The following is a 56,966-nucleotide window of genomic DNA, read 5'->3' on the forward strand; positions in this document are numbered from 1 at the left end:
CGAGAGAAGTTCGGGACACCACCACCGGTTCCAGTGCCCGTCTTAGGCTGCCCCAGCAGGCGACTGCTGGGGGAAGCGCCGCCACACCACGCAGCTCAGCCCGAACCCCAAGACCGGGGTCGGGCCCCTCACCATGCCCAGGGCCGGAAGGGCCTTGAGACGCCCCTCGGGAAGCCCCACCCGCCAGCCGCAGTGCAACCCGGGAAAGTCCAGACCTTCCTTGTCGCCGCCCGCTCGAACCGGGGACCAATCGATCCGGGGGCCGCCATCCGGCCCCGGACCACGCTCACCTCTTCGTCGCTGCCCGCCTGAACCTCAAGGCATCCCCGACCCGGCTGCCGACGAACCACCCTCACCGCGACCAGACCTCGTTGTCGCTGCCTGCATGAACCGCAACCCCGGTCGCGCCAAGACTCCAGAGACCGACCAGGTTATCCCCCGCCTCGTTGTCGCTGCCGGGTTGAACCGCAGCCCATCGAGACCGGGAAGCCAAAGCGCCCGGCCCGGTTCCTCCTACCTCGTTGTCGCCGCCCGCTTGAACCAGGGACCAATCGGGCCAGGGCATTGCTTCGCCTTCTACCGCTCCTACCGCTCCTCCTACCGCAGATCAGTCCACGGGTGCGGCGGGTCGGCGAGGAAGAATCGCATGATCTCCAGGACCCGATTGGCGGGTTGGGCGCTCCAGTGACCGGCCCGTGATTCGGGCGGAGACGGGAAGCGGCCGATCGCCCAATGGAGATGGTGCCAGAGAATTCGGGCGGCCCAGGTCACATCGTCTCCGTCTGTGTAGCCCTCCAGGAAGGCTGGGACCGCGCGGAGCGGAAGTTTGGCGAACTCGGTCGCCGGATCGGCCCAGGCTGCGTCACCCCAGTCCAAGATCGCATTGAGCCGCTTGGTGTTCGGATCGATGAGCAGGTTCTGTGGGTGGGCGTCGCCGTGGATTAGCCGATACGGCTGCGCGGTGGGAAGGCGGGTTGCGAGCCGGTCGAACCAGCCGGCAAGCCAGTCGCCGAGGTCGGCGCTGAGGTATCCGTTGCTGACCAGAGACGCGATGTCAGCCCTCGGATCACCGGCGTGATCCACGGGGACTTCCGGCATCGCGTCGACGCCCTGGTGCAGTACCGCAAGTTCAGCGCCGAGCTCCCGGTACACCGGAAGCCACCGCTCGTCGGTGAGGTCGGCAGGGAGGTCCGGAACGAAGCCCGTGGCGCGCCTGAGGACCATGTACGGAACCTGCAGCAGATCACCATGGTCGAAGTCGACGATCTCGGGGGTGCGGACCCCGGCTCGAACGGCCGCCGGGATCACGCTGGCTTCTTTGCGCAGATCCTCAGCACTCTCGGGGCGCGCGATCCGCAGCACCAGGTCGTCGCCGAGGAAATAGGCGAGGTTCGCAACGCCCTGGAACGGCACAGCGGTGACGGCTGCAGGATCGACCCCATGTCGTCGGGCTATTTCGGCGATCGCTTCAAGGTTCGGCACGGCCTTAGGCTAACGGCGACGTCAAAGCGATATCCCGTACACGAGCACCGGCTTGCCCATTGGGCGGCACAGAAAAAAGGCCGGGTGCGCAGACGCGCGCGCCCGACCTCACAAGTACCTGTTGGGACAAGCGCTAAGCGCGGGCGGCAGCCTGGAGCAGACCCGCGAAGTCGGCCGATTCCAGTGCGAAGACCGGCGAGTCGTGGCCGAGCTTGGAGTCGCGGACCTGGAAGCCCTCGGCGCGCTGGCGGGCCTCGACGCAATTGCTGTTGGCGCCACCGTTGCTACGGGTGCTCTTCCGCCAGGTCACGCGGCACTCGACACAGTTGCTGTCGGCGCCGCCGCCGCTGCGAGTGCTCTTGCGCCAGTTACTGACTTCTGTCATCGAGCCACCTTCCGATACGAGTCCCCGAAGACCACATCTCCCTGACTCGGCCATGGTACAACTCGATTTTGGCGGCATCCTCGATGTGTCGGCTCTGGTCGATGGTCTCAACATAGATAAACGGCGGGGCCGCATCGGGCCGGCCATCCGGCAGGTAGATGTCGAAGGCATGTTCGATCCCGTAGTGGAGCCCCTCGAGAACTCTGACTTCGGAGTTGGGGTGATTGTCTGCCTCGAGCAGTCTGGCGATCTGCTTGTCGCGCCATTCCCAGCCGTCGAGCATCCGCATGGCGCTGCCGCTGATCAGGTAGCGGAGCATCGGGGCGGGTCGGCGCCCGACCAGCGTCAGGAAACGCCGCAACTTGCGCTGGTGATGCTGCATCGGGTTCGGCTCCTTCTCCGGGAGCATCTGGGTGTGGTAGAGCTCGACCTGGAGCGGCCCCGGGATATACCAGGGCTCCCACTTCCAGATTTCCCCCGAAGTGGCCTCGGCGAGTTCGACGATGAAGATGTTGCGGTCGCTGAGCTCCGACACGATGGCGCCGTTGTCCAGCTGCGTGATGACATGTGAGAGGAAGTCCATTCGCTTCTCGCTCGCGCCGCACACCCGCGCATACGAGGCCGCCATGCCCGCCTTGGGTCGCGTCTCGCCCGTCAAGTAGTTGGTGATGGTCCGCGGGCTCACGCCGAGCTTCGTGGCGAGCTGCTGAATCGTCAGCTGCGATTGCCGCTTCAGCGCATTCAATTCAACCGGGACGAACCATTCCGCGATGCGGGCGATCGGCATCAATGCCTCCAGGAGCTGGTGGTGGGCACTCTCGGTAACGAAACGGTACCCCTGGTCACATAGGTCTCGGGAAGTGGGTAAAGACTAGAAAGTTTGGGGCGCAATACTTTCCAACCGACCTTGCTCCTCTGCTTCACCGACCAACCGATCCCCATCAAGGCAAAACGAAGGGGCCCAAGGCGGTTAAGCCTTGGGCCCCTTCGAAGCATGGTCCAGGGTGATGGGTCAGCCTAGACAGGTGCCGAACGTCCGCCTGTGGGCGGCTAGTGGACGCCGACAGTGCGGGTGCGGCGCATCGAGAGGACATACTCGACGAGCTTGATGAGCACCTGCTTGGTGGACTCCCGGTTGCGGGCGTCCGTGTACATCACGGGGACGTCGTGCGAGATCTGCAGGGCGTCGCGGATGTCGTTGAGGTCGTGGAGCTGCTTGCCGTCGAAGCAGTTCACGGCGACCAGGTAGGGCAGCTTGCGGTGCTCGAAGAAGTCGATGACCGAGAAGCAGTCGGCGAGGCGGCGGGTGTCGACCAGGACGATGGCGCCGATAGCGCCGCGCACGAGTTCGTCCCACATGAACCAGAAGCGGGTCTGGCCGGGCGTGCCGAAGAGGTACAGGATGAGGTCCTGGTCGATGGTGATACGGCCGAAGTCCATCGCCACCGTGGTGGTCTGCTTGTCGGGCACCAGGTTGTTGTCGTCGACGCCCTCCGAGGCGGAGGTCATGATCGCCTCGGTCGTCAACGGAGTGATCTCGGAGACCGATCCGACCAAGGTCGTCTTGCCGACGCCGAAGCCGCCGGCGATGACGATCTTGGCAGAGGTCACACGAGAGGTGTCTGCGGATGAGTTCATGTGGGTCTATAGCCTCCTGAGTCCACTGAGGACACGCTCAAGGAGCTCGGTTCCGACCGATCCGTCGCCGCCGTCCGCGTCGAATCCGGTGGGTTCGTGCACTGCCAGCAATCCATCGGCCGCCATGTCGGCGACCAGTACGCGCGCGACGCCCAGGGGCACCTCCATGCGCGCGGCGATCTCGGCGAGGGACTGGAGGCGCCCGCCGCACAGGTCGACGATCACCTTCTGCTCCCGGCCGCCGAGGAACTGCCCGGACCGGCCGCGCGCGGTGGTCTCCACCAGCGCTTCCAGGGCGATCTCCAATTGGGGCCGCGTGCGGCCGCGAGTGACCGCGTACGGTCTGACGAGTGAGCCGGTCGGCTCATCACCACCGAGGACCATTACTACCTCCAACCGCGGCGCGCGGATCCCACAATCCTTGTGCCGCAGTCATGTCAGTTATCCGTGTACCGCGTGCCAGGGGAGGCACCGGCCCGTCGCCTGGGGATGCGACGGAGGGGTTCGATTGTTCAGTTCGTCCCACTCGTGCTGGCGCACATGTACGGCTCCGCAAGCGGCCGCCGTGGCTTCCGCTCGAGAGGAGCCTACCGTGCCGCACGTGCATTCGCCAATCGTGCCGGTACTGGCAGGCACGTCAACTGCGGGCCGACGGGGTCAGTGCCTGGCCGACCCGGTCCACCAGGAGCGCCATCTCGTAGCCGACCTGGCCGACGTCGCAGTTCTTCGAGGCCAGGACCGCGAACGAGGAGCCGTCGCTGATGGACATGAGGAACAGGAAGCCGCGGTCCATCTCGACCACCGTCTGGAGGACGGCGCCGCCTTCGAAGCAGCGGGAGGCGCCCTGGGTGAGGCTCACCAGACCCGAGGTCACGGCCGACAGCTGGTCGGCCCGGTCCCGCGGCAGGTCCCGCGAGGAGGCCAGCAGCAGACCGTCGGCGCTGACCGCGACGGCGTGGGCCACGCCCGGCACGCGTTCGGCGAAGCCGGCCAGCAGCCAGCCCAGGTCCTGGACCGAGGTTCCACCAGTGCTCATCGTTTGCGCTCCTTAGTAGCGTCTTCCGTGTTGCGGTTCAGCGACTCAGTTACCGTCATTGCCACGTCCTCGCTGCACCCCACGGTGATAGGCCGACAGCAGGCCCCGAATGCCCTCCGGGTTGCGCTTCTGCGCGCTGACGGTCTCCTGTGATTCCTCCACGGCACCGGGAACCAGGCGTTCCATGGGGCGGCGCTTGGGAAGTCCCACCGAGGTCGTCTCGGCGGAGACGGTCTCGGCGAAGGCGTTGTCCACCCGCGACCAGCCGTCGTCGGCGGCCGTGCGCCAGGCGTAGGAGCCCGACTCGGCTTCGGGGGAGGTGAGGCGGCGTCGTTCCAGGCCCGGGGGTGACGAGTGCTCGTCGGCGGGCTTGCTCTGCATGGGCGTCGAGCCTTCCGTGGGCTGCGGAGGGGCGGGCGGTGCCGCCTCCCAAGCCGGGGCGGGGGACTCGGCCGCTTCTGACTGGTCAGCGTAGCGCGGCGGGGAAGCCTGCGCCACCTCTGCGGACGGTGCCTCCGTCGTACGGAAGGACGACGTGTCGCCCTCCTGGACGGGCGCCTCGGCGGCGGCGCCGAGCGCCGGCGCGTCGTCCTCGACCTTCTTGGGGGCGGGGGTGACGGCCTTGAACCAGGCCGATTCGACCTCGCGGAAGATCGGGAGCTCGGTCGTGGCGTCCAGAGCGGACACGCGGTCGTTCTTGGCGGCGCGCGGGGCCTCCGTGCCCGAGGGCGCGGCGGCCGCGTCCGGCCACGACGGCGGCACCGGCTCCGGCTCGGGCGTGAACGCCTCGAGCTGGATCTTCGGCAGCGCCACGTGCTCGGAGGAGACGATCTCGCCGGTCACTTCCATGACCTTGCCGCCGGGGCGGCGCTCCTCGGCGAGGCCGCCGGGCCGGAACATGAAGCCCGGCTCCTCTTCGGTCGCCGGCGGGAACGGCTGGGTCGGCCGGCCCTGGTTGCGGTGCAGCGCGTGCTCGCCGGTGAGCGGCTCGGCGGGCTGCGGCGGGACCGGCGGGCGGGACGGCTGCTGCGGCGCGCTGGGCTGCCACATCGGCTGCGGCTGCGGCGGGGGCGGCGACTGCGGGCCGGGCTGGGCGACGGTGTCGAACAGTCCCGCGGGGCTCTCGGGGACCTGCGGGAGCGCCCCGGAGTTCATGCCGAGCGCACCGCGCGGGCCGTCGTCGCGGCCTTGCAGGGAGAACGTGTTGTCGCCGCTGTCGTAGGCGTTGTCGTAGCCGGTGCCGTCGAGCGGGACGCCGCTGCGCAGGCCGCGCTCGGGCAGCTTCGGGTCGGTGAGGACCGCTTCGCCCAGGATGACCTCGGCGACGGTGCCGCGCTGCTCGCCGGGGCGCAGCTCGACGCGGACGTCGTGCCGCTTGGCGAGGCGGGCGACCACGACCAGGCCCATCATGCGCGAGGACGCGAGGTCGATGGCCTCGCCCGACTCGGAGAGCTGGCGGTTGATGTCCTCGATCTGGCCGGGGGGCATGCCGATGCCGATGTCGTTGATGCGCACGCGGATCGCGCCCTGCGGGCTCTCGGCGGTGCGCATCTGCTCGGCCTCGACGAGCACCGGGGACTCCGGCGGGGAGAACGCGGTCGCGTTGTCCATGAGCTCGGCGATGAGGTGCACGAGGTCGTTGACCGCGGCCGGGCGGATCTCCCGCTCGGCCTCGAGGTTCCCGAACTCGATGCGGGTGTACTGCTCGACTTCGGACTGCGCGGCCTGCAGGATGTCGCCCACGGGCGCGGGGTAGCGCTCCTGGCGGGTCGAGTCCGCGCCGGCGAGCACCAGGAGGTTCTCGTCGTTGCGGCGCATGCGGGTCGCGAGGTGGTCGAGCTGGAACAGCTCGGCCAGGCGGTCCGGGTTCTCCTCGCCGCGCTCCAGGTGGTCGAGGTGGCCGATGAGCCGGTCGACGAGGTTCTGGGAGCGGCGGGCGAGGTTGATGAACATCTGGGAGACGTTGGCGCGCAGGGCGGCCTGCTCGGCCGCGATGCGGATCGCCTCGGTGTGGACGATGTTGAACGAGTGCGCCACGTTGCCGATCTCGTCGCGCTGGTCGATGTCGATCACCGCGCCGGTCTCGGCCGCGACCTCGTCGGGCGTGCGGTTGCCGATGGTCTCGGCGTCGCGCATCTGCGCCACCGCCTGCGGGAGGCTGACGTGGGCGACGTCGAGCGCGCCCTCGCGGAGCCGGCGCAGGCCGGTCGCCATGTTGCGGGCGATGAGCAGGGCGATCACGGTCGCGACCACGAAGGCCGCGAGGATGAGCACGGCTTCGAGTAGCAGCTGGAAGATCTGCGCGTCGCGGTCGGAGCTGGCGTCGGCGAGGACCTCGTCCGACTCGCTGTTGATGTAGGCGAGGCCGTTGTCGAGGATCGCGTCGTAGGAGGCGATGACCTCGGCGTTGACTTCCAGGTTCCGGTCGGTGCTGGCGGTGACCGCGTCGTTCTCGAACTCGAGGGCCGCCTGGGCCTCCTGGGTGTTCAGGCCGCCTGTGCTGAAGAAGAACGCGAGCTGCTCTTCCCGGTTGGCGACGGTCTTGAACTGGGCCTCGGCGGTCTCCCGCAGCGAGGCGTAGGAGATGAAGGTCTGCCAGCGGCCGGCGTTGATGAACTTGCGGCCGTTGCCGACGCTGATGGCGATCGCGCGCTCTTCCTCGAGGGTCTCGAGGATGGTGGTGGCGGCGGCGATGGCCTGGAGGTTCCGGGCGATGTCGGGGTCGTTGACGATGCGCGAGGAGATGTCGGTGATGGTCACCAGTTCGGCGACGAGCCGCTGGTAGACGCGGGAGGTGGCGTCGATCGAGGCCTGCTGGGCGTCTTCGTCGGCCCGCTCGCGGATCTGCAGGAGGCTCTCGTACTGCGTCTGGACCGCGCTGATGCGGTTGGTGATGTCCTCGGAGAGGTCGGGGAGCTCGCCGGCCTTCTCGTTGAACTGCTCGAACGCGTCGTCGGTGTCGCCCTGCTGGGTGGCGACGTCCGAGTCGTCGTACAGCGCCGGGTCGATGCCGGCGACGTGGTCGTTGTCGAGGCGCAGGTGGGTGACGAGGAGGGACCGCTCCTTCTGGAGCTCGTACCGGAGGTCGGCGACGTAGGTGTTGAACTCGACGAGGTCCACCATGTCGTTCGACTCGAACACGCGGTCGGAGAGGTCGTAGAGGCGGAGGCCGGCGACGGCCACCAGGACTACGAGCGGCACCAGGAGGATCATTCCCAGCTTGGACCGGATTCGCATGTCGGCGATGCGGGGCAGGCCGAGCGGTCCTCGTCGAGCCGCTGAACCCGCACGGTTCGAGCTGCGCTTGCTCACCTTGTCTAGCCTCCTGGGGTGGTCCTCTGTGTCAGACCGAAGGGCCCGGGCCGGGCGGATCGGTCTCGGGCCGACGTGTCGAGTCGGCTGCCGCCGGCCCGCCGGGGAGGCGGGGGCGGCATGTGAAGCCCAGCAGATTCCATCATGACGAATGCCGGCGGCGAAATCCAGGGGCGTACTGGAGTACTGAAGCGCCCCTCGTATGGCACCGTGTAGCGGGGCGAATCCCAAGATACACTGATCTTTTGGACACATGCCTATGCGGTATTCGGCCGTTCGGTCGAGAAGAAGGCCTGTTCGGACGACAACCAGGGCCCCGCTCGGACGACTCCCGCCCAATGGACCTTACCCGCGAGTCCGATACACGCCGCAGCCGCATGAGCACCGTTCGTGTTGACCGTTTCGCCACCTTAGTCCATTCACCGAACGCGCTCCCCCGAACACGAACGGGGGACAGATCTGACATAGCGCCCCCAGGTCCGCGCGCGACTCGCACAGTCTGTGCGACACACTTCGCCCTCCATTAGGCACGGTTGACCCACGACCTTCCAGGAGGCAACCCCATGGCAGTGCCACTGAACGACGTGCTCGCCTCCACGCTCGAGCACCACCACTTCACCTACGGCTGGCTCAACCCCGTGATGGGCCTCGCCTTCGCCGCGGCCGGTTCCTTCCTCGGCCTGTCGGCCTCCCGCTACGCCCGCGCCGCCACCTCCCCCGGTGGGCGACTCCGCTGGACCCTGTTGGCCGCCTTGGCCATCGGCGGGGTCGGCATCTGGATGATGCACTTCATCGCGATGGTCGGCTTCACCGTCACCGGCGCCGACATCGCCTACGACCCCGAGCTCACCGCCGCCTCGTTCGCACTCGCGGTCGCGGCGGTCGGCATCGGGCTGTTCGTGTCCGGCGGCAAGCGCGCGGGCTGGCCGCGCTTGATCCTCGGCGGGCTGGTGTGCGGCGCGGGCGTGGTCGGGATGCACTACACGGGGATGGCCGCGGTCGCCACGGGCGGCCGCGTCCACTACGACCCGCTGCTGGTCGCGGCCTCGATCGTCGTCGCGGTCGTCGCCTCGACGGTGGCACTGCGCTTCACCGCCGTCGTCGACCGGCGCGGCAGCATGGCCCTGGCCTCCGCCGTCATGAGCGTCGCGGTCGTCGGCATGCACTACACCGGGATGGCCGCGGTCCAGGTCCAGGGCCCGCCGCGCGCGGACGTCGCGGGCATCAGCCCGCTCGTGCTGCTCCTGCCGATCCTCATCCTCGCGATGATCGCCATCGTCGGCATGGTGTTCGGCGTGCTGGCCTCGCCCGCACTGGATGCGATCCCCCCGGGCGACCGAAATGACCGTCCTAGTGCAACTGTCCGTCTTGCGGACGCCGCCGGACAGTAGTCGTATAAGTTTCACATCGCGCTGCACGCCAGCGCGACATTCCGGATACGGGCCGAGCCCGGGGAGGAAGACCACGGATGGAACACGTCAGTCACTTCACGTACGGCTGGATCAACCCCATCATGGCCTTCGGATTCGCGTTCGCGGGTTCGATCCTGGCGCTCATGTGCATGACGCAGGCCCGCCGCCAGGACGGCACGGTGAAGTCGTCCCGCAAGCGGGTCCGGTGGATCGCACTGGCGGCCTTCGCCTTGGGCGGCACCGCGATCTGGATGATGCACTTCACCGCCATGATCGGCTTCAAGGTCGTCGACTCCGACATCGGCTACGACCCGCTGCAGACCTTCCTCAGCCTCGTCGCCTCCATCGCCGCCGTGTTCTTCGGCCTGCTGGTGGCCGGCACGGGCCGGCGCAACACGGTCGCGAAGATCCTCATGGCCGGGCCGATCACCGGCATCGGCGTCGTCATCATGCACTACTCGGGCATGGCGGCGATCAACGTCTCGGGCCACATCACGCACGAGCGCAACTACTTCATCGCCTCGGTCGTGATCGCGGTCGTGGCCGCCACGGCGGCCCTGTTCTGCGGCATGTACCTCGACGGCTGGCGCTGGCAGTCGGGCGCGGCGGTCATCATGGCGATCGCGATCTGCTCCATGCACTTCACCGGCATGGCCGGGGTGCGGGTGACCCTCACTGACGGCGGCCGCGACTCGGTGGCGGGCATCGACCCGATCATGCTCATCCTGCCGATCCTCGGGGTCGCGACCATCGGCATCATCGTGCTGCTGTTCGCGCTCATGGGGACGCAGCCGAAGATGGTCACCAAGCGCGACCAGCTCGGCATCGAGCTCGCCGACGAGGAGGCGCCTCCGTCGTCGACGGGCGCGATCCCGGTGGACAAGCTCCGCGGCCCGCAGCCGCGGCCGAACCGGCAGGGGCCGGCCCGGACCGGGCGGGTGCGCAACAAGAGCGAGCGCCAGGGCCACGCGGTCCCCGACCAGCGGACCGCGCCGATCCAGGCGCCGGTGGGCAGCCATGACGGGCCGCTCATCGTGCCCGACCGCCCCGGTCTGCACGGGCAGCGCTCGTTCCAGCAGGCGGATCTGGAGCGGACGGCCGAGCACTTCGACATCACGCCGCGGCAGACGCCGCGGCGCTAAGACCCTCGCACCCGCAAGCAGCGGGAACGGGCGACCTCCGCAAGGAGGTCGCCCGTTCCCGTTCTATGCCTTATATATAGGGCCCGTCACGCACCGCAGTCCTGGCGCGGTCGCGGGCGAGTCTGCAAGCGGCGCACGGCTTCGCCGTGTCTAGGACTGCTTGGCGACTTCGACGGCGCTGCGTGCCTCTTCGAGCTTGGTGCGGAGCGCGGCGGCCATGGCGCTGCCCTCCTCGAGCTGCTCCTTGCCGACGTTCAGCGCGTTGGAGGCGGCCTCGATGCCGAGGGCCTGGACCTGGCCCAGCAGCTCCTCGGTCTGGGCCTTGGTGGCCTCGACCTGCCCTTGAAGCTCGTTCACCGCCTCGATGTTCGCGTTGATCAGGTTGAGCGCCTCGTCGATGCTCGCCATGGGGCACCGCCTTCCTGTCCAGGTTTTCGGGGACGCACCAAGCGCCGCAACCGGATCGGCCGCGTCGCCGCCGTCCCGGCCGGGCAGTGCCCGGTGGGCTCCAGCCTAATCCAGCTCCCCCGCGCCGCGCATCCCTCGGCGGCGGCTCGGCCGGGTTTCGCCGGGGGCCGCCGCGGGCATTCGACGTGACCTGAAAGACGAGAGGGAAAGGGACGCGATGCTGCCATTGTGGTACCGGAACGCCGTCATCTACGCGGTCGATCCGGCGATGTTCCGCGACTCCGACGGCGACGGGTGGGGCGATCTGCGGGGCCTGACGAACCGGCTCGAGCACCTGCGCGGTCTCGGCGCGACCTGCGTGTGGCTGCTGCCGTTCTACCCCTCGCCGTTCAAGGACGGCGGGTACGACATCACCGACCACCTGTCGGTCGACCCGCGGCTGGGGACGATCCCCGATGTCGTGGCGCTCCTGGAGCAGGCCGAGGAGGCGGGCATCCGCGTCCTGTTCGACCTCGTCGTGCAGCACACCTCCGACAAGCACCCGTGGTTCCAGGCGGCCCGCAGCAACCCCGAATCCCCGTACCGCGACTACTACCTGTGGTCCGACGAGCCGGTGGAGGACGGGCTCGAACCGGTCTTCCCCACCGTGGAGGACGGCGTCTGGACCTGGGACGAGGAGGCCGGGCAGTACTACCGGCACATGTTCTACGCCCACGAGCCCGACCTGAACCTGGCGAATCCGCAGGTGCGGGCGGAGATCCGGCGGATCATGGCGTTCTGGCTGCGCCTGGGCGTCTCCGGGTTCCGGGTGGACGCGGTGCCGTACATGGTCAGCGCCGCGGAGGAGGTCGAGGAGTACAAGAGCGGCACGGACCTGCTGCGGGAGCTGCGCGAGTTCGTGGCGCTGCGCCATCCGGAGGCGGTGCTCATCGGCGAGGTCGACGTCCCGGCCGAGGAGTACGACGACTACTTCCTCGAGGGCGACGGCCTCACGATGCTCCTGAACTTCTGGCTCAACAACCACATGTTCCTCGCCTTGGCGCGCGGCGAGGCCGCCCCGGTGCACGAGGCGCTGGGTCGGCTGCCGGTGCCGCCGCGCCGCAGCCAGTTCGCGAACTGGCTGCGCAACCATGACGAACTCGACCTGGAACGGCTCAGCGCGGCCGAGCGCGAGGAGGTCATGGCGGTGTTCGCGCCCGACGAGGACATGCGGGCGTACGGCCGCGGGATCCGCCGCCGCGTCGCCCCGATGCTCGGCGGCGACCACCGCCGCATCGCGGCGGCCCATGCGCTGCTGCTCTCGCTGCCGGGCACGCCGGTGCTCCAGTACGGGGACGAGTTCGGCATGGGCGACGACCTGGGGCGGCGCGAGCGCTTGAGCGTGCGCATCCCCATGCAGTGGACCGCCGACGAGCACGGCGGGTTCTCTTCGGCCCCCGCGGAGCACCTCGTCGCGAAGCCCGTCGCGGACGGTCCGTTCGGGTACCGGGAGATCAACGTCTACGACCAGCAGCGGCGGCCCGGGAGCCTGTTGGCGAAGATCGGCGACATGGTCAGAACCCGACTCGGGTTGACCGAGATCGGTTTCGGCACGCACCGGGTGCTGGACACCGGCAGCCCGTCCGTGGTCTCCCTGATCCACGAGGACGAGCGCGACGGGAGGGTCGTCACCCTGGTGAACCTTTCCGGCGACGACGTCGAGGTGCGCCTTCGCGACGAGGAACTGGACGACCTCGTCGACGTGCTCACCGACCGCGAGTACCCGCCGGAGGAGGACGACGGGCCGGTGCTGCGGCTCGCCGGGCACGGGTACCGGTGGCTGCGGCCGCGCAGTCACGTCTTCAAGTGAACCGGGAGCTCATGGTGGAAATCGGATATCACGCGTCGCACGAGCAGTTCCCGCCCTCGCGCCTGGCGGCGGCCGCGGTCGCCGCCGAGACCGCCGGTTTCGACGCGGTGCTCTCCTCCGACCACTTCGCGCCCTGGAGCGCCGACCAGGACGAGTCCGGGTACGCCTGGACCTGGCTCGGGGCCGCGATGGCCCGGACGCGGCTGCCGTTCGGGGTGGTCACCGCGCCCGGCGACCGGTACCACCCGGCGATCACCGCGCAGGCGATCGCCACGGTGGAGGAGCTGTTCCCGGGCCGGTTCACGCCTGCGCTCGGCAGCGGGCAGGCCCTGAACGAGCACGTCACCGGCACGGTCTGGCCGCGCAAACCGGCGCGCAACGCCCGCTTGGCGGCGTGCGCCGACGTCATCCGGCGGCTCCTCGACGGTGAGACCGTCGACCGCGACGAGCCGGTCACCGTGCGGGCCGCCCGGCTGTACACCCGGCCGGCGACCCCGCCGCCGCTGTTCGCCGCCGCGCTCTCGCCCGAAACGGCGCGCGAGGTCGCCGCTTGGGCGGACGGGCTCATCACGGTAAACGCCCCTGAGGACCGGTTGCGGGCGATCATCGACGCCTTCCGGGAGGGCGGCGGCGAGCACAAGCCGCTGCACCTGCAGGTCCACTTGTCGTGGGACGCCGATGAGGAGGCGGCCCGCGAGCAGGCGCTGCGGCAGTGGCGGTTCGTGGCGCTGCCGCCGGGGCTCAACCAGGAACTGGAGCTGCCGGAGCAGTTCGACGCCGCGTGCGCCCATGTCCCCGTGGAAGCCCTCGAACCCGGCGTCCACATCGGCGCGGACCTCGACCGGCATGCCGCCGTCTTGGCCGCCTACGCCGCACTCGGGTTCTCCCGGCTCTACCTCCACCAGGTCGGCCCCGACCAGGAGCGGTTCATCGACGCCTTCGGCGAACGGGTCCTCCCCCAGCTCCGCGCCGGCTGAGCCGCGGGAGGCGCGGGGCTCGCGGCGACGTCGGTGCCTCTCAGCGGGACAGCGCCCCTCCGCGCGGCAGCGCCGCTCGGCGGGACCGTGCTGCTCAGCGCGCGACGGTGTCCACTAGGGACATCAAGGCGGTGACGAGGAGGACGCCTCCCGCGAGCGGGCCGATGACCGCACTGGTCTTGAGCGCCTTGGCCTTGGCCAGCGGCACCGCGCCGATCGCGGCGACGGTGATCAGCGCCGCCGGGATGTGCACGGCGGGGATCTCCAGGACTACCGCGACCGGGAAGAGGTGCACGCCGACGACGAACGCGATCCACGCCGAAATGTGCTCGGCACGGCCGCGCCACGCGAGGAGCGCCGCGCCGAGCCCGGCGGCGGCGAACTCGATGCCGACGATGATCCCGAAAGCACGGCCGGTGGCGTCGTCGAAGACCGTTCCGTCGGACCAGTGCCGCCACAGCAGGAGGCCGCCGGCGGCGGCCGTCAGGATGCTCAGGATCGAGCCCGCCGCAAGGAACTTGACCCATGGTCGCGGCGGGCCCTCCTGGGCCCAGCCGAACCAGGCCATCGCGAAGAAACCGAAGACGGCCGCCAGACCGGCGGCGTCGCGGACGTGTTCAGGGGTCATGAAAGGTCCGTTCGAGAGGTAAGGACGACGAGGGGTGTCGTACCGACAGGTCAGGGTAGAGACGGGGGCCCATCGATGTCCGATTTGCCCCAGGCGCTCCGTTCACGTTCGGGCCGTTACCGGCCCCGAGCCACTGCCTCAGCCGCCGTTCAGGCCGCGGACGGTGCCTGCATCAGACCCCCGCGTAGGAGTGGAGACCGTCGAAGACCAGGTTCACGGCGGTGAGGTTGAAGAGCATCACGGCGTAGCCGAGGATCGCGATCCACGGCGCGTTCGCCTTCGCGCTCCGGCCCGACACGCGCGCGTGCAGGTACGCGGCGTAGACCACCCACGCGATGAACGCCCACACTTCCTTCGGGTCCCAGGCCCAGTAGCGGCCCCACGCCAGGTGCGCCCACACCGAGCCGGCGATGATGCCGAAGGTAAGGAGCGGGAACGCGAACACGTGGATCTTGAACGTCATGCGCTCCAACGCGGTCGCGTCGGGCAGGCGCTCGGCCACGTTGAGCGGGAACCGGACCGGCTTGCCGTCGGAGACCTGGCGGTCGTAGCGGCGCTTGAGCAGGTGCAGGATCGCGAAGACGCAGCCGATGAGCAGGATGCCCGAGGCGGCGATCGCGGCCGTCACGTGGATGACGATCCAGTACGAGTCCAGGGCCGGGACCAGCGGCCCCGCCTCGGTGTAGACGCGTACGGAGGTGCCGAGCACCATCGTCACCGCGAAGGTGGCGAAGAGGCCGAGGCGGCGCGGCACGCTGCCGCGGGAGACGAGGATCAGCCAGGTGACCATGCCCGCGAGCGCCACGCCCACCGTGTACTCGAACATGTTGCCCCACGGCCACCGTCCAGTGTGGATGACGCGGGTGACGATGCTCGTCGCGAGCGCCGCCGTGCCGAGGAAGGTGAGGATCAGCCCGAGCCGGCCCGCACCGCGCGCGGCGGCGGGGCTGATCGGGGCTTCGCCGGCGTCGTCGTCCCGGGCGTCGGCCCCGGCGGCGCCGACGGCCGCGACCTGCTTGGCGCGCTTGGGGGCGCGCTTGTCGAAGGCGTACTCCACGGCGTAGGCGAACATGGCCCCCGCGTAGATGAGGATGGTGGCGACGAACAGCGCGTTCGCGACTTCGGCCCCGGTCATTGCTGGCTCCCGATCGAGTCGTCGGATGAGGATGCTGGCGGCGGCTCGTGGCCGGGTGCGATGGCAGCGGTGAGCTCGTCGCACTCCTCGTCGAGGCCGTCGTAGTCGTTGCGGTTGAGCCCGGCGGTCTCGACGGTGCCGTCGGGGTTCCACCGGATCCAGAAGCGCCTGCGGCGCACCGCGAGCGCGGGCAGCAGGCCGCCGAGGAGCAGAATCGCGCCCGCGAGGACGACGGGGCCGCCCGGGTCGTGGCGCACCTGCAGGACGGCGTACTGCTCGACGCCGTCGAAGGTGAGGGTGGAGCCGTCGGGCAGCGTCATCGCATCGCCGACGCCGATGACCTCGATCTCGTCGTTGACCTGCTCGAGGTTCCCCGAGGCGATCTGGGCCTCGTTGATCGCGTACACCGATTCGGGCTGCCCGTCGGCGAGGCCGAGGTCGCCGGTGTACGCGGTGAGGGCGAGCACCGGGTTGCCGAGCTCGGGATCGGTGCCCAGGAGCATCGCGGTCGAGTCGTCGAAGGTGGGCACGAGGATCGCGTCGAAGCCGACCTCGGCGTCCTCGTCGACGGTGCCCGTCTCGGGGTCGACGTTCACGTCGGGGAACTTGAACGCGCCCTCGGAGTTCATCGCGGCGTCCATGGCCAGGAACTCCTGGTGGAGGGTCTGGGTCTGGCCGTAGCGGTCGGTGTAGGTGACGACGGGCGTGTAGCCGTGGCCGATGAGGAAGACGTTGGTGCCGTCGATGTTCAACGGGTGGTTGACCTCGAGGGCGTACTCGCCCTCCTCCCCGCCCGTCTCGTAGGAGAGGGCGGCGTCGTAGGCGGTGGGGCCGCCGTTGGTGAACTCGGCGTCGAAGTCGTCGAGGGTCAGGCAGAACTGCGGGAGGCTCGTCTCGTCGACCCACGCGCCCAGGCCGTACTCGTCGTACTGCTGCAGGTTGTTGCAGTAGGCCTTGTCCTCGGAGAGGATGCGGTTGCCGTACCAGCTCATGAGGCTGCCGAGGGCGACGCCGACGAGCATGAAGATGACGCTGCTGTGGAACAGGAGGTTCCCGGTCTCGCGCAGCTGGCCCTTCTCGGCGCTGATCGTGACGGTGCCGTCGTCGGCTTCGCGCACGGTGGTGCGCCAGCGGCGCTGCTTGAGCACGGCGCGGGCGAGCGACTGGTTGGCGTCGACCGCGAGCGTGCGGTGGTACGGGAGGATCGACATGCGCCGGGGTGCGTCGGGGACCTTGGCGCGCAGGGCCTTCCAGTGGACGGCCAGGCGCGGCAGGATGCAGCCGACAAGGCTGATCATGAGCAGCAGGTAGATCGCGGAGAACCACGGCGAGGTGTAGACGTCGAAGGCCCACACCCGGTCGAGCCAGGGCGCGAGGTCGGGATGCTGGTCGTAGTAGGCGGCGACGTCGACGGCGCTGATGGAGCGCTGGGGGAAGGTCGAGCCGGGGATCGCGGCGAGCGCGAGCGCGAGGAGCAGCAGCAGCGCGGTGCGCATGGCGGTGAGCTGGTGCCACCAGCGGCGCGCGAAGGAGCGGAAGCGCTTGGCGGTCCTGGGCTTGGAGCGGGGCGGGGGTGTCAAGGTGGCGGTCACAGGACGCTCACCCCGGCTCCCACGGTGGCGCGCAGCCAGTTCGTGAACTCGGTCCAGGCGCCGGTGACGAGGGCGGCGCCGACGAGGCAGAGCATGACGCCGCCGGCGATGGAGATGGCGCGGCCGTGGCGTTTGAGGAAGTCGAGGGCTCCGGCGAGGCGGTGCATGCCGACGGCGAAGAGCACGAAGGGCGCGCCGAGTCCGGCGCAGTAGGCGATCATGAGGCCGATGCCGCGGCCGGTGCCGTCCTGGATCACCGCGAGACTGGTGATGGCGGCGAGCACCGGTGAGGTGCAGGGGATCCAGGAGAGCGCGAAGACCGCGCCGAAGAGCGGGGCGCCGGCGAGGCCGATGGCGGGGCGCCACTTGGGGGCGAAGCCGCCGCGGGTGGGGATGAGGCCGATGAACATGAGCCCCATGGCGATCATGACGACCCCGGCCACGGTCTCCAAAGTGGAGGAGTTGGTGAGGAGGGCGCGTCCGGCGCTCTGGAGCGCGAAGACGACGGTGGTGTAGACGGCGGTGAACCCGGCGACGAACAGGAGCGCGCCGACCAGGACGCGGCCGACGCGGCGGTCCTTTGCGAGCTCCTGGCCGCTCATGCCGGTCACATAGGACACGTACCCGGGCATGAGCGGAAGCGTGCACGGGGAGGCGAAGGAGACGAGTCCGGCGAGCGCGGCCACGCCGAAGGCGAGGAGCAGCGGCCCGGAGGCGGCGGTCTCGGCGGGGTTCATGCGGCCTCCGCTCCCGCGGCGGGGGTCACTCGGACTCCTTGCGCGGCAAGGGGTCAGCAGTGGCGGCGGGGCCGGACTGCGCGGTGCCGCCGAGGCGGCGCTTGACGAGCGTGCCGACCGCGACGGCGGCGAGTGCGGCGGTCCCGGCCATCACGGCGCCTTTGGCGGCCTTGCGGAGGGCGTTCTGCGGGGCTGGCGGCGTGCTCATGACGGCTCCAGGGCTTTGCGGACGTCGGCGATCAGGGTCTCGGCGTCGTCGAGCGCGCCGCGCCAGATGGAGAAGACCCGGTGCTCGGCGTCGATCACGATGGTGGCGGGGATGTCGTTCGGGGAGAGCCCGTAGTCGACGAACTGGTCGGCGATACGGCCCGGCTCGTCGTTGATCGACGGGTACGGGACGGCCCAGCGGCGTTCGAAGGCCTTCGCGGGGTCCAGGGTGTCGCGGATGTCCACGCCGAGGAACTGCACGTCCTCGGCCTCGAGCTCGGCGGCGGCCTCGACGAGGTAGGGGGCCTCGGCCACGCAGGGCGGGCACCAGGAGCCCCAGAAGTTGACGACGAGGACCGATCCGGCCCAGTCGTCGGTGTCGATCGGGTTGCCGTCGAGGTCGTCGCCGGTGAGGCGGGGCGCAGCGAAGCGCTCGGAGGGCTCCTCCCAGCGGTAGTTGGAGCCGTCGCCCGAGACGAACCGGTCGCGGTTGATCTCGTTGACGCGGTTCGCGTTCTCGCCGCCTTGCTCGGAGCAGGCGGCGAGGGCCAGCAGCGGCACAGCCGCCAGCATCGTCCTCCGCCGCAGGCCCATCGCTAGGCGCCCTTGGCCTTCCGAGCGGACTCGGACTTGAGGACCAGGTGGGCGGCGGGCTCGGCGTACTCGATGCGGGCGAGCTTGGCGCCTTCGTAGACGAAGCTCGTGATCGAGGCGAGCGCGCATTCGCGCTTGCGGGGGTCGTGCCACAGGCGCTTGCGCTCGGCGAAGCGGCGGGCGGTCCAGATCGGCAGCTGGTGGCTGACGAGGACGGCCTCGGACCCTTCGGCGGCGAGGCGGGCCTGCTCGACGGCGTCCATCATGCGGCGCGCGATGTCGAGGTACGCCTCGCCCCAGGAGGGGCGGAAGGGGTCGCGCACGCGCCACCAGTAGCGCGGGTGGCGCAGGGCGCCGTCGCCGACGCCGACCCGCAGGCCCTCGAAGGAGTTCCCGGCCTCGATGAGGCCGTCGTAGGTGGTGACGTCCATGCGGTACGAGGCGGCCACCGGTTCGGCGGTCTCCTGCGCGCGCTGGAGCGGGGAGGCGCCGACGTGGACGACGTCGCGTCCGGCGAGGCGCTCGGCGGCGGCCACGGCCATCTCGCGTCCCAGCTCGGACAGGCCGAAGCCGGGGATGCGCCCGTAGAGGATGCCGTCGGGGTTGTGGACCTCGCCGTGGCGCAGCAGGTGGACGATGGTCGTGGAGCCGCTCATGAGCGCACCTTAGCCGCGGCTTCGGCCGCTGTGTGCATGGCCTGTTCGATGTGTGACAGGGCTTCCTCGTCCACTGCGGCCGAGGTGAACCAGCATTCGAAGGCGCTCGGCGGCAGGTAGACGCCGTTCTCGAGCATCGCGTGGAAGAACGCGCCGTACGCCTCGGTGTCCTGCGCTTTGGCCTCGCTGAAGTTCCGGACCGGCCCTTCGGCGAAGAAGACGCTGAAGAGGTTCGAGGGGGCCGAGACGTAGTGCGGGACACCGGCTTTGGTGAGCGCTTCGGTCGCCATGCGCTGCAGTTCGGCGGCGGTGGCGTCGAGCGTGCGGTAGACGGCGTCGTCGCAGGCGCGCAGCGTCGCGAGGCCGGCGGCGACCGCGAGCGGGTTCCCCGAGAGGGTCCCGGCCTGGTAGACCGGCCCGGCGGGGCTGACCTGCGACATCAGGTCGGCGCGGCCGCCGAACGCGGCGGCGGGCAGGCCCCCGCCCATGACCTTGCCGTACGTGTAGAGGTCGGCGGGGGCGGCGAGGCCGCCGGGGGCGACGCGGAAGCCGGTCATGACCTCGTCGGAGATGAGGAGCGCGCCGCGGGCGCGGGCCGCGGCGTAGAGCTTCTCGTTGAAGCCGTCGAGCGGTGCGATCGCGCCCATGTTGCCGGGGACGGCCTCGGTGATGATCGCGGCGATCTGGCCGGGGTGCTTGGCGAAGGCCGCTTCGACGGCGTTGATGTCGTTGTAGGGGACGACGATGGTGTCGGCGGCGGCGGAGGCCGGGACGCCCGGTGAGTCGGGGTGGCCGAGGGTGGCGACGCCGGAGCCGGCTTCGGCGAGGAAGTAGTCGGCGTGGCCGTGGTAGCAGCCGGCGAACTTGATGATCTTGTCGCGGCCGGTGGCGGCGCGGGCCAGGCGCACGGCGCTCATGGTGGCCTCGGTGCCGGAGGAGACGAGGCGGACCATCTCGCAGGGGGTGCGTTCGACGATGAGCTCGGCCAGCTCGATCTCGCCGACGGTGGGGGCGCCGTAGGAGGTGCCGCGGGACGCGGCCTCGGTGAGCGCCGCGACGACGCCGGGGTGGGCGTGGCCGAGGATGAGCGGGCCCCAGGAGCCGACGAGGTCGATGTAGACGTTGCCGTCGACGTCCGTGATGCGGGCGCCGGAGGCCTCGCGGATGAACACGGGGTCGCCGCCCACGCCGCGGAAGGCGCGGACGGGCGAGTTGACGCCGCCGGGGATGACCTGGGCGGCGCGCGCGATGGCGGCGGCGGAGGCGGTGTGGGTTCGAGCGGCCTGCGGTTGCCTGTCAGTCACGGGCTCAGCATCGCACACGCGGCGCGGGCCGGCCCGGATCGGCCCGCACTGCTATCGCGCGGGCCATCCGCGGCGCGCGTGCGGGGCCGGGCGGTATGCGGGAGTGTGCGGCGGTTCGCGGTCGCTTCGGCGAAAGGCCGTCCACAACCCCCCACCCACCACGAGAGGGGAAAGATCAGCGCACGCTCGATCCTCCCGCGCGGGTCCGACAAGAACAGGGCCGAAAACGGGCCCGGAAGCCGAACTGTCCCTCGAAAGAGGTCTCCGGCGGCCGGGGTCGGCCGGGCCGGCGGGCGAGGTGCCCGCCGGCCGCTGGCCCCTGGTGCGCGCTAGGCGACCGCCCGCAGGCGCGCGCCGTCGAGGTTCACCGGGTGCACGAGCCGGTCCGCGAGGCTCGCGGCGACCGCGGGCCGCGTCCGCTCAGCGGGCGCCTCGGCCAGCGCCGGGGCCGTGCCGGTGAGGAGCCACCGCAGCGGCGCGGGGACGCGGTAGACGGCCTGGTCCATGGCGGGCCGTTCGATCACCACGAGGGCGACGTCCACGAGTTCGACGAGCGCTTCGAGGCTCCCGTCGCGCTGCCGGCACAGGTCGAGGACCGCGTCGACGGTGGCGCCGCCCGAGCGCGCCGCGAGTTCGAGCAGCACCGCGCGCGCCGGGCCGGAGATGGCCGCGACCGCTTCGTCGACCGCGGCCCGGAAGCGGCCGCCGCCGTCGAGGGCCCCGACCGGGTCGTCGCTGAGGTACCGGAGTGCGACGCCGGGCGAGCCGAGGGCGGTCACCTCGGCGAGTGCGGTGAGTGCGGGGACGAAGCCTTCGACGGCGGCCGCGAGGGGCCGGCAGTCCGCGGCGGTCCACGGGGCGCCGCGCTCTTCGCAGTATCCGGCGAGGATCGCGGCGCTCACGTCGTCGGGCGCGGGTCCGAGGGCCCGTTTGGCCTCGCCGGGGAGTTCGAGGGGGCGGGCGCCGACGGCGAGGACCGCGACGCGGGGGCAGTCGTGGAGCAGTTGTGCGATGTCGGCGGCGTGGGTGCGGTCGAGGTCGTCGAGGACGAGGAGCGCGTCGGACTCCCGGAGGCGGTCGGCGGCCGTGTCGAGGGCCGGTCGGAAGAGCTCGGGTCTGCGGCCGAGCGCGCGGAGGAGGGCGGTGCCGAGGTCGGCGCCGGCCCGGCAGTACCAGACGCCGTGCTCGTGGAACGCGAGGCGGCGCCTGGCCCAGGCCTTGGCGACGGTGGTCTTGCCGCAGCCGCCGAGGCCGGTGAGGCTGACCAGGCGGTGGGTGGTGAATGCGCGGTCGAGTTCGCGGTACTCCCAGGGCCGCGGGACGGGCGTCTTGAGGTCGGCGGGCAGGTGATGGGTGAGGGGCCGCACGGGCGGCGGCGGGAACGCGGTGGGGAGTCCGGGTGCGGCGAGCTGGACGAGTTCGGTGGCGCCGGGCAGGCCGCGCAGTTCGAAGTCGCCGAGGCGGTGGACGGCGGCGGGCGGGAGTCCGGCGGCGGCGGCGCACTCGGCCGACGCGAGGATCTGGTCGCCGTGTGCGGCGGAGCAGATGCGGGCGGTGCGGTGGACTTCGGGAGTGGCGTAGCCGCCCGCGGAGGGCCAGGCCTCGCCGGTGTGGAGTCCTATGCGGACTTTGGGGCGGAGGCTGTGGCCGTCGTGCTCGGGCCACTCCGCGCCGCGCAGCGCGGTCTGTATGCCGATGGCGGCGGCGCAGGCGTCCGCGGCGTCGTGGAAGGCCACGAAGAACGAATCGCCCTCGGTGTCGATCTCGGTGCCGCCGGTGGCGCGCAGGACCTCTCTGACGAGCGCGCGGTGGCGGTGGAGCACGACCCGGTAGCGCTCGGCGCCGAGGCCGGAGGCGAGGCGGGTCGAACCCTCGATGTCGGTGAACATGAACGTGACGTCGCCGGAGGGCAGCGGGGCGGGCCGGGCGGCGCTGCCACGGTCCACAGTGTTGCTTCCGGCACTGGCCGCGCCGTTGCAGCCGCCATTCGCATTGGACGCGTTCCGGTACTCCGATCCGTTGTCCCCGAGGGGAGGGGCAATGGCTGTCAGTGCGGTGTGCGATGCCGTTGTCGTATCCACGTGTCGATCAACTTTCGTTCAGCCCCCGTATGCCGGGCTGTGGCGCGCTGGTGCGCGGGCACAATGCCCAGCGGCCTCACAGTGTCACCCCCATCTCAGTCGGTTACCTGCCGTGATGGGAACTGGCACTCGGTCTGAACGCCGTTTCCAGCGCAGACGTGAACATGAGACGCTCTCGCCGCGGGTTTGCTCGTGGCAACCACCGTGTCCGTTTGGAGAACGAGTCGCACGCCAACCGGTCGCGGCCGATTTCGGAATTATTGGCGCTCAGGCGTTGCCCGCGGGGACGAAACTAGGGAATACTCGCTTTCAGTCCGGTCCCTCGCGAACGCGCCCCGCAACGCCGCCACACGGCGGTCCGCCGGGGCCCGGGCGCCCTCCGGCACCGCGGCACCGGCGCCGGCCGACTCGCCGGCACTGCCGCAGGCGGCGCTGCTGCACGCAGCATCCCGCGGCGGCGTCGGGCAATGCCGAGCAGCGCCCGACCAGGAACATCCGAGCAACGCCCCGACCAGCAGCGCCTCGACCGAGAACAGAAAGGACGACCCCCTCCCGTGTGGTTCGCGACCCTCCTCCGCCGCATCGCCGCCCTCCCCCGGCTCGCCCTCCGCGCGCTGCGCCGCAGCCCGAGACTGCTGTGGCGGGCCGTCAAGGCCGGCCCGCGGGTGCTGTGGCGCGCCGTCAAAGCGAGCCCGCGGGCGCTGTGGCTCGGCGTCAAGGGAATCTGGCGCGGCACCAAGGCCACCGGCAGGGGCGTGCGCACCGCCTACCGGGGGCTGCGCGCCCCGGCCGGGCGCCTCAGCGTCCAGGTCGTCGTCACCACGCTCGCACTGGCGGGCGCGCTCGCCGCCGGCTGGTTCGTCGTCCCCGGCGCCGGCCCCGCCTGGTCCTTCGGCACCGAGCCGACCCCCGAGGCCTCCGAGACGCCGCTCGCGCTCTCCCCGGAAGGGGCCGTCGCCGAGGCCCCCGCGGCGGGCCTGCCCGCCGAGTCCACGCCCGTCGGCGACATCCTCGCCCCCACCGAGAACGCCACGACCGAATCCCCGACCAGCGCCGCCACCACCCCCGCCGGTCCCGCCGGCCTCGACACGTGGGCCGCGAGCCTCAGCTCGCTCGGCATCCCCCAGCGCGCCCTCGTCGCCTACGGCCGCGGCGAGCTCGTCTCCGCCGCCCAGAACCCCGGCTGCAACCTCTCCTGGACCACCCTCGCGGGCATCGGCGCCACCGAGACCACCCACGGCACCACCAACGGCAACCAGATCCAGGCCGACGGCACCACCCTGACCGAGATCATCGGCTCCGGGTACGACGAGATGGGCCCCATGCAGTTCCTCCCCAGCACATGGGAGAGCTGGAAGGCCGACGGCGACGGCGACGGCAGGTCCAACCCGCACGACATCGACGACGCCGTCACCGCGGCCGCCAACTACCTCTGCCACGGCGACCGCGACATGAGCACGCCCGACGGCTGGTACGCCGCCGTGTACAGCTACAACCCGCGTGAGGACTACGTCAAGAAGGTCTTCGACCGCGCCGACGAGTACGGCAGGATGAGCACCGCCTGACAGCACCCCCGAATCGCTGCATGCTGTGAGGAGGGGGTTCCGTTCGGTGACGATTTCGGGTAAGGATAAGAGATGCCCCTGAAGCAGCTCGCTCCCGGCGAGATGACCGCCGACGACCTCCGCGACTGGTGCTCGGTGCTCAACGACATGACCGCCGCCGACATGCCGGGCGAGCCGCGCTGGCGCACCGACCGCCTCAGCGACTACCTCACCGGGTCGCTCCCGGACGACCGCCGGTTCCTGTTCATGGACCGCGACGCGGACGGCGACCTCGTGGGCCATGCGAGCCTCATCCTCTTCGGGGGCAGCGGCGGGGGCGAGCGGGGCGGGACCGGGGTCGTGGAGATGTCCACCCGGCCGTCCGCGCGCGGCAAGGGGGTCGGCTCGCGCCTGCTGCGGGCCGTCGCCGAGTGCGCGAAGGCGAACGGCTGCCGGACCCTCGCCGTCGAGGTCATCGCGACCACCCCCGCAGTCGGCTTCTACGACCGGCACGGCTTCTCGCGCAACGTGGTCGAGCAGCGGCACCTCCTGCGCTGGGCCGACATCGACTGGGAGAAGATCGAGCACGCGGCCGGGCGCCTCGCCGCCGGGTACCGCCTCGAGTACCACGCCGGGGGCGTCCCCGACCGCCTCATGGACTCCTACGCGGACGTCAAGGCGAACCTGCGGTCCAGCCCCGGGAACGTCGCGTTCGTGCCCGAGTGGCGCGGCTCGGCCTACGCGCCGGCCCTGCGCGACTCCTTCCAGACCCTCGCCCGGCGCGGCATGCGCTCGCACATCGCCGTCGCCCTCGCCGAGCCGTTCGGGCACGTCGTGGGCCTCACCGAGCTCGTCGTCTCCGCGCAGCGGCCCACCCGCGCCGACCAGTACGACACCGTCGTCGCCCCCCAGCACCGCTCCTACGGGCTCGCGATGACCATGAAGGCCCGGCTGCTCACGGAGCTGCGCCGCGCCGAACCGCAGCTCGTCGACGTCCAGACCTGGACCCTCGAGACCGCCGACGACGTGCGCTGGATCAACGCCGAACTCGGCTTCGTGCACGACGTCGACTGGTACGACTACGAGGCCGACGTGGACAAACTCCTCGCCCGCCTCTCCCGCAAGCACTGAAAATCCCAAGTTACTTGGGCCGCAATCGTTTGCGAACTGTCCGTAGAATTCATCCATGCACCCCCGGCAGACCCGCTACGCCGACGACGGCCACGAGCGCCGAGTCATCGTGGTGGGCGACAACGGCCTGACGCTCCGCTTCATCAAGCACCTCATCGAACGCTACGCGTTCCACGTCACCGCGGTCTTCGCCGAGGGCCCCGGCGGCCAGCGCGAGGAGATCCGCCGCGAGGCCGAGGTCAACCGCAAACTGCAGGTGTTCAGCCAGCCCGTGGTCACCGCCGAGACGGTGCGCCGGGCCGGGCTCACCGACGCCTACGCGGTGGCCCTCATGGACCAGAACGACGTGGGCAACCTCCACATGGCGCTGAAGATCCGCGAGATGTCGCACTACCTCGGCGACGAGTCGCTGCCGCGGCTGGTCATCCGCATGTACAACAGCGGGCTGCGGGCGAACATCCAGAAGCTCCTCGGCGACGACGAGGACGGCGTGTACGTCCAGTCGGACGCCGACATGGTCGCGGACACGTACGCGCTCGCGGCGCTCCAGCAGCTGCCGCCGGGCGAGATCGACATCTGGGGGCGGCGGCTCTACCTGTCGCGGCAGCGCGAGGAGCGCGCCGAGGCGCAGTGGGTGGTCGCGGGCGGGAACCAGGCGGGGGTCGAGCTCATCCCCGAGGACGAGAACGAGGCGCTGCGGTACCTGTGGCTCTCGCCGGACAAGAAGCCCGGGCAGCTCCGTCCGAAGTTGACGAACGCGACGCTCGCGGTCAAGGAGGCGCTGAGCGCGCTGCGGGGCATGCTCACGAAGAGCCTCGTGGTGCTCGCGCTCGTGCTGTTCGCGGTGTTCACGTTCGGGTTCCTGGTGCTGCACTTCCGGCCCAGCGGCGCGAACTCGGCCGACGGCACCGGGGAGGTGTTCTACCTGCTCGCGCTCATGGCGGGCGGCGGCATCGACCCGGACATGGAGGCCAGCCGCCTGCTGAAGGCCACGCAGGCGGTGGTCGTGCTGACCGGTTCGCTCCTGATCCCGTTCGCGACCGGTGCGATCGTGCAGGCCGTCGTGGACCGGCGGTACGCGCTGTCGGAGGGCCGCCGCACCCGGCAGGTGCGCGAGCACGTGATCGTGGTCGGCTTGGGCAACATGGGGACCCGGGTCGTGGAGCAGCTGCGGGACCGGAAGATCCCGGTGATCGCGATCGAGAAGAACCGCAACGCGATGGGCGTGCGGGCCGCGCGGGCGAAGGGCGCGCAGGTGCTGTTCGGCGACGGGTCGAACCAGGAGCTCCTGGCGGAGGCGAACATCAAGCACTGCCGTTCGCTGGTGGCGATGGCGAAGCAGGACGAGTCGAACCTGGAGGCGGCGCTCTCGGGCCTGGAGTGCAACCCGGGCCTGCGCACGGTCATGCGGATCTACAACCCGGAGTTCGCGGCGCTGATCCGGCAGAACCTGAACCGGGCGACGCCGGTGCAGGAGGCGCCGCCGCACGCGTCCTACAGTGCGCCCGAGGTGGCCTCGGCGAGTTTCGCGCAGGCGCTGACCGATGACAAGGTGCTCGTGACGATCCCGGTGCGCGGGCACATCGCGTACATCGAGGCGTTCGAGGTCGGCGAGGGCTCGGACATGGACGACGCGGCGGCGCACCGGGCGACGAAGGTGGGCTCGCACCGGCTCCTCGCCGTCAAGCGCGCGGGCGGGACGATCAGCTGGAACCCCGACGCGGCGTTCCGGGTCGGCAGCGGCGACACGCTCCTGGTGGTCGCGACGCGCAAGGGCCTCAACGACATCCTGGAGCGCTGCCGCCCGGGAGGGGCGGACTGGTAGACCCCGGCGCGGTGCCGGGGCCGCTGCGGGGCGGCGAGGGCGGCGGGTGAGCGGTCCAGGACGCGGGACGGGCGCAGGTCGACGGTCGCCGGTACCGGACGCCCGGCCCGGCGCGGGACGGGACCAGTTCGGGGCGCTCCCCGGCGCGGTCCCGGACGCCGCGTTCGCATGTGACCCACGCCTTCACACCCTCCGGCGGCGCAACTTCCGCCCGCCTCGCTCGTTGAACGGTCGACACATCTCTCACGAAAGGGGCCGACCGTGGCGGCAAGCGTGCGGAATCCACCAACCGGGCAGAGCGGGGCCGAACGCAAGCGGCGCAAACTCGTCATGGCGGCGGCGGCCGGATCGATCGCGCTGGGCGGAGCCGCGGTCGTGGTGCCGAGCGCGTTCGCCGAGGACGACCCGGTGACGACGGTGCTCGACGACGCGCTGGGCGACACCGTCGAGCTCCTGCCGGTGGACGACGAACTGCTCGGCCTGGTCGACGTCGGCGAGGTCACCGAGCTGACCGAGTCGCTGACCTACGCCGACGACGCCGACGTCCTGAAGGTCACGGGCCCCGACGCCGGGTACGTCAAGGTCCACTTTGAACGGCTGCTGCTCAACACGGGCGACTTCGTGACCGTCTCCAGCCCCGACGGCGCCGAGTCGTACCGGTACGAGGAGTCGCTCATCGACCAGTGGGCGACCTCGATCACCGGCGACACCGCGATCGTCGAGCTGCACCGCGAGTCCGGCGGCGGCTCGTCGGCGCTCGGCGTGCTGATCGACAAGGCCGCGTACGGGTTCACCGAGGACGAGGTGGACGCCATCGCGCAGGAGCGCGCCGACAACGCGCGCCCGGAGGAGAGCATCTGCGAGGGCGACGAGAAGCGCTCCTCGGTCTGCTACCGCACGTCCCATCCGACCATCGTGGACCACGCCGAACCGGTGGCGCGCCTGCTCATCGACGGAACCGTACTGTGTACGGCGTTCCGGGTGGGCGAGGAGAACCGGCTGCTGACCAACCACCACTGCTTCACCGAGACGCAGGAGGCGCAGAACACCGAGGTGTGGTTCGGGTACGACTGCGTGGCGTGCGGCACCGACATCACGAACGCCCCCGTGAAGGTGCGCGGCGCCGAGGTGCTCGCGACCTCGAAGTCCTTGGACTACACGCTGTTCACCGTCGACGACTTCGAGCGGATCGAGCCCTTCGGCTTCCTGCAACTCTCCGACCGCGCGGCCCGCAGCGGCGAGGCGATCTACATCCCGCAGCACCCCGCCGGGCGGCCCACCGAGATCGCCATCGAGTCCTCAGTAGACGGCGGCAACTGCGTCGTCAAGCACGAGACCTACGACGGATACGTCGCCAACAGCGACATCTCCTACTACTGCGACACCGAATTCGGCTCCTCCGGCTCCCCGGTCCTCTCCCGCGAGACCCACGAGGTCATCGCCCTCCACCACTTCGGCGGCTGCCCCAACTCCGGCGTCAACGTCCAGCTCATCCAAAAGGAAATCGGCCACCTCATCTGACGGTCTGCATCTGCGAACAGCGGGGCCGGCCCCGCTGTTCGCAGATTCAGGATTCCGGCTGGACCACCGCCCCGCCGAAACGAGCTTCGCCGGCCCGGTACCGAACGCCGTCGACCAATACGATTCCGTCATCGGTCACCTGCTCGCACACCGAGCCGTCGTCGGCATGAACCGCCTGGAAACCGCCGCCGAGGCTGGTGTTCCCCAGGGCGACCCGCCGCCCTTCCAGATCGGTCGCCCGCCCGACGCAGCCGACGCACAGCGCTTTCGGATACCTAGGCGAGAACGGCATGAGTACCCCATCGTGCGGACAACGAGACTCACGCCGCCCACCCGAAAGTCCGGACCCCTGCTCACTCACGAGATTCCCCGCCATATCGCCGTATGAACTCGGCTTGCCGCTCGCCGGGCGGGCGGCTTCCCGATCCCTCCATGATCTGCCCCGAATCACCAATGAGGAAGATCATCTGCCCGCATCGGAGAGTGGTGATGTCCTGAGGACCGCTCCAAGGAAAGACAGTCCAGCCGATCGCGAACCGAACTGCGACCAGCTCCTGAGTCGGGTAGTCCGGAAGCCGCTCCTGCGCATACGCCCGCACACGGGCGATCGCTTCGTGCTCATCGGCTACGTCACTCATGCGGTGGATGAGCCTCCCTTGTGAAGCAGAGCGCCAACGCGCCGCGGTTCGACGGCCCCGGGTTCGACGATGGCATTCAACCTGATTCGACAGGGTCCGCGCAGATGTCGAATCCCGAGCCGTCCGGCAACGTGATGCGGTGGTACACCGCGGCACGCGGGTCGAAATCCTTAGGCAGGCGGCGTTCGAGATTCGGCTCAAACCGGACCTGCGACGCGGGGATCTCGAGATCCACTGTCAGGTTGACCGGCTCCCTCGGGAGCGTGGCGGTTCTCGCTTCTCCGCGTGAGAACACTTGGCCTCCCAGTTTCGGGTCACGGTCGAATGTCAGTCTCGCGAAACGGCGATCGGTAAGCAGCCAGACTCCTGCGCCCTTCGCCCAAGTGCGGTCCCGCAAGGCTCTCACCGCCATGCAGTCGAGCTGAGAACCGAAGGCGATGGACCTCGGCGGTTTCGGCCGGGCAGTCCAAGGCGGGAAGAGCCGATCACCGTTCTCCGCAAATACCCAGAAAGCCCACCGCAGGGGCCACCAGATCGGGACCAGCATGATCTTGAGAAGCAGCCACCATGTGCTCTCCCTCTTCGGCCGAGCGCCGCCCTTGGGCTCACGCCCAGTTACAAGATAGTGCTGGACACCCTCAAGGGAGATCCACGAGATCCGCTCGCCGGCCGCAAGGTACCGGCTCTGCAGCAGCGGATTCGCGTCTCGCTCCGGGACGAAAGCACGATATTCGTTCAAGGTCAACTCCTGTCAAGCATTGAGCTCCGCAACGAGTTGCTCAAGCTCAGCGGCGATCTCTTCGTCGGCTTGGGAATAGCTGTCGGCGCATGACCGAAGGTTTTCGGCTTCGTTCCGCAGGGCAGCGGCAAGGTCGGATACCGATTCGACCAGAGCCGCGCAGCCGTCAAGGTACGGCTGCTCGAAGAACAGCCCGGTGACTCCCCACGTCATCTCAGCCGCACCGGCCTCAGCTGCAACGCCTCCGATGGCATCGGCGTTCGGGGCAAGGGCGTCAAGGGCTGATGCCAGTGCCGCGAGCTCATCGACTTCGACCTGCAGCGAGCCGGACGAGCCGACGCCCTCATGCAGAAAGCCCGTATTCGGGGTGGCAGCCCCTGTCAGTGGGCTGATGAGTGTAGGGATGTTCGTGAGCGCCGCCGGGATCAGGCTGGTGCCGACCTTCTTCAGCAGCTCCTTCCACATCGTCATGCTCGCTCGATCGGCGACCTTGATCTTGCGGAGGACTACGATCAGTTTTCGAAAGATATTCTGGGCGATCGCGAACTTCCGAGTGGCCTTGAGCAGGTTCCGGATAGCTTTGACGGCTGCGCTCACCAAGAACGCCGCCACCGAGGCCCCCGCACTCACGATGCTCGCTGCCAAGGCGGCGACCCCTCTGGTGATGAGCCATGCGACTAGTTCGCTCAGAATCCCCTTTATGATGCTGTAAATGGCGACTGCAATCAGCCTGGCCCAGTCGAGTAGTTGTGCAAGGTCGCCTGCGCCCTTTCCGATCGCATGTGCCGCAGCCGAGACCCCGCCGATCTCGTCGATCGCCGCAGTAGCGGCTTGCCCTTCCCACGCGGTCAGGTTGCTGTCAATGGCATCCTGGACTTCCTGGTTCATCGCTTCAAGCGCGGTCTGCACCTGCGCCAGCACATCGATCTGGCGCTGCATCTCGCCGTTGTCACCGGTCACCCAGAGCAGCAGGTCATCAAGAGGCTGAACGAGGTCGAGGACGATTGTCACCCCCGCGCTGGCCAGGGCGCCGATCGGGTCGAGGAGCGACAGTGTCGCGTCGACGCCGAGCAGGGCGACTTGCGTTCCGATGTCGCCTGCAGCGTCTTGGACACTGGTGTCACCATCCGTGTCGTTGAAGATCGCTGTTGCAATGCCGAATCCGCGTCCAGCGAACGGCAGAGCCGTCACACTGGAGCCTCCCTGAGTTTCTGCGACCTCTGAATAATGCGTGATGTCGGAGCCATGCTGCTCAGCGTTGGGGTCTGCCATTCGAGGGGGTCCTTCCGTGTTGGGAGCGGGGGCGGTTTCCGAGGTGGTACTGGTTGAGAATCGCTTGAAAATGGACGTCGTCACCAAGCGTTTCGATGCGCCGACCGGGCACTGGCATGGCTCAGTGTAAGCGGTTCGCGCCAAAGGCCAGGTCCGCGAAAGTTGAAGCGGGCCATTGGGATCGAACGGAGGCTCGCACAGTCGACGATGAGGATCGTGAGGACGGCCGCGATGCCGAGGGCCGCTCGACCATGCCGAGGCCTGAAAGCAGTCGCCGGCCGGCTCCAGACCGATTGCGACGGTTGAGGATCCGGGCATCGGAAAGGCCCCGGCCTTGCGGCCGGGGCCTTTCAGCGATGTTTACTTCGCTTGGATCTGGAGTTCGGTCACGATGGTCGAGAAGTGCGAGCGGATGCGATCATCCTGGGGGTCGTCCTCGGGGGTCCAGTGGATCGACAGCCGCTCGTAGAGCGTGTTGCGCTGGGCCGGGATGCGGTCGGCCGTGCGGATCAGGTCGATGAGCTCCGAGAGGCGCGACCGGTGGCGCGCGCCCGCCGAGGAGATCACGTTCTCCTCCAGCATGATCGAACCGAGGTCGTCGACGCCGAGGTGCATGCTCAGCTGACCCGAGGCCTTCCCGGTCGTGAGCCACGACGACTGCAGGTGCTTGACATTGTGGAAGAACAGCCGCGCGGTCGCCAGGAGCCGCAGGTATTCGAGGGTCGTCGCCTGCGTCCGGCCCTTCAGGTGGTTGTTCTCCGGCTGGTACGTCCACGGGATGAACGACCGGAACCCGCCCGTGCGGTCCTGCACGTCGCGGATCATCCGGAGGTGCTCGATCCGCTCGGCCGCGGTCTCACCGGTGCCCATCATCATGGTCGCCGTCGACTCCAGGCCATGCAGGTGCGCGGCCTCCATGATCTCCAGCCAGCGCTCCCCCGACTCCTTCAGCGGCGCGAGCGCCGTGCGCGGGCGCGCCGGCAGCATCTCGGCCCCGGCCCCCGCGATCGAGTCGAGCCCGGCGGCCTTGATGCGGCGGATGGCCTCGTCGATCTCGACGCCGGAGACCTTCGACATGTGCGCGATCTCCGACGGCCCGATCGAGTGGATCACCAGCTCGGGGTATTCGCGCTTGACCGAGGAGAACAGCTCCTCGTAGTACTCGACCCCGAAGTCGGGGTGGTGCCCGCCCTGCAGCATCACCTGCGTCGCACCGAGGCCCACGGCCTCGCCGCAGCGGCGCAGGACCTCCTCCATCGGGTGCGCCCAGCCCTCGTCGTGCTTGGGGGCGCGGTAGAAGGCGCAGAACTTGCACGCGGTGACGCACACGTTCGTGTAGTTGATGTTGCGGTCGATGAGGTAGGTGACGATGTTGTCGCCGATGACGCGCCGACGGGCCGCGTCCGCGGCCTCGGCGAGGGGGTGGAAGGGCGCTTCGGTGTAGAGCAGCAGGGCTTCCTCGGCGCTGATGGCGCCGCCGTCGGCGGCGCGGGCGAGGACATCGTCAATCTCGGCCATGCACGAAGCGTATCGCCGCAGCGGCGCCCGGGACAGTGCGCCCGCGCGCAGTGACTCGTGCGTCTCGCCTCAGACCGTGTACAGCTCGGTGTGGATCCGCTGCGCCCCGGCCGCTTCGAGGACGTCCTTGACGCCCAGCACCATCTCGTAGGGGCCGCAGAGGAACCACTCGTCGACCTCGTGCGGGTCCACGAGCCCGGCGTCGATGACCTCGCCGAGCCGCTCGGGCGTGAGCCGCCCCGTGAGCAGCGGGGTGTCCCCCTCGGCGCGGGTGCGCACGAGGTGGAGCCGCAGCCGCGGGCCGTGCTCGCGCTGCAGCTCGCACAGCTCGGCGGCGAACATCGTGGACGCCTCGGTGCGGTTGGAGTACAGGAGCGTCACGGTGGCGCCCGCCTCGAGCGCGGCGGTCGCGATGGCGATGATCGGGGTGATCCCCGAGCCCGCGACGACGGAGCCGTAGTGGCGGTCGGGGCGGATCTCGGTCCAGAAGTGGCCCAGCGGCGGGAGGACTTCGAGGACGTCGCCCGGCAGGAGCTGCCGGTTCGCGTACCCGGAGAAGGTGCCCTTGGGGATCGAGCGGATGCCCAGGCGCAGGGTGCCGTGCTCGGCGAGCTCGCGCGGGGTGGAGGCGAGCGAGTAGGAGCGGCGCACTTCGGCGCCGTCGGCCTCCACGCGCTGGAAGGTGAGGTGCTGGCCGGGCTTGAAGTCGAAGGCCGCGCGGAGCTCCTCGGGCACGGCGAGGGTGACCTCGACGGCGTCCTCGGTGAGCGGCCGGACGCGGCTCACCGTGAGCTTGTGCCAGGCGGGGCGGTTCTTGCGGGGCTTCTTCAACTCGACGGCCACAGCAGGGTCCCTTCGTCGTCCGTCTCGGGGTCTGAGAACCGGGTCACCGGTTCGGTCGCGAAGAACTCGGGCCCGTCGCCCCGGAGGGGGGCCATATCGGCATAACGGGACGCACGGGACGCGAATTCCCGCAGCCCGGCGAGGTGCCGCTCACTGAGGCCGAACTGGAGGCGCTCGAAGTACTCCGCGAGCGCGGCGGGCGGGAACGGCTCCCAGCGGGCGGCGGAGGCCACGACCTCGTCGATCTCCTCGCGGCTGCGCTGCACCGAGTCGCGGAAGGCCAGGTGGACGTCCTTGACGAGGCCGGGGTGGGCCTCGGCGTAGTCGCGGCGGACCGCCCAGACGGCGAAGACCATCGGCAGTCCGGTCCAGTCCTTCCACTCGGCGGCGAGGTCGAGCACGTGCAGCCCGTCCGGGCCGTGCTGCCGGTGCTCGTGGAAGACGCGGAGGGCCTCGTCGCCGATGAGGACGGCGGCGTCGGCTCGGTTCGCGGCGGCGCTGCCGAGCGCGGACTCGAGGTCGGGCGCGGTCACGGTGTATTCGGGCTTGCGGCCGTAGCGGTCCTCCAGGAGCATCTGTCCGAGGAGGACGCCGGTGCGGGAGGTCGAAGCGAGCGAGACGCGCGGGACGGCCGGGAGGTCGGCGAGGGGGGTCCTGGTGACGAGGTTGACGCTGAGGACCGGGCCGTCAGCGGCCACGGCCGGGTCCGGGATCAGGAGGAGGTCGTCGGCGTGGCGCAGGTATTCGACCAGGGTGATCGGGCCGATGTCGAGGTCGCCGGCGACGAGGCGGCGGCTGAGCTCGTCCGGCGCGGCCCGGTGGAGGTCGATGTCGAGGAGCGCGCCGGTCCGTGCCAGTCCCCAGTAGATGGGGAGGCAGTTCAGGAACGCGATATGGCCGACCCTGGGGCGCCGTGCGATGTTCACGGTTTCGACCGTAGCCGGTCGCGCGGCTAGGAGGTACGTGAGCGGTTGCGGCGTCGCGGACATCACCGCGAGCGGCGAACCGGACCGGATGGTGGGATCGCCCGGTCCGGCGGTGCATGTGTTCGGTGCCGGCGGTGCTCGAACGCTCGAGTCTGACGTCGGCCGGGCGTTCGGTCCGGGCGGCGCTCGGCGCTGGTGCTCAGGCCTCGTCGATGTCGCCGATGTCGGCGGCGCCCGTGTCGGCGGCGCCGCTGACGAGGGCGACGAGCCGGTCGAGGACCGCTTCCTCCTCGCCGGACAGGACGATCTCGTCACCGGGCCGCACGTCGAGGGTCAGCACCTGCAGGATCGACTTGGCGTCGTGCGGTTCCCCGCCCGGTTTCGCGATCGCCACGTCGGCGCGGGACTCGGCGGCGGTCCCGACGAAGACCGTCGCGGGCCGCGCCTGGATGCCGACCTCCGTGGTCACTGTGACACGGCGTTCCGCCATGTGGCTCACCCTCCCCGATCACGCGGGCGGCGGGCCGGCGACGGCCCTTCCCGCGAAGTCTGAGGGCCGCGTCGAGCGGCCCGTCAGCACCAGGATGAACTGCGGCCGGGGACGGCGGACGCGTTTTCGGCGAATGCCGCGGAAAGTGGGGCACTCGGCGTTCGCCGGCGTTCCGGGTCGTTCCCAGAACCGAACGCCGCGCTCCTAGCCCTCGTCCTCTTCCGGCTTGGCGCCGTAGACCGTGGGGCGCGGGAGCGGGATGTGATCGGGCAGTTCAGAGCGGTCGAGCAGGTTCGCGACCCGGGCGCGGCCCGGCCGGAACCCGTCCGCCTCATCCACGATGGGCTTCGCCGTCGGCAGCTGGTGTGCGCCCGTCTTGGTCGAAGGCTCCTCGAACAGGCTGATGTCCGGCGCGTTCACGATCTTCTTGCGCGCCGCCTCGACCGCCGACTTCGACTCTTCCTCCGGCTCGGGCTCGGGCTCGGGCGCAGCAGGCTCCGGCTCGTAGTCGATCGGGGCCGCGTCCGAGAACGGGCTGTCGTTCACGCGCGGCATCGGCGGCATGGGCGGCCCCGGCTCGGGGTTCGGCGGCAGCGGCTCGGGCGTCGGCACCGGCGAAGGCTCGGGGCGCGGCATCGGCGGGCCCGGCTCAGGATTGGGCGGCAGCGGCTCCGGCTGCGGCGGGGTCGGCTCGGGACGCGGCGGCGTCGGTTCCGGGTTCGGCACCGGTTCAGGCTGCGGCGCAGGCGGTGTGGGCTCGGGATGCGGCACCGGATCGGGGCGCGGCGGTTCCGGCTGCGGCGGCGTCGGGGCCGGACCGGGCAGCGGGTCGGGCAGCGGCCCGGGCGGCGTCGGCTGCGAATCGGTCAGGATCGGCGGCTCGGACTCGAAAGTGGACGCTTCGTCTGCTTCGGGTTCCGGGACCTCGATCCCGACGGCTCGGGCGGCATCGGGGGCGTCTTCGGGCGACTCGGCGAGATCCGCCCCAGGGGTCGGCGCTTCCACGACCGCCGCTTCCGCGAGGGCCGCGTCGAGGGCGGGCGCGATGGGCGCATCGTCCTCATCGGACCCGACACCGGGGGCGTCGGCCGGTGCGGGCGGCAGGGACTCGCCGGGCACGTCGTCGCCCAGGCCCGCCAGGGAAGCCTCTTCCGCGGCGGAGAGCTCGACGTCCCCGTCCTCCGGTTCGGGATCGGGCAGGTCGTCCAGCGCGCCGTCGTCGTCCTCCTCGACGGCCTCAACGACCGTGGGGCCGCCGCCCGGCGCGCCGAACGCTTCGGGTTCCTCGACAGGCTGGGGCGCAGGCGGAGTCGCAGCGACGGGCTCCGGCGCGTCGTCCACTTCCGGCACCTCGATGCCGACCGCTCGGGCGGCATCGGGGGCGTCCTCGGGCGACTCGGCCAGGTCCGCACCCGGGCTCGGTGCTTCCACGACCGCCGCCTCAGCGAGGGCCGCATCCAGCGCGGGCGCGATGGGCGCATCGTCCTCATCGGACCCGACACCGGGGGCGTCGGCCGGTGCGGGCGGCAGGGACTCGCCGGGCACGTCGTCGCCCAGGCCCGCCAGCGAGGCTTCCGCCTCTTCGGAGAGTTCGGCGTCCTCGTCGTCGTCATCGGGGTCCGGCAGGTCCTCCCAGGCGCCGTCCTCCTCCTCGACGGCCTCGACGACCGTGGGGCCGCCGCCCGGCGCAGCGGCGGCGGGGGCTTCGACCTCGGGGACGCTGAAGGTCATGGCCGGTGCCGCAGGCGTCTCGTCGGCGCTCTCGTGCGCCTCTTCCAGCGGCTGGTCCTCGTCGACCGGCGCCGAATCGGCGGGTGCCGCTTGGACCGGGACCTCCGCCGCGGGGGCGGGGACCGGCGCCGAGTAGGCCGCGCCGGGGACGTTCTCGGCGGACGGCACGCTGAAACCGGCCGCTTCCGGCGCGGCCGCGGGCGGTTCCGGGTCCGCGAACGGGGCTGGTGCCGCCGCGTTCGGCCTGATGCGCAGGATCTGGGTGCCGTCGGGCATGGGTTCGGGCACGGCGGGCTGGTCGGCGGCGGTGGCGCCGAACGCGCCGGACTCGGCCGAGGGCAGGCTGAACGCGCTGTTCGCGGTCGGCACTGCGAACGGCGCGCCGGTGACCGGCGAGGACGCGGGCGGCTCGGCGAACGAGGCGGCCGGTGCGGGCGGGGCCGTGAACTGCGGTTCGGGGACCGGCGGCGCTGCGAAGGCTTCCGGGACGGGTGGCGAGAAGGGTGCGGAGGTCGGCGGGGCGGCCGCCACCGGCGGCAGCGACTGCGCCGACTGGAACGGCGGCGCGGACTGGAACGCCTGTGCTGACTGGAACGACTGCGGCTGCTGGTACGGCGGCGGGGCGGACGGGTGCGCCGGGTACTGCTGCTGCGGGTACGGCGGCACTGCGGCCGAGCCGGAGGCGGGGCCGGGCGCCATGCCCTGCTGCGGGTAGGCGGGCACCTGGGCCGAGCCGGAGTGCGGTGCCTGGTGGCCGGGGACGGGCGCGCCGTACTGCGGCACTGCGGCGGAACCGTGTGCCGGTGCGGCGTTCTGCGGCGGCATGCCCGGGGGCGCGGCCTGCGGGGCCCAGCTTCCGGGCGCGGCGTAGTTCTGGGCGGGCGGCGGGTTCGCGCCCGGCTGGCCGGGCTGGCCGTACTGCGGGGCGGCGTGGCCCTGGTTCGCGTAGGGGTCGGCGGTCGGCTGGTAGACGCCCGGGGGCGCGTACTGGGGTTCGGGGACGGCCGCGGAGCCGTAGGCCTGGCCCTGCGGGGGCGGGTAGCCCTGGGGCGCCCCGGGCGGGGCGTAGGACGGTTCGGCCGGCGGCGGGTACTGCGGCACCGCCGCCGCGCCGTAAGCGGGTGCGGCCCCGTATGAGCCGGAGGCGCCGTAGGGTCCGGATTCGGCCGGGAAGCCGCCGAGCGGCGGCGGCAGCGGCGCTCCGCATTGCGGGCAGCGGCGCTGCCCGGACGTCAGTCGCTGGCCGCAGGAGCTACAGCTGTTTCCGTCCACGGAGCCTCCTCGGGGCTGGAGCGTCGTTCGGGCAACTCAACAACCATCGTGCCATCAACCGGTGGCGTCCCGTGCGCGCCTTCCCACTACCGTGCAATACCCCTATGCATCGGGATCGCGCGTCGTGACCGCGGCATCGGAGTCGGACGCGGGCGGATCGGGCGTCTCCTGGCCGTCGTCGGACGGCGTCTCCTGGCTGGGGGACGGGCTCGGCGACTCGCTCGGGGAGGGCGACTGCGAGGGCGACTCGCTGTCGGTGGGCTCCGGGTCGGGCGACTCGGTCTCGTCGTCAGGGGGAGACGTCGGGGGACGCGGGCTGGGGGTGGTCGGCTTGTCCGTGGGCGTCTGCGTGGGGTCCTCGGCGTCCGGGTCGGTCTTGACGGCGTCGACCACGCGGTGCGCGCCAGCGAAGTTCTCGAACCAGATGGAGCTGATCTTGACGACGTCGCCGGTGCGCGGGGCGACGACCATCTTGCCGTCGCCGAGGTACATGCCGGTGTGGTAGACGGACCGCCAGTTGCCCGGGTCGTCCCACCAGTAGAGGAGGTCGCCGGGGAGGAGCTTCTCGGTGTCGACCGGCTTGTCGCGGGTCGCGTTGTACTGGTCGGCGGCCACGCGCGGCAGGGAGACGCCCGCGTAGGCGTACGCGGCCTGGACGAGGCCGGAGCAGTCGAACGAGTCGGGGCCCTCGGCGCCCCACACGTACGGGTCGCCGAGCTGGGCCAGCGCGTACTCGACGGCCTTCTTCGCTGCGGGGGCGGCGTCCCAGCCGTCCACTTCGGACGAGAAGTCGTGCGAGTGCTGGGCGGCGGCGGCGTCGCGGGCGTCCTCGATCTCATCGAGTTCCTCGCGGTTGTCGGCGATGAGCTCGTCGAGGGCGGCCTGGGCGCGGTCGAACTCGGCGTCGAGGACGATGTAGCGGTCCTCGGAGCGGTCGGCGGAGAGGGTCGCGGCGTCGAGGGACGCGCGGGCGACGGACTCGGCGGTGGCGGCGTCCTCGAAGTCGGCGTTGAGGCTCGGGAGGTCCCATTCGCCGCCGAGCGGGGTGAGGCCGGTGAGGTCCGGGAGCTCGGTGTCGGGCAGGCCCGCGGTGTCGGCGTAGGCCTCGCCAGCGGCGTAGTCGAGGGCGGCCTGGGCGGTCTCGAGTTCGGCGAGCGTGGCGGCCCAGTCGGCCTGCGCGTCGACGAGGCGGGTCTCGCGCTGCAGCCATTCCTCCTGGGCGGCGGTGGTCTGCTCGGCGAGCTGCGCGACGTCGGCCTCGGCCGTGAGGATCTGCGCGCTGAGAGGCCCGCCGCCGGCCGCGGGGTTGGTGACGGGGGCGTCGTCGGTGGCACTGCCGGCGGGCCGGTTGCCGTCGTCGGGGACCGTGACACCGGGTTCGGCGAATCCCGGCATGGCGCCACCGAAGACGACGGCGGCCGCTCCGGCGGCGGCGATCACTCGGGCACCGAACCGTGTAACGCGCATGTGAGGTGTCCTTCTGTGGGGGAGGCCACGAATACTGTACCGAAGACACGCAAGGCTCGCATCTGCGGTTGCCCGCCACTCGGGTGTCGTGTCGATGAACACCTCGTGCCGAGCGATCCGCGCCCCAGGACCCGTTTCGGCGGCCGCCGCGTTCGCGTTCACGGCCTCACATCCCGCAACGTGCGATCCCAGACCTGCGCTCCGGCGGGGCTACCCTGGCGGAAACGCCACAACGTTGGGAGCGCCATGGACGACAACGCCGAGTTCAAGGCCGGCATCGAGGAGAAGCTCGCGGCCGGCGAGCGGCTGACCTTCGAGGACGGCGTGGGCCTCTACGAGACCGACGACCTCGCCTGGCTCGGGCGCCTCGCGCACGGCGTCCGCACCGCCAAGAACGGCGACCGGACCATGTTCAACGTCAACCGGCACCTCAACCTCACCAACGTGTGCTCCGCCTCCTGCGCGTACTGCTCGTTCCAGCGCAAGCCCGGCGAGACCGACGCGTACACGATGCGCGTCGAGCAGGCCGTGGCCCTCGCCGAGCAGATGAAGGGCGACGCGCCCACCGAGCTGCACATCGTCAACGGCCTCCACCCGACGCTCCCGTGGCGGTACTACCCGCGGGTCCTCAAGGCGCTCAAGGAGACCCTGCCGCAGGTGAACCTGAAGGCCTTCACCGCAACGGAAGTGCAGTGGTTCGAGAAGATCTCCGGCCTCGGCGCGAGCGAGATCCTCGACGAGCTCATCGAGGCCGGCCTCGAGTCGCTCACCGGCGGCGGCGCGGAGATCTTCGACTGGGAGATCCGCCAGCACATCGTCGACCACGCCTGCCACTGGGAGGACTGGTCGCGCATCCACCGCCTCGCCCACCAGAAGGGCCTGCGCACCCCGGCCACGATGCTGTACGGCCACATCGAGGAGCCCCGCCACCGCGTCGACCACGTGCTGCGCCTGCGCGAGCTCCAGGACGAGACCGGCGGCTTCGCCGTGTTCATCCCGCTGCGCTACCAGCACGACTTCCACGACTCCAAGGACGGGAAGATCCGCAACAAGCTGCAGGCGCGCACCACGATGGCGAGCCCGGCCGAGTCGCTGAAGGTCTTCGCGGTCTCGCGGCTGCTGCTCGACAACTTCGACCACGTGAAGTGCTTCTGGGTCATGCACGGCCTCGACGTCGCGCAGCTGTCGCTGTCGTTCGGCGCCGACGACCTCGACGGCTCGGTCGTGGAGTACAAGATCACGCACGACGCCGACGAGTACGGCACCCCGGACAAGATGGGCCGCGAGGACCTCCTCGAGCTCATCCGCGACGCCGGGTTCCAGCCGGTCGAGCGCAACACCCGCTACGAGGTCGTGCGCGAATACGAAGGGCCGCAGACGATCGGCGAGCGGCGGGCCGAACCGCAGTCGGTGAAGTTCTAGTGGCGCAAGGCAAGCAGCCCGAACAGGAGCGCCCGAAGGTCGAGACCCTCGGGCAGCTCCTGGGCACGGCCCTGGCGTACTTCGTGATGGGCGCGGTCGTCCTGGTCGTCATCGACCTCGTGTTCGTCCTCCCGACCGGGCGCGGCTTCGGCCAGACCTCGGGCTGGATCGCGGCCCTGCCCACGGTGTGGGTGTACACCGAGCAGTTCCGGCGCTACGCGGGCGCGGCCCGCTGGGGCCTCATGCTCGTCGGCGTCCTCCTGGGGCTCGCCGCCGGGTTCGCCGTCGCGATCATCGCGCCCGTCGCGTGGCCGCCGATGCTCACCGGCGGCCTGGGCGGCCTCGCCGCCGCACTCGTGTACGGCCCGCTGTGGTTCGCGGGCATCAAGACGTTCGGAGAGGAGCGGGTCGCATGAACCCGATCGCCAAGTACTTCCTGAGCCGCGCGGCCATCTTCGCGGTCGTCGCCATCCCGCTCATGTTCTTCTTCAACGTGCTGAACGCGCTCGCGATCGGCCTGCTCGTGTCGATGGTCATCGGGTTCACCGTGCTGCGGCGCCAGCAGATGGCCATGATCGACCACATCGACGCGGGCGCGAAGCGCCGCCAGGAGGAGAAGCGGCGCCTGCGCGCCGAGCTCGCGGGCGACGACGCCTAGCCGGCGTCCTTCATCAGCTCCGTGCAGATCTGCAGGGTCTCCCCCGCACCCGCGGTGAGGGCCTTGCCGTAGTGCTTCAGCCATGACCGCACGCCGTCCGGCGTGCCCGTGGACCAGGCGCGCTGCGCCCCCACGTACTCCGGCGCGCGCTCCAGGTGCCCGGCGTCCACCGTGATGAGCAGGTTCGGGTCGAGCCCCTTGCTCGCCAGCGCGAGGCGCGCGGCGGCGCGGGCGACCACGTTGTTCGCCACCGGGAACGGGCGCACCGCGAGCAGCTCGCCGTGCACGACCGCGGCGGCCATCGCGGCCGGGATCTCCTTGGTGGGGTTGGTGACCAGCGCGCACAGGGCGTTGATGCGGTGCATCCCCGACTCGTCCACCTCGATGCGGCCCGGCTCGAACTCGACGCCGGCGTCGGGGAACCCCTTCGTGGCGAGCGTGTGCAGCTTCGCGAGCACGTAGCGGGGCGAGACCGGCCACATGGAGGCGAGGCCGGGCAGGGCCTCCACGACGCGCATGACGCCGATGACGGCGGGGTCGTCGAAGTCCCGGTCGCGCAGGCGCTCCACGTCGCAGTCGTACCCGTCGAGGGCCAGCGTCGCGGACGCGCTGTGCAGGGCCACTTCGGTCGCTACGAGCTCGTCGCCGCCTCGGAGGGCCTCGTGCCACAGCATCCGGTCCACGTTGGCTCTGGCGTTCTCAAGGGCGTCGGCGACCTCGGAGAGTTCGAGGAGAGGCGCGAGAGGATCCACGGGCGGAACCTTACCTTTTGGGCGGAGCGCGCAAACGGCGCACTGGGCGGGCTAGAGGGCAGTCACAGGACGGTGCGGCGTCCGGGATCGTGCACCGGTCCGACGATACCTCCCGAATCGGCGCCGCAAGGCCCCCGTTGCGGCTCCCGGACCCTTCGCGGACCGCCCGCCGACCGCCCGCGGGCCGTTCGGCGAGAGGCGGTCCCAGATGCCGGAGCCGCAGCGCCCGGCCGTATTCGTGTCGGGTTCATCGCGCTAGTGTTGCCGGACATAGACCCGCCTCACAGTCGCGCATTGGCGCGTAGATCTGTAAGGAGCGAAATACCCGTGGCATCAACCCCACCGCAAGAGACGCTTGCCAATCTGCTCTCGGAGGAGCGGACGTTCCCGCCGTCCCCCGAGTTCGCCGCGCAGGCGAACGTCACCGCGGCCGCTTACGAGGAGGCCGGGGCCGACCGCCTCGCCTTCTGGGAGCGCCAGGCGCGCCGGCTCGACTGGGCGAAGGACTGGGACCGGGTCCTGGACTGGGACAACCCCCCGTTCGCGAAGTGGTTCACCGGGGGCGAGCTCAACGTCGCGGCGAACTGCCTCGACCGGCACGTGGACGCCGGACTCGGCGACCGGGTCGCGATCCACTTCGAAGGCGAACCCGGCGACAGCCGCGCCGTCACGTACGCCGAGCTCCTCGACGAGGTCAAGCGCGCCGCGAACACCCTCACCGACCTCGGTGTGGGCGCGGGCGACCGGGTCGTCATCTACATGCCGATGATCCCCGAGGCCGCGGTGGCGATGCTGGCGTGCGCGCGCATCGGCGCCCCGCACTCGGTGGTGTTCGGCGGCTTCAGCGTCGACGCGCTGTCGAGCCGCATCGACGACGCCGGCGCGAAGCTCGTCATCTGCGCCGACGGCGGCTTCCGCAAGGGCAAGCCGCTGGCGCTCAAGCCGACCGTGGACGCCTCGCTCGAGCGGTGCCCCTCGGTGGAGAAGGTCCTGGTCGTCACCCGCACCGGCCAGGAGGTCGAGTGGACCGACAAGGACGTCCGCTGGGAGGAGACCGTCGGGAAGGCCTCCAATGAGCATGAGGCGCAGGCGTTCGACGCCGAGCACCCGCTGTTCATCCTGTACACGTCCGGGACGACCGGCAAGCCGAAGGGCATCCTGCACACCTCGGGCGGGTACCTGACGCAGGCGTCGTACACGCACCACGCGGTGTTCGACCTCAAACCGGAGACCGACGTGTACTGGTGCACCGCCGACATCGGCTGGGTCACCGGGCACTCGTACATCGTCTACGGGCCCATGTCGAACGGCGCCACGCAGGTCATGTACGAGGGCACCCCGGACACGCCGCACACCGGGCGGCTGTGGGAGATCGTCGAGAAGTACAAGGTCACGACGCTCTACACCGCGCCGACCGCGATCCGCACGTTCATGAAGTGGGGCGACGACGTCCCGGCCCGGTACGACCTGTCGAGCCTGCGCCTGCTCGGGTCGGTCGGCGAGCCGATCAACCCCGAGGCGTGGATGTGGTACCGCGAGCACATCGGCGGCGGCAGGTGCCCGATCGTGGACACGTGGTGGCAGACCGAGACCGGCGCGATCATGGTCTCGCCGCTGCCCGGCGTCACCTCGACCAAGCCCGGCTCGGCCCAGCGGCCGCTGCCGGGGATCACGGTCGACGTCGTGGACGAGCAGGGCGAGTCGGTGCCCGACGGCGGCGGCGGTTTCCTGGTGATCCGCGAGCCGTGGCCGTCGATGCTGCGCACGATCTGGGGCGACGACCAGCGGTTCCTCGACACGTACTGGGCGCACTTCGACAAGATGTACTTCGCCGGCGACGGCGCGAAGAAGGACGACGGCGGCGACCTGTGGCTGCTCGGCCGCGTCGACGACATCATGCTCGTGAGCGGGCACAACATCTCCACCACGGAGGTCGAGAGCGCGCTGGTGAGCCACGAGAGCGTGGCCGAGGCGGCGGTCGTCGGGGCTTCGGACCCGGTGACGGGCCAGGGCATCGTCGCGTTCGTGATCCTGCGCGGCGGACGGGACTCGAGCCCCGAGCACCTCTCGGAGCTGCGCAAGCACGTCGCGAACACGTTGGGGCCCATCGCGAAGCCGCGGCAGGTGATCGTGGTCGCCGAGCTGCCGAAGACGCGCTCGGGCAAGATCATGCGCCGGCTGCTGCGCGACATCGCCGAGGACCGCGAGATCGGCGACGTGACCACGCTCGCCGACAGTGCGGTGATGAGCCGCATCAAGGTCGGCCTGCAGAGCGGCAAGGAAGACTGAGAACGACGTGAAGGGCCGAGGCGGTCGATCGACCGCCTCGGCCCTTCGCGTTTCCCGCACCCGGTCCTGCATCGCCGCGAATCGCAAACCCGCCGCCCCTGCTCTCCCCAAAGCCGGCCCGCAATCCCGACACCACGCCCCTACCTGCAGAAACGCCGGCATGTCGGACCCGTGTGGGAGAGTGGTCCTTTTCGGTTGGTCGGAGGCGGATGCGGGTGGGAAGGGGCATGCCCTACGCCCGGTCCCCGGCCTCGCCGTCGGGGCACCCGGCACCGGATGCCGCCGCCGTCCCCCGCGCGCCCCGCCACCCCGCCTCACGTGACCGGCCGCGTCCTCACCGCCCTCCGGGCCTCGCCCCGCGGGCGGTGACCTCGTACGCTGAGCGCGTGACCCGCAAGACCTTCGCCGACAGCGCCGCCATCAAGCAAGGCCCCTGGACCCACCGGCACATCGACGCCAACGGCTCGCGCTTCCACGTGGTGGAAGCAGGCGAGGGCCCGCTCATCCTGCTGCTGCACGGCTTTCCCGAGTTCTGGTGGGCCTGGCGGCACCAGATCCCGGCCCTCGCCGACGCCGGCTTCCGCGTCGTGGCCATCGACCTGCGCGGCTACGGCGCCTCCGACAAGCCCCCGCGCGGCTACGACGCCTACACGATGGCCGCCGACGTCGTCGGCCTCGTGCGCGCCCTCGGCGAACGCGAAGCCACCGTCGTCGGCCACGACCTCGGCGGCATCCTCGGTTTCGCCGCCGCCGCGTTCCACCCCCGCCAGTTCAGGTCCCTGGTCGTCATCGGCGCGGCCCACCCGCTGCGCCAGCGCGCCGCGCTCGCCGTCGACCCGAAGGGGCAGATGGCGGCGTCCCGACACCTGTTCGCGTTCCAGATGCCCCGCTACGAGCACAAGCTGACCGACTGGGACGCAAGGAAAGTCGCCGACCTCATGTACGCCTGGTCCGGCCCGGGCTGGCGGGGCAGCCGCGACTTCCAGGAGTACGTGCGCGCCTGCCGCGACGTCATCCAGATCCCGCAAGCGGCGTTCTGCGCCCTGGAGGCGTTCCGGTGGCCGTTCCGCACCGCGATGGGCCTGGCCGGGCGACGGTTCGTGAAGCTCCTCCAACGGCCGACGCCGGTGCCGACGCTCCAACTGCACGGCGCGCTCGACTCCTGCGTCCTCCCCCGCACCGCGCAGGGCTCGGGCCGGTACGTGCACGGCCGCTACGAGTGGAAGCTCCTCGACGGCATCGGGCACTTCCCGCAGCAGGAGGCCCCGGAGACGATCACGAAGGAGATCATCCGCTGGGCGAGCTGACTCCGTACGCCGTATCTCGTACACGGTACTGCGTATGCCCTTGCGGCGCAGCGTACCCAGTACAGCGTACTTAGTACAGCGCCCTGAGTACATTGTGGTTAGTACAGCGTACCCAGCACAGCGTGCTGAGTACATTGTGCGCAGTACGACATACACCGCACAATGTACACCGTACGGCAAATCCGACCGCTGACGATATCCACCAGCGCGGCTAGCCGACCGGCTAGCGCGTCGTGCAGGATGGGGCGGGGCCACCGCGCCCCATCGACCACCCGACGAGCCACCTGGAAGGCGGGTCAATGTCCGAGGCCAAATTCGCGCTGCGCGGCGCGACGATCGTCCCCATCACCTCAGCACCCATCGAGCAAGGCGTCATCCTCGTCGAGAACGGGCGCATCAGCGCCGTCGGCGGCGCGGACCTCCCTGTTCCCGAAGGCATCCCCACCGAGGACGCGACGGGCAAGTGGATCGTGCCGGGCCTGATCGACGCGCACACGCACCTGGGCGTGCACGAGGTCGCCGAGGGCTGGGCCGGGAACGACAGCAACGAGATGACCGACCCGAACACCGCGTACGTGCGGGCGCTGGACGGCATCAACCCCGCCGAGCGGGGTTTCGCCGAGGCGCTGGAGGGCGGCGTGCTGGCGGTGAACGTGAACCCGGGTTCGGGCAACGTGATCGGCGGCGAGACCGTGGCGATCAAGACCGTGGGCCGCTATGTGGACGAGATGGTGCTGCGATCGCCGTCGGGCGTGAAGTCGGCGCTCGGCGAGAACCCGAAGCGGGTGTACGGCGAGCAGAAGAAGACGCCGTCGACGCGGCTCGGCACGGCGGGCGTGCTGCGGCAGGCGTTCGTGGAGGCCGAGAACTACCGCGGCGCGGACGGCCCCGACCGCGACCTCAAGCTCGAGGTGCTGGTGAAAGTGCTCGAGCGTGAGATTCCGTGGCGCCAGCACTGCCACCGCGCCGACGACATCGCGACCGCGCTGCGCGTGGCCGAGGAGTTCGGGTACGACCTGGTGCTCGACCACGGGACCGAGGCACACCTGCTCGCGGATGTGATCGCCGAGCGGGGGATCCCGGTGATCTTCGGGCCGCTGCTGTGCTCGCGTTCCAAGGTGGAGACGGTGAACCGCTGGCCCGAGAACGCGGCGAAGCTCGCCGCGGCGGGCGTCCAGCTCGCGATCACCACCGACCATCCGGTGGTCCCGATCGAGCACCTGATCATCCAGGTGATGCTGGCGGTCAAGGCCGGGCTCGACCGCGAGACGGCGCTGCGGTCGGTGACGATCAACCCGGCGACGATCATGGGCGTCGACGACCGCCTCGGCTCCCTCGAGGCGGGCAAGGACGCCGACTTCTGCATCTGGTCGGGCGACCCGCTCGACATCTACTCGAAGGTGGAACGGGCCTACATCGACGGCGAGCAGGTCGCTTAAGGCCCGCATTTCGGGCTTCGGCCTGCAAAACGGGCACGGCTGGACCCCCGGCATCAAGAGTCGCACCGAGGTACGACACCGCCGGCTCATCAGGGCGTTGGCCCGGGGCGGCGGCGCTGTGGGGGCTGGTCCGCCGCCCCGGACGATCGGACGCGGCTCAGGCGGCCCGCCGGACCTCGGCCCGGGTCGGGAGCGCAGCCTCGGAGGCGACCCGCAGGTCGCGGGCGATGAGGCCGCGCCGGGCGGCGGTGAAGCCGCCGGCGATCCGGCCGAGCAGCGAAGGCCGGTCGGGGACCACGGGCGCGTCGGGCAGCGCCGAGCGAGCCTCAGAGGCGACCATCTGGATTGTCAGGAGTGCGTAAGCGTCCATCGGGTGTTCCTTCCGGGCGGTGATGCGAGATGCGTGCCGCGCCGGTGCGGCGGTGAGGCCCGCCCCGCGTATGGGTGCGCCGGGTGGATTCCCGGTGCCGCGGTCGGTTCCGGGGCCTCGCCACTACTCTGACCGGCCCTTGTCTCCGGCTCATTACGCCTCAGGAAACCCTCGGACAAGTCCTATGAACACCAGGGTGCCGATCATGCCCCAGGTCACACCCGTTGCACGGCAGGGACGCCCGAACGCGGACCCGGCCGGACGCGCCGACGAGCCGAGCACGCAGGCGCCCCGGCCCCGTCCCGCGGCCCGGCGAGGAGTGAACGCGGCGGCCCGGGGGTATCCGGGGTGTACGCGCACGCAGTGCGCGCCTGAGTAAGGCGGTGAAAGATCATGGCCACCGGAACGGTCAAGTGGTTCAGTCCGGAGAAGGGCTACGGGTTCATCGAGGCCGACGACGGCAGCGGCGACTATTTCGTCCACTTCAGCGCCATCGCCGACAGCGGGTACCGAAACTTGGAGGAGGGCCAGCACGTTCGCTTCGACATCACCGAAGGCGAACGCGGCAAGCAGGCCTCCCAGGTAGAACCGAACTAGACGGGCCGAGGATCAGGGCCGCCCCGCGCCGCCACCGGCGGCCGGGCGGGGCGCCTGACCGCGGCCGAAAGAGCCGGAGGCACCCATGGACGACGCGAAGGCAGCGGGAGACGCCGCAGACGAGGCGGCCGCAGCACCCATGGACCCCGAGGAGACAGGCCTGGACTTCGCGGGTCTCGGCCTGGGGCCCGAACTCGTCCGCGTCCTCGCGGACCTGGGCTACGAGGAACCGACGCCGATCCAGCGCGAGGCCATCCCGCCCCTGCTCGCCGGCCGCGACCTGCTCGGGCAGGCGGCGACCGGGACGGGCAAGACCGCCGCGTTCGCCCTCCCCGTGCTCACGCGCGAAACCCCCGGCGAAGGCATCGACCCGCGGGCGCTGGTGCTGGTGCCCACCCGGGAACTCGCGATCCAGGTGTCGCAGGCGTTCCACCGCTACGGCCGCGAACTGGGCGTCCGGGTCGTGCCCATCTACGGCGGCCAGCCGATCGGACGCCAGCTGCAGGTGCTGCGGCGGGGCGTCGACGTCGTCGTCGCCACCCCCGGACGGGCCCTCGACCACATCGAGCGCGGCACCCTGCGCCTCGGCGAGGTCTCGACGGTGGTGCTCGACGAAGCGGACGAGATGCTCGACATGGGCTTCGCCGAAGACCTCGAGGCGATCCTCGCCCACACCCGCGAGGACCGCCAGACCATGCTGTTCTCGGCCACCATGCCCGCCCACCTCGAACGCATCGCCCGCCGGCAGCTGCGCGACCCCGTCCGCGTCGCGCTGGGACGCGAGGACTCCACCGCGCGCGAGGCGCCGCTGGTCCGCCAGACCGGGTACCTGGTCACACGCGCCCACAAGGCCGACGCGCTCGGACGGCTCCTCGACCTCGAGTCCCCCGATGCGGCGATCGTGTTCTGCCGCACCAGAGCCGAGGTCGAACAGCTCACCGAGACCCTCGCGGGGCGCGGCCACCGGGCCGAGGCGCTGCACGGCGGCATGAGCCAGGACCAGCGCGACCGTGTGATGAAACGCCTGCGCGGCGGCACCGCCGACCTGCTCATCGCCACCGACGTCGCCGCCCGGGGACTCGACATCGAGCACCTCACCCACGTGATCAACTACAACGTGCCGTCCGCCCCGGAGGCGTACGTGCACCGCATCGGCCGGGTCGGGCGCGCCGGACGCGAGGGCGTCGCGATCACGCTCACCGAGCCGCGCGAGCACCGGATGATCAAGGCCATCGAGCGGCTGACGAAGCGGCGCATCAGCATCGAGCAGGTCCCCACGGTCACCGACCTGCGCGCCCGCCGCCTGGAGATCACCCAGGCCGCGTTGCGCGAGGCCCTCGTCGTGGGCGGCCTCGACCGGTACCGAGTGGTGGTGGAGGCGCTCGCCGACGAGTTCGACGTCATGGACGTGGCGCTCGCGGCAGTGCAGCTGGCGCACGAGGCGACCGGGCGCGACGTCGACGAGCGCGAGATCCCGCCGGTCGCCGAGCCCGGCGAACGCCGGCCGCGCCGCGACCATGAGCGCCGCTCGGGCCGCGAGGACGACCGGCGTCCGGACCGGCGCCCGCGCGACGACGCATCGATGACCCGGCTGTTCCTCAGCGTCGGGCGCGACGCCGGAGTCCGGCCCCAGGACCTGGTCGGCGCGATCGCCGGGGAGTCGCGGCTCAGCGGGCGCGACATCGGCGCGATCGAGATCGCCGACCGCTTCTCGCTCGTGGAGGTCCCCGAGGCCGCCGCCGACGAGGTGATCGACGCCCTGCGGCAGACCACGATCAAGGGCAAGCGGCCGGGGGCGCGCCGCGAGCGGTACACCGCGCCGCAGCGCCGCGGTTGAGGCCGGACGGCCGGGCGCCGACGTGTCAGCGCGGCGCTGACGGGTACCCGTGCAGCAAGCAGCGCACGGCGATCGAAGGGAGCACGCGCATGGCCAGCGAAGAAACCGGTGGCGTGACAGGCACACCGGACAAGGACTACAACATCATCTGGTTCGTCGAGGCGTGCCTGAGCAACGCACTGCGGCTGGAGACCTACATCGCCGACGCCGAGCGGGCGAACGACACCGAGCTCGTGGAGTTCTTCAAGCGCGCGCAAGGCGCGAGCCGCAAGGGCGCCGAGGAAGGCAAGGCCCTGCTGGCGCAGCGGCTCAACGGCTGACCGCGAACGTTCAGCGTCCGCAGCTCCGAACATTCGGACTGCGGGCGCACTGCTCTGCCCGCCATCGCCGACCCGCCCGGCGTCACGCCGACCGCTGCGGCCCCCGTCGCGGACCGCCCGGCTTGCTCCCGGAAGTCCCAAACCGGCGGAGCGGCCCTCGACTTTCTGGGAACCTGAGGTCACCTGCGGCCGTTCCAGGAGGGAGGCGACGGTGACCCTCGAGCCCGCGAGCATCGCGAAGCGGACGATCGGCGACCGCGCCCAGCGCACCATCGAACGGGCGCGCGAGGTCTCCCGCCGCGGCTCGGCACTGCTCGCCGCCTCCGCCAGACTCGCCAAGACCGTCCAAGAACGGGCCGCCGACCTCACCGGCGCACAGGTCGAATCCCGGCTGCGCGGCATCCCGATCACCGAACTCAGCAAGCTCACCGTGCCCGGCACGGGCATCCCCGCCCTCGAAGCGGCCGGATACGACACGGTCGCCGACCTCGAGGCCGCCACCGACGAGCAGCTGCTGGACGTCCCCGGCGTCGCCCACCGCACCGTGCAGGAAGTCCGCAAGGCCATCGCGAACCTCACTGACGAGATCACGGCCGCGACCCGCCTCGAACTCGACCCCGAAGAGCATTCGGAGGCCGAGACCGCGCTGCTCACCGCCCTCGTCGCCGAACGCGCCGGCCGCCGCGCCGCAGCAGCGATCCGCGAGCCCCTCGGCCGCTACGGCGAAGCGCTCGACGCCGACCTGCCCGCCGCCGAACGCGCCGCCAGCCGCTGGCGCATGTTCTGGACCCGACGGCACCGCCGCGAACGCGTCATGCGCGCCTACCTCGCCGTCGAGTCCACCGTCGACGGCGTCGGCGCCCGCGACCTCGTCAACGCCATCGAAGCAGGCGAACACGCCGTCGACCTCGACGCCTACGACCCCGACACGGTCTGGCGCGAGTTCGCCTCCGACGCCGCGTACTACACGACCGCCCTCGCCAACATCACCGGCACCGACGTCGCCGACCTCCAGGCCCTCGAGGACTTCGTCGACACCGAGGAGCGCCGCCGCATCGAAGCGCTGCCACTCGACCTCACCCACCTGCGCACGCCGCTGCGCCGATACCAGGCGTTCGGCGCCAAATACGCGCTCCACCAGCGCCGGGCGATCCTCGGCGACGAGATGGGCCTGGGCAAGACGATCCAGGCGCTCGCCGTCTGCGGCCACCTCGCCGCCACCGGCCGCCGGCACTTCCTCGTGGTCTGCCCCGCCAGCGTCCACACCAACTGGCTGCGCGAGATCCGGCACCACACGAGCCTGCGGGCGTTCAGCCTCCACGGGCCCTCCCGCGACGACACCGGCGAGGCATGGCTGCGCGACGGCGGCATCGCCGTCACCACCTACGGCACCCTCCCCCGGCTGGAATGCCTCGACCGGGCACCCCGCGCCGAGCTCGCCGCCCTCATCGTCGACGAAGCCCACTTCATCAAGAACCCGCAGGCCAAACGCTCGACCGCGGTCACCGAGCTCGGCGACCGCGCCCGGCTGACGCTCTACCTCACCGGCACGCCCATGGAGAACCGGGTCGAGGAGTTCAAGAGCCTCATCGCCTACCTCCGGCCCGATCTGGCCGACCGCATCGAAGCGGGCGGCGTCATCGCCGGCGTCGAGGTCTTCCGCCGCCTCGTCTCCCCGGTCTACCTGCGCCGCAACCAGGAAGACGTCCTCGCGGAACTCCCCGAGCGCATCGAGATCGAGACCTGGGTCCAGCTCGGCGAGACCGCCCGCTACCGCGCCGAAGTGAAGGACGGCAACCTCATGGGCATGCGGCTCGCCGCCTCCGCGACGGCCGGCTCCGAAAAGCTCGAACGCCTCGCCGAGATAGTGGACGAAGCCACCGGCGACGGCCGCAAGGTCGTCGTCTTCACCTACTTCCTGGAAGACCTCGAAGCCGTCGCCGGCAAACTCGGGCCACTCGTCCACGGCACTATCGAAGGCCAGGTCCCGCCCAACGTCAGGCAGCGCCTCATCGAGCGCTTCGCCGCGTCGGAGGGGCCGGCCGTCCTCCTCGCCCAGATCGAAGCGGGCGGCGTCGGCATGAACATCCAGGCCGCCTCGGTCGTGGTCATCTGCGAACCGCAGTGGAAACCGAGCACCGAGGAGCAGGCCATCGCCCGGATCCACCGCATGGGCCAGGCCCGCCGCGTGCAGATCCACCGCCTCCTCGCCAAGGACTCCATCGACGAGCGCATCCGCGAGATCCAAGAGGGCAAGCAGCTCCTCTTCGACCAGTACGCCCGCGGGGAGTCCGGCCCCGAAGTCCTCGACGACGACGCGGTCCCCATGGAGCACCGCGCCGTCGCCGCCGAACGGCACCGCTTGGGCCTCGACTGAACCGGCCTTCAGCAGCGTTGCAGCACGTGCGCGGACGGCAAAGCGGATAGCCGTACATCAATTGGCGCCTGTCTGGGTACCCGGAGTCCTGACAGGAGGCGCCGCCGGCGGCACCGAGGACATTCGGACCGCCCATCGGAGAGGAGACCGGTATGCGCTGGCTCGTAAGAAACGTGGCTCTGGCCGCGGCCATGGCCGTGCTGCAGTACGCGGTGCGGAAGGTCGTGCAGCGCCGGACCGGGCGCTCGAGCTCCGCTGCGGCGCACTAGGACTCGCAGCAGCGCCAGAAGCACCACCGGCCGGGTCATCCCCTCGGCCGGATCTGAACGACACAGGAGGACCTCATGATCGGATTCATCGTCGCCGGACTCGTCATCGGCGCGCTCGCCCGCCTCATCAAGCCGGGCAAGCAGCGGCTCGGCATCCTCGCGACCCTCATCCTGGGCCTCGTCGGCTCGATCATCGGCGGCACCATCGCCAACCTGCTCGGCACCGGCGACATCTGGGAGCTGAACGTCCTCGGCTTCGTGATGGCCGTGATCGCCGCGATCCTGCTCATCGGCGTCGCCGAAGGCATCGCCCAGAGCCGGCACCACCCCGCGCACTGACGTCCAAGGAAGCATGATCCCGACCGCGCACAGCCGAGAACATAGGGCGCTGCGGGGATCGGGACGCACAGGGCGGCTACTCCACCGGGCGGGTCCTTCGGGACTCGCCCGGTTCTCGCATGCCTGCGGAGCTGGGCTTTTGGTGGGTCCAGTGGGACTCGAACCCACAACCTACGGATTAAAAGTCCGCAGCTCTGCCAATTGAGCTATAGACCCAACGGGGAGATTACCGCATCGGAGCGGCACCGGTGCGGGTGGCGGGGCCCGGATGGCCTGCGGCACTCGGATTGTCGATGGCGGGGCCCGGATGGCCTGCGGCACTCGGATTGTCGGTGGCGGGTGCGATAGTCGCCAGAGGCGCGTTCGTCCACAGCCTGTGGACGGCGGGCAGCGACGATGCGGCGCTGGCGCGGGGCTGTTTCAGGACGGACTCCACCGCCGGGCCGGTGGCGGTGGAGCCTGCGGCGGGCGGTGTGGGCTTCGCACCGCCGCGGGTGGACGGCGCGGCGGCAGTCGCGGAGCACCGCCGCCGCGCCTATTCGATCCGCGTCACACGCAGTCCTCGGTGGGGTCGGACCCGCTCCCGCTTGATCGAACATATGTACTATAAACCATCGCGTCGAGCCCGCACACCCCCGGTCGGGTGAATTCCCAACGGATCTGAGGAACGCGCTCGCCGCCCGGCACGGCCCCGGCGGCATCAGGCGGACGAGCAGGTAGACTCGCCTGCTGTGCTCATACTGCTGCCGCCGTCAGAAGGAAAGGCCGGTCAAGGCGACGGTCCTCCCTTGGACCTCGGCCGACTCTCCTCACCCGCGCTGAACCCTGTCCGCGAGCTCCTCGTCGACCGCCTGGTCGAGCTGTGCGCCGATGAGGAGGCCGCTGTGAAGGCGCTCAAGCTCCCCGCGAGCGCGCGCCATTACGTCCAGGCCGGCCGCGCACTCCGCACCGCCCCGACCCTCGCGGCCTGGGAGCTGTACAACGGCGTCCTCTACGACCGGCTCGGGCTCGGCGACCTTCCCGACGGCGAGCAGGTCTTCATCGCGTCCCCGCTGTGGGGGCTCCTGCGGCCCTCCGATCGCGTGCCGCCGTACCGGATGCCGATGAGCACCCGCTTCCCCGGACTCGACACGCTGGCGAAGCTGTGGCGCCCGGCCGTCACCGAGGTGCTCGGCGCCCGCAACGAACTCATCGTGGACCTGCGCTCGGGCACGTACGCCCAGGTGTGGGGACCGAAGGACCGCGGCGTCACCGTGCGCGTGTTCAAAGAGGACGCCGACGGGGTGCGCACCGTCATCACCCACATGGCCAAGGCGACCCGGGGCGAGGTCGCCCGCGCGCTCCTCGCCGGCGGCGCCCGGCCCGAGTCCGCGGCGGACCTCGCCGACTTCCTCGCCGGCCAGGGCTGGAAGGTCGAGCTCAGCGAGCCGGCCACCCGCTCCAAGGCCTGGCAGCTCGACATCGTGAGCGCCTGAGGAAAGCTACCCTCGCGTGCAGTAGCGAGCGCCCCCGGCAACAACCCTGCCCGGTGGTACCTGAAGGCGAGCTGAAGACGATCGAAAGCTACCCGCGCGTTTCGTTCCGAGCACCCCCGGCAACAACCCTGCCTCGCCGAACCTGAAGGGGAGCTGAAGCGGTTGGCAGGCACAGCGAAAGGAAGGGCCCGGACGCGGTGCGTCCGGGCCCTTCCTGCGTGTCGCTAGTGCTTCGAGTGGTAGCCGTTGGTCTTGGCGCGCTCGAATGAGCGGCGCACCTCTTCCTCGGCTTCGGCCCGGCCCGTCCAGGTCGCGCCCTCGACGCTCTTGCCGGGCTCCAGGTCCTTGTAGACCGTGAAGAAGTGCTGAATCTCCAGGCGGTCGAACTCGGGCACGTCGTTGATGTCCTTGAACCGGTCCTTGCGGGGGTCCTCGGCCGGAACGCACAGCACCTTGTCGTCCACGCCCTTCTCGTCGCGCATCCGGAACATGCCGATGGCACGCGCGCGGATCACGCAACCGGGGAACGTCGGCTCCACCAGGACCAGAGCGTCCAGCGGGTCGCCGTCCTGGCCGAGCGTGTCGTCGATGAAGCCGTAGTCGGCCGGGTACACCGTCGCGGTGAACAGCGTCCGGTCCAGACGGATACGTCCGGTCTCGTGGTCGATCTCGTACTTGTTGGCGCTCCCTTTCGGGATCTCCACGGTCACGTCGAACTCCATCGGCCGACCTCCTCCAGGCTCAAATGCAGTGCTCTTGATGGCTTAGTCTCTGTGCATGTCCCTCAGCGACAACGCCGACCCCAAGGTCGCGAGTAGTACGCCACATGCCGCCCCCGCCCCGCAGCAGGCCCGGGTGCGCCGTCGCCGGGCGCTCACGCGGGTCCTCGCGGCCCTCGCCATCGTGGTCACCGTAGCCGCAGCAGGGGGCCTGGTGTGGCAGATCACCGCCGTCACCAGCCCTCGGACCGGGACGCTCACCGCCCCTGAGGCCTATCCCCCGGCCGCGCCCGCCCCGGTACTGGCCGGGTCCGACGCCGACGCGCCGCTCCCCGACCTCGCCACGGTCATGCCGGGACTGCTCGCCGACCCGCGGCTCAACGGCAGCCTCTCGGCGTCCTTCGCCGACGCCCTGACCGGGGAAGTCATCTTCGAGCAGGAGTCCACCACCCCGCTCGCGCCGGCCTCCTCCATGAAAGTGGTCACTGCCGTGGCCGCGTTCGAGCACCTCGGCCCCGAATACCGGATCCCCACCACTGTGGTCGAGGGACCGACCGAGGACAGCGTCGTGCTCGTCGCGGGCGGCGACCCCACGCTGACGATCGACGGCGAGGGCTACTACACCCCCTACGCGGCCGGCGCGAGCCTCAAAGAGCTCGCCGACCTCGTCCTGGAGGCGCGCGGCGGCACCGCCCCGTCCACCGTCTACCTCGACACGAGCGTGTTCACCGACACCGTCAGCGCCACGGGCGTGACGGCGGCCGAACTCGTCACCTCGACCGGGCCGATGGCGCCGATCATGGTCGACGGCGGCCGCATGGACAACACCGAGAAGTACGCCGACCACTACCCCGACCCGGCCATGGTCGCCGCGAAGGAGTTCGCGAACCTCCTCGGTGCGACCACGGTCGAGGCGGGCACCGCCGGGGACGGCGCGGCCGAACTGGCCGTGGTCCACTCGGCCCCGATGTCCGCGCTCGTGGACTCGTTCATCCTGACCTCGGACAACCTCCTTTCAGACGCGGTCGCGCTCCAGACGGCGCTGGTCGTCGAGGGCGCGATGACCTGGGCCGCGATGTCCACTGTGCACGCCTCGACGCTGGAGGGCCTCGGTGTGGACACGGCCGGGCTGGTGTTCCACGACGGTTCGGGGCTCTCGCCGGACGACCGCATGACCGCGGAGGCGTTCACGCAGATGCTGCTCGGCGCGACCGGGACGCAGGCGTCGTCGGTGTTCGAATCCCTGCCCGTGGCCGGCTACTCCGGGACGCTCGAAGACCGCTTCGGCACCGCCGAGGAAGGCG

The 56,966-nt window shown here is 70.7% G+C and carries 51 protein-coding genes and 1 tRNA gene (1 of these 52 running past the window's edge); 21 read left to right on the top strand and 31 right to left on the bottom strand.

Annotated elements, in window-relative coordinates; translation table 11 throughout:
• Window positions 1–597: 597 nt before the first annotated feature.
• From AB0I03_RS07645 to AB0I03_RS07675, 7 genes are all read right to left on the bottom strand, one after another.
• A complete protein-coding gene (locus tag AB0I03_RS07645; protein ID WP_360408160.1) occupies window positions 598–1,482 on the bottom strand; it encodes an aminoglycoside phosphotransferase family protein in 885 nt (294 codons plus the stop codon).
• A 133-nt stretch (window positions 1,483–1,615) separates the two neighbouring features.
• A complete protein-coding gene (locus AB0I03_RS07650) occupies window positions 1,616–1,867 on the bottom strand; it encodes a DUF397 domain-containing protein (RefSeq protein WP_360408163.1) in 252 nt (83 codons plus the stop codon).
• The gene (locus AB0I03_RS07655; protein WP_360408166.1) at window positions 1,851–2,654 is read right to left on the bottom strand and encodes a Scr1 family TA system antitoxin-like transcriptional regulator; all 804 of its coding nucleotides are present in this window, start codon (window positions 2,652–2,654) and stop codon (window positions 1,851–1,853) included. Before AB0I03_RS07655 ends, AB0I03_RS07650 begins: the two co-directional genes overlap by 17 nt.
• Window positions 2,655–2,917: 263 nt before the next feature.
• Window positions 2,918–3,505: an ATP/GTP-binding protein gene (locus AB0I03_RS07660; RefSeq protein ID WP_270115379.1), complete on the bottom strand. Its 588-nt coding sequence runs from the start codon at window positions 3,503–3,505 to the stop codon at window positions 2,918–2,920.
• Between the two features lie 6 nt (window positions 3,506–3,511).
• Entirely contained in the window at window positions 3,512–3,889 is a 378-nt protein-coding gene (locus AB0I03_RS07665; protein ID WP_091048505.1) for a DUF742 domain-containing protein, read from the bottom strand.
• A gap of 253 nt (window positions 3,890–4,142) precedes the next feature.
• Window positions 4,143–4,541 carry a roadblock/LC7 domain-containing protein gene (locus AB0I03_RS07670; protein WP_030161947.1) on the bottom strand — a complete coding sequence of 133 codons (399 nt, stop codon included), beginning with the start codon at window positions 4,539–4,541 and terminating at the stop codon, window positions 4,143–4,145.
• Window positions 4,542–4,586: 45 nt separating this feature from the next.
• Entirely contained in the window at window positions 4,587–7,778 is a 3,192-nt protein-coding gene (locus AB0I03_RS07675) for a nitrate- and nitrite sensing domain-containing protein (RefSeq protein ID WP_360408170.1), read from the bottom strand.
• Between the two features lie 638 nt (window positions 7,779–8,416).
• Here AB0I03_RS07675 and AB0I03_RS07680 point away from each other — a divergent pair.
• Both AB0I03_RS07680 and AB0I03_RS07685 read left to right on the top strand, forming a co-directional pair.
• Complete coding sequence (locus AB0I03_RS07680) at window positions 8,417–9,244, top strand: MHYT domain-containing protein (RefSeq protein ID WP_360408173.1); 828 nt, start codon at window positions 8,417–8,419, stop codon at window positions 9,242–9,244.
• Between the two features lie 77 nt (window positions 9,245–9,321).
• Window positions 9,322–10,407, top strand: a complete 1,086-nt coding sequence (locus tag AB0I03_RS07685) for an MHYT domain-containing protein (RefSeq protein WP_360408176.1) — start codon at window positions 9,322–9,324, stop codon at window positions 10,405–10,407.
• 150 nt (window positions 10,408–10,557) lie between these two features.
• Here the strand turns inward: AB0I03_RS07685 and AB0I03_RS07690 are convergent, their stop codons facing one another.
• Entirely contained in the window at window positions 10,558–10,815 is a 258-nt protein-coding gene (locus tag AB0I03_RS07690) for a hypothetical protein (RefSeq protein WP_360408179.1), read from the bottom strand.
• Window positions 10,816–11,032: 217 nt separating this feature from the next.
• On the opposite strand from AB0I03_RS07690, the gene AB0I03_RS07695 reads away from it, so the two are divergent.
• Window positions 11,033–12,664: an alpha-amylase family protein gene (locus AB0I03_RS07695; protein ID WP_360408182.1), complete on the top strand. Its 1,632-nt coding sequence runs from the start codon at window positions 11,033–11,035 to the stop codon at window positions 12,662–12,664.
• A gap of 11 nt (window positions 12,665–12,675) precedes the next feature.
• Window positions 12,676–13,641: a TIGR03885 family FMN-dependent LLM class oxidoreductase gene (locus AB0I03_RS07700; protein WP_360409942.1), complete on the top strand. Its 966-nt coding sequence runs from the start codon at window positions 12,676–12,678 to the stop codon at window positions 13,639–13,641.
• A 94-nt stretch (window positions 13,642–13,735) separates the two neighbouring features.
• Here the strand turns inward: AB0I03_RS07700 and AB0I03_RS07705 are convergent, their stop codons facing one another.
• From AB0I03_RS07705 to AB0I03_RS07745, 9 genes are all read right to left on the bottom strand, one after another.
• Window positions 13,736–14,269 (bottom strand): hypothetical protein, encoded by a 534-nt coding sequence (locus tag AB0I03_RS07705; RefSeq protein ID WP_360408185.1) that lies wholly within the window; start codon window positions 14,267–14,269, stop codon window positions 13,736–13,738.
• Between the two features lie 172 nt (window positions 14,270–14,441).
• Complete coding sequence (gene ccsB, locus AB0I03_RS07710; protein ID WP_360408188.1) at window positions 14,442–15,404, bottom strand: c-type cytochrome biogenesis protein CcsB; 963 nt, start codon at window positions 15,402–15,404, stop codon at window positions 14,442–14,444.
• Window positions 15,401–16,996: a cytochrome c biogenesis protein ResB gene (locus tag AB0I03_RS07715; protein ID WP_360408191.1), complete on the bottom strand. Its 1,596-nt coding sequence runs from the start codon at window positions 16,994–16,996 to the stop codon at window positions 15,401–15,403. Before AB0I03_RS07715 ends, ccsB begins: the two co-directional genes overlap by 4 nt.
• Window positions 16,993–17,733, bottom strand: a complete 741-nt coding sequence (locus AB0I03_RS07720) for a cytochrome c biogenesis protein CcdA (RefSeq protein WP_360408194.1) — start codon at window positions 17,731–17,733, stop codon at window positions 16,993–16,995. Before AB0I03_RS07720 ends, AB0I03_RS07715 begins: the two co-directional genes overlap by 4 nt.
• A gap of 25 nt (window positions 17,734–17,758) precedes the next feature.
• On the bottom strand, window positions 17,759–17,941 hold the full coding sequence (locus AB0I03_RS07725) for a hypothetical protein (protein ID WP_360408197.1): 183 nt from the start codon (window positions 17,939–17,941) through the stop codon (window positions 17,759–17,761).
• Complete coding sequence (locus AB0I03_RS07730) at window positions 17,938–18,513, bottom strand: TlpA disulfide reductase family protein (RefSeq protein WP_360408200.1); 576 nt, start codon at window positions 18,511–18,513, stop codon at window positions 17,938–17,940. Before AB0I03_RS07730 ends, AB0I03_RS07725 begins: the two co-directional genes overlap by 4 nt.
• Window positions 18,514–18,536: 23 nt before the next feature.
• On the bottom strand, window positions 18,537–19,190 hold the full coding sequence (locus tag AB0I03_RS07735; protein WP_360408203.1) for a histidine phosphatase family protein: 654 nt from the start codon (window positions 19,188–19,190) through the stop codon (window positions 18,537–18,539).
• Complete coding sequence (hemL, locus tag AB0I03_RS07740; RefSeq protein ID WP_360408206.1) at window positions 19,187–20,494, bottom strand: glutamate-1-semialdehyde 2,1-aminomutase; 1,308 nt, start codon at window positions 20,492–20,494, stop codon at window positions 19,187–19,189. Before hemL ends, AB0I03_RS07735 begins: the two co-directional genes overlap by 4 nt.
• A 329-nt stretch (window positions 20,495–20,823) precedes the next feature.
• Complete coding sequence (locus tag AB0I03_RS07745) at window positions 20,824–22,440, bottom strand: adenylate/guanylate cyclase domain-containing protein (RefSeq protein ID WP_360408209.1); 1,617 nt, start codon at window positions 22,438–22,440, stop codon at window positions 20,824–20,826.
• Between the two features lie 689 nt (window positions 22,441–23,129).
• Between AB0I03_RS07745 and AB0I03_RS07750 the strand changes: the two genes are divergently transcribed.
• The 4 genes from AB0I03_RS07750 (at window position 23,130) to AB0I03_RS07765 (ending at window position 28,596) form a co-directional block, all read left to right on the top strand.
• The gene (locus AB0I03_RS07750) at window positions 23,130–24,140 is read left to right on the top strand and encodes a lytic murein transglycosylase (protein ID WP_360408212.1); all 1,011 of its coding nucleotides are present in this window, start codon (window positions 23,130–23,132) and stop codon (window positions 24,138–24,140) included.
• A gap of 72 nt (window positions 24,141–24,212) precedes the next feature.
• Window positions 24,213–25,250 carry a GNAT family N-acetyltransferase gene (locus tag AB0I03_RS07755; RefSeq protein ID WP_360408215.1) on the top strand — a complete coding sequence of 346 codons (1,038 nt, stop codon included), beginning with the start codon at window positions 24,213–24,215 and terminating at the stop codon, window positions 25,248–25,250.
• A gap of 55 nt (window positions 25,251–25,305) precedes the next feature.
• On the top strand, window positions 25,306–27,075 hold the full coding sequence (locus AB0I03_RS07760; protein ID WP_360408218.1) for an NAD-binding protein: 1,770 nt from the start codon (window positions 25,306–25,308) through the stop codon (window positions 27,073–27,075).
• A gap of 273 nt (window positions 27,076–27,348) precedes the next feature.
• Window positions 27,349–28,596, top strand: coding sequence for a serine protease (locus tag AB0I03_RS07765; protein ID WP_360408221.1), 1,248 nt, complete (start codon window positions 27,349–27,351; stop codon window positions 28,594–28,596).
• Between the two features lie 46 nt (window positions 28,597–28,642).
• Here the strand turns inward: AB0I03_RS07765 and AB0I03_RS07770 are convergent, their stop codons facing one another.
• From AB0I03_RS07770 to AB0I03_RS07815, 10 genes are all read right to left on the bottom strand, one after another.
• Complete coding sequence (locus tag AB0I03_RS07770; RefSeq protein WP_360408224.1) at window positions 28,643–28,888, bottom strand: hypothetical protein; 246 nt, start codon at window positions 28,886–28,888, stop codon at window positions 28,643–28,645.
• A 61-nt stretch (window positions 28,889–28,949) separates the two neighbouring features.
• Window positions 28,950–29,234, bottom strand: coding sequence for a hypothetical protein (locus AB0I03_RS07775; protein WP_360408227.1), 285 nt, complete (start codon window positions 29,232–29,234; stop codon window positions 28,950–28,952).
• A 76-nt stretch (window positions 29,235–29,310) separates the two neighbouring features.
• Window positions 29,311–29,973, bottom strand: a complete 663-nt coding sequence (locus tag AB0I03_RS07780) for a hypothetical protein (RefSeq protein WP_360408230.1) — start codon at window positions 29,971–29,973, stop codon at window positions 29,311–29,313.
• Between the two features lie 12 nt (window positions 29,974–29,985).
• The gene (locus AB0I03_RS07785) at window positions 29,986–31,245 is read right to left on the bottom strand and encodes a type VII secretion target (protein WP_360408233.1); all 1,260 of its coding nucleotides are present in this window, start codon (window positions 31,243–31,245) and stop codon (window positions 29,986–29,988) included.
• Window positions 31,246–31,605: 360 nt separating this feature from the next.
• Entirely contained in the window at window positions 31,606–32,763 is a 1,158-nt protein-coding gene (gene mqnC, locus AB0I03_RS07790) for a cyclic dehypoxanthinyl futalosine synthase (RefSeq protein WP_360408236.1), read from the bottom strand.
• Between the two features lie 69 nt (window positions 32,764–32,832).
• Window positions 32,833–33,606: an FAD-binding oxidoreductase gene (locus AB0I03_RS07795; protein ID WP_360408239.1), complete on the bottom strand. Its 774-nt coding sequence runs from the start codon at window positions 33,604–33,606 to the stop codon at window positions 32,833–32,835.
• Window positions 33,591–34,532 carry a menaquinone biosynthesis protein gene (locus AB0I03_RS07800; protein ID WP_360408242.1) on the bottom strand — a complete coding sequence of 314 codons (942 nt, stop codon included), beginning with the start codon at window positions 34,530–34,532 and terminating at the stop codon, window positions 33,591–33,593. Before AB0I03_RS07800 ends, AB0I03_RS07795 begins: the two co-directional genes overlap by 16 nt.
• Before the next feature lie 199 nt (window positions 34,533–34,731).
• A complete protein-coding gene (locus tag AB0I03_RS07805; RefSeq protein ID WP_360408245.1) occupies window positions 34,732–35,022 on the bottom strand; it encodes an HPr family phosphocarrier protein in 291 nt (96 codons plus the stop codon).
• 204 nt (window positions 35,023–35,226) lie between these two features.
• Entirely contained in the window at window positions 35,227–38,025 is a 2,799-nt protein-coding gene (locus AB0I03_RS07810; protein ID WP_360408248.1) for a hypothetical protein, read from the bottom strand.
• 102 nt (window positions 38,026–38,127) lie between these two features.
• Window positions 38,128–39,492 carry a C40 family peptidase gene (locus AB0I03_RS07815; RefSeq protein WP_360408251.1) on the bottom strand — a complete coding sequence of 455 codons (1,365 nt, stop codon included), beginning with the start codon at window positions 39,490–39,492 and terminating at the stop codon, window positions 38,128–38,130.
• 246 nt (window positions 39,493–39,738) lie between these two features.
• Between AB0I03_RS07815 and mqnE the strand changes: the two genes are divergently transcribed.
• The 3 genes from mqnE to AB0I03_RS07830 are packed head-to-tail and all read left to right on the top strand — an operon-like array spanning window position 39,739 to window position 41,572.
• Window positions 39,739–40,914: an aminofutalosine synthase MqnE gene (mqnE, locus tag AB0I03_RS07820; RefSeq protein ID WP_360408254.1), complete on the top strand. Its 1,176-nt coding sequence runs from the start codon at window positions 39,739–39,741 to the stop codon at window positions 40,912–40,914.
• Window positions 40,914–41,330 carry a hypothetical protein gene (locus AB0I03_RS07825; protein WP_360408257.1) on the top strand — a complete coding sequence of 139 codons (417 nt, stop codon included), beginning with the start codon at window positions 40,914–40,916 and terminating at the stop codon, window positions 41,328–41,330. The genes mqnE and AB0I03_RS07825 overlap by 1 nt, the downstream gene beginning before the upstream one ends.
• Window positions 41,327–41,572 carry a DUF4229 domain-containing protein gene (locus tag AB0I03_RS07830; RefSeq protein ID WP_360408260.1) on the top strand — a complete coding sequence of 82 codons (246 nt, stop codon included), beginning with the start codon at window positions 41,327–41,329 and terminating at the stop codon, window positions 41,570–41,572. Before AB0I03_RS07825 ends, AB0I03_RS07830 begins: the two co-directional genes overlap by 4 nt.
• On the opposite strand, the gene AB0I03_RS07835 is transcribed toward AB0I03_RS07830, so the two are convergent.
• A complete protein-coding gene (locus tag AB0I03_RS07835; RefSeq protein ID WP_360408263.1) occupies window positions 41,569–42,324 on the bottom strand; it encodes an oxidoreductase in 756 nt (251 codons plus the stop codon). The genes AB0I03_RS07830 and AB0I03_RS07835 overlap by 4 nt on opposite strands.
• A 327-nt stretch (window positions 42,325–42,651) precedes the next feature.
• On the opposite strand from AB0I03_RS07835, the gene acs reads away from it, so the two are divergent.
• From acs to AB0I03_RS07850, 3 genes are all read left to right on the top strand, one after another.
• Window positions 42,652–44,613, top strand: coding sequence for an acetate--CoA ligase (gene acs / locus AB0I03_RS07840; protein ID WP_360408266.1), 1,962 nt, complete (start codon window positions 42,652–42,654; stop codon window positions 44,611–44,613).
• Window positions 44,614–44,999: 386 nt separating this feature from the next.
• The gene (locus AB0I03_RS07845) at window positions 45,000–45,920 is read left to right on the top strand and encodes an alpha/beta hydrolase (RefSeq protein ID WP_360408269.1); all 921 of its coding nucleotides are present in this window, start codon (window positions 45,000–45,002) and stop codon (window positions 45,918–45,920) included.
• 299 nt (window positions 45,921–46,219) lie between these two features.
• On the top strand, window positions 46,220–47,359 hold the full coding sequence (locus AB0I03_RS07850) for an amidohydrolase (protein WP_360408272.1): 1,140 nt from the start codon (window positions 46,220–46,222) through the stop codon (window positions 47,357–47,359).
• Between the two features lie 157 nt (window positions 47,360–47,516).
• Here AB0I03_RS07850 and AB0I03_RS07855 read toward each other — a convergent pair whose 3' ends face one another.
• Window positions 47,517–47,729 (bottom strand): hypothetical protein, encoded by a 213-nt coding sequence (locus AB0I03_RS07855; protein ID WP_360408275.1) that lies wholly within the window; start codon window positions 47,727–47,729, stop codon window positions 47,517–47,519.
• A gap of 393 nt (window positions 47,730–48,122) precedes the next feature.
• Between AB0I03_RS07855 and AB0I03_RS07860 the strand changes: the two genes are divergently transcribed.
• The 5 genes from AB0I03_RS07860 (at window position 48,123) to AB0I03_RS07880 (ending at window position 53,468) form a co-directional block, all read left to right on the top strand.
• Window positions 48,123–48,326: a cold shock domain-containing protein gene (locus tag AB0I03_RS07860; protein ID WP_360408278.1), complete on the top strand. Its 204-nt coding sequence runs from the start codon at window positions 48,123–48,125 to the stop codon at window positions 48,324–48,326.
• A gap of 139 nt (window positions 48,327–48,465) precedes the next feature.
• A complete protein-coding gene (locus tag AB0I03_RS07865) occupies window positions 48,466–50,163 on the top strand; it encodes a DEAD/DEAH box helicase (protein ID WP_360409945.1) in 1,698 nt (565 codons plus the stop codon).
• 89 nt (window positions 50,164–50,252) lie between these two features.
• Entirely contained in the window at window positions 50,253–50,483 is a 231-nt protein-coding gene (locus tag AB0I03_RS07870) for a hypothetical protein (protein WP_360408281.1), read from the top strand.
• A gap of 211 nt (window positions 50,484–50,694) precedes the next feature.
• Window positions 50,695–52,860: a DEAD/DEAH box helicase gene (locus tag AB0I03_RS07875; RefSeq protein ID WP_360408284.1), complete on the top strand. Its 2,166-nt coding sequence runs from the start codon at window positions 50,695–50,697 to the stop codon at window positions 52,858–52,860.
• A gap of 344 nt (window positions 52,861–53,204) precedes the next feature.
• A complete protein-coding gene (locus AB0I03_RS07880) occupies window positions 53,205–53,468 on the top strand; it encodes a hypothetical protein (RefSeq protein WP_360408287.1) in 264 nt (87 codons plus the stop codon).
• Between the two features lie 140 nt (window positions 53,469–53,608).
• Here the strand turns inward: AB0I03_RS07880 and AB0I03_RS07885 are convergent.
• A tRNA-Lys gene (locus tag AB0I03_RS07885) sits at window positions 53,609–53,684 on the bottom strand.
• 515 nt (window positions 53,685–54,199) lie between these two features.
• Here AB0I03_RS07885 and AB0I03_RS07890 point away from each other — a divergent pair.
• The gene (locus tag AB0I03_RS07890) at window positions 54,200–54,943 is read left to right on the top strand and encodes a peroxide stress protein YaaA (protein WP_360408290.1); all 744 of its coding nucleotides are present in this window, start codon (window positions 54,200–54,202) and stop codon (window positions 54,941–54,943) included.
• A gap of 224 nt (window positions 54,944–55,167) precedes the next feature.
• Here AB0I03_RS07890 and AB0I03_RS07895 read toward each other — a convergent pair whose 3' ends face one another.
• The gene (locus AB0I03_RS07895) at window positions 55,168–55,665 is read right to left on the bottom strand and encodes an inorganic diphosphatase (RefSeq protein WP_360408293.1); all 498 of its coding nucleotides are present in this window, start codon (window positions 55,663–55,665) and stop codon (window positions 55,168–55,170) included.
• A 55-nt stretch (window positions 55,666–55,720) separates the two neighbouring features.
• Here AB0I03_RS07895 and dacB point away from each other — a divergent pair, with 55 nt between their 5' ends.
• Window positions 55,721–56,966 carry the 5' portion of a D-alanyl-D-alanine carboxypeptidase/D-alanyl-D-alanine-endopeptidase gene (dacB, locus tag AB0I03_RS07900; RefSeq protein WP_360408296.1) on the top strand. 194 nt of this gene lie beyond the right edge of the window, so only the first 1,246 of its 1,440 coding nucleotides appear in the window; the start codon lies at window positions 55,721–55,723; the stop codon falls past the right edge of the window.

The sequence above is a fragment of the Glycomyces sp. NPDC021274 genome (assembly GCF_040641195.1).
GTDB lineage: Bacteria > Actinomycetota > Actinomycetes > Mycobacteriales > Micromonosporaceae > Glycomyces.

Coding starts and splice junctions, on each gene's coding strand:
- AB0I03_RS07675 (WP_360408170.1), bottom strand. CDS start 7,778: ATGCGAATCCGGTCCAAGCTGGGAATGATCCTCCTGGTGCCGCTCGTA.
- AB0I03_RS07670 (WP_030161947.1), bottom strand. CDS start 4,541: ATGAGCACTGGTGGAACCTCGGTCCAGGACCTGGGCTGGCTGCTGGCC.
- AB0I03_RS07850 (WP_360408272.1), top strand. CDS start 46,220: ATGTCCGAGGCCAAATTCGCGCTGCGCGGCGCGACGATCGTCCCCATC.
- AB0I03_RS07730 (WP_360408200.1), bottom strand. CDS start 18,513: ATGCTGGCGGCTGTGCCGCTGCTGGCCCTCGCCGCCTGCTCCGAGCAA.
- AB0I03_RS07860 (WP_360408278.1), top strand. CDS start 48,123: ATGGCCACCGGAACGGTCAAGTGGTTCAGTCCGGAGAAGGGCTACGGG.
- mqnE (WP_360408254.1), top strand. CDS start 39,739: ATGGACGACAACGCCGAGTTCAAGGCCGGCATCGAGGAGAAGCTCGCG.
- AB0I03_RS07880 (WP_360408287.1), top strand. CDS start 53,205: ATGATCGGATTCATCGTCGCCGGACTCGTCATCGGCGCGCTCGCCCGC.
- AB0I03_RS07680 (WP_360408173.1), top strand. CDS start 8,417: ATGGCAGTGCCACTGAACGACGTGCTCGCCTCCACGCTCGAGCACCAC.
- ccsB (WP_360408188.1), bottom strand. CDS start 15,404: ATGACCGGGGCCGAAGTCGCGAACGCGCTGTTCGTCGCCACCATCCTC.
- AB0I03_RS07775 (WP_360408227.1), bottom strand. CDS start 29,234: ATGAGTGACGTAGCCGATGAGCACGAAGCGATCGCCCGTGTGCGGGCG.
- AB0I03_RS07865 (WP_360409945.1), top strand. CDS start 48,466: ATGGACCCCGAGGAGACAGGCCTGGACTTCGCGGGTCTCGGCCTGGGG.
- mqnC (WP_360408236.1), bottom strand. CDS start 32,763: ATGGCCGAGATTGACGATGTCCTCGCCCGCGCCGCCGACGGCGGCGCC.
- AB0I03_RS07855 (WP_360408275.1), bottom strand. CDS start 47,729: ATGGACGCTTACGCACTCCTGACAATCCAGATGGTCGCCTCTGAGGCT.
- AB0I03_RS07705 (WP_360408185.1), bottom strand. CDS start 14,269: ATGACCCCTGAACACGTCCGCGACGCCGCCGGTCTGGCGGCCGTCTTC.
- AB0I03_RS07725 (WP_360408197.1), bottom strand. CDS start 17,941: ATGAGCACGCCGCCAGCCCCGCAGAACGCCCTCCGCAAGGCCGCCAAA.
- AB0I03_RS07685 (WP_360408176.1), top strand. CDS start 9,322: ATGGAACACGTCAGTCACTTCACGTACGGCTGGATCAACCCCATCATG.
- AB0I03_RS07700 (WP_360409942.1), top strand. CDS start 12,676: ATGGTGGAAATCGGATATCACGCGTCGCACGAGCAGTTCCCGCCCTCG.
- AB0I03_RS07815 (WP_360408251.1), bottom strand. CDS start 39,492: ATGCGCGTTACACGGTTCGGTGCCCGAGTGATCGCCGCCGCCGGAGCG.
- AB0I03_RS07650 (WP_360408163.1), bottom strand. CDS start 1,867: ATGACAGAAGTCAGTAACTGGCGCAAGAGCACTCGCAGCGGCGGCGGC.
- AB0I03_RS07830 (WP_360408260.1), top strand. CDS start 41,327: ATGAACCCGATCGCCAAGTACTTCCTGAGCCGCGCGGCCATCTTCGCG.
- AB0I03_RS07660 (WP_270115379.1), bottom strand. CDS start 3,505: ATGAACTCATCCGCAGACACCTCTCGTGTGACCTCTGCCAAGATCGTC.
- AB0I03_RS07690 (WP_360408179.1), bottom strand. CDS start 10,815: ATGGCGAGCATCGACGAGGCGCTCAACCTGATCAACGCGAACATCGAG.
- AB0I03_RS07695 (WP_360408182.1), top strand. CDS start 11,033: ATGCTGCCATTGTGGTACCGGAACGCCGTCATCTACGCGGTCGATCCG.
- AB0I03_RS07735 (WP_360408203.1), bottom strand. CDS start 19,190: ATGAGCGGCTCCACGACCATCGTCCACCTGCTGCGCCACGGCGAGGTC.
- AB0I03_RS07655 (WP_360408166.1), bottom strand. CDS start 2,654: ATGCCGATCGCCCGCATCGCGGAATGGTTCGTCCCGGTTGAATTGAAT.
- AB0I03_RS07665 (WP_091048505.1), bottom strand. CDS start 3,889: ATGGTCCTCGGTGGTGATGAGCCGACCGGCTCACTCGTCAGACCGTAC.
- AB0I03_RS07785 (WP_360408233.1), bottom strand. CDS start 31,245: ATGGCAGACCCCAACGCTGAGCAGCATGGCTCCGACATCACGCATTAT.
- AB0I03_RS07895 (WP_360408293.1), bottom strand. CDS start 55,665: ATGGAGTTCGACGTGACCGTGGAGATCCCGAAAGGGAGCGCCAACAAG.
- AB0I03_RS07760 (WP_360408218.1), top strand. CDS start 25,306: ATGCACCCCCGGCAGACCCGCTACGCCGACGACGGCCACGAGCGCCGA.
- AB0I03_RS07720 (WP_360408194.1), bottom strand. CDS start 17,733: ATGAACCCCGCCGAGACCGCCGCCTCCGGGCCGCTGCTCCTCGCCTTC.
- AB0I03_RS07755 (WP_360408215.1), top strand. CDS start 24,213: ATGCCCCTGAAGCAGCTCGCTCCCGGCGAGATGACCGCCGACGACCTC.
- AB0I03_RS07805 (WP_360408245.1), bottom strand. CDS start 35,022: ATGGCGGAACGCCGTGTCACAGTGACCACGGAGGTCGGCATCCAGGCG.
- AB0I03_RS07870 (WP_360408281.1), top strand. CDS start 50,253: ATGGCCAGCGAAGAAACCGGTGGCGTGACAGGCACACCGGACAAGGAC.
- AB0I03_RS07770 (WP_360408224.1), bottom strand. CDS start 28,888: ATGCCGTTCTCGCCTAGGTATCCGAAAGCGCTGTGCGTCGGCTGCGTC.